The organism is Geodermatophilus sp. SYSU D01045 (assembly GCF_054050295.1).
Genome location: NZ_JBJGZB010000014.1, coordinates 57672 through 114746, shown reverse-complemented (window position 1 = coordinate 114746; position 57075 = coordinate 57672). Strand labels below are relative to the sequence as shown.

General features: G+C 75.2%; 55 protein-coding genes (2 of these 55 running past the window's edge). 16 read left to right on the top strand and 39 right to left on the bottom strand.

Annotated elements, in window-relative coordinates; genetic code table 11:
* Positions 1–588 carry the 3' portion of a hypothetical protein gene (locus ACI798_RS13565; RefSeq protein ID WP_456943010.1) on the top strand. The gene continues 153 nt to the left of window position 1, outside the view, so the window shows 588 of its 741 coding nt (coding positions 154–741); its start codon lies off the left edge, out of view; the stop codon is at positions 586–588.
* 50 nt (positions 589–638) lie between these two features.
* Here the strand turns inward: ACI798_RS13565 and ACI798_RS13560 are convergent, their stop codons facing one another.
* From ACI798_RS13560 to ACI798_RS13540, 5 genes are all read right to left on the bottom strand, one after another.
* Complete coding sequence (locus tag ACI798_RS13560) at positions 639–1475, bottom strand: class I SAM-dependent methyltransferase (protein ID WP_457048142.1); 837 nt, start codon at positions 1473–1475, stop codon at positions 639–641.
* A gap of 69 nt (positions 1476–1544) precedes the next feature.
* The gene (locus ACI798_RS13555) at positions 1545–2681 is read right to left on the bottom strand and encodes a ferrochelatase (protein ID WP_457048141.1); all 1137 of its coding nucleotides are present in this window, start codon (positions 2679–2681) and stop codon (positions 1545–1547) included.
* A gap of 66 nt (positions 2682–2747) precedes the next feature.
* On the bottom strand, positions 2748–3521 hold the full coding sequence (gene fabI / locus ACI798_RS13550; protein ID WP_456943013.1) for an enoyl-ACP reductase FabI: 774 nt from the start codon (positions 3519–3521) through the stop codon (positions 2748–2750).
* On the bottom strand, positions 3521–4225 hold the full coding sequence (gene fabG / locus ACI798_RS13545; RefSeq protein ID WP_456943014.1) for a 3-oxoacyl-ACP reductase FabG: 705 nt from the start codon (positions 4223–4225) through the stop codon (positions 3521–3523). Before fabG ends, fabI begins: the two co-directional genes overlap by 1 nt.
* Positions 4226–4283: 58 nt before the next feature.
* Positions 4284–5264 (bottom strand): patatin-like phospholipase family protein, encoded by a 981-nt coding sequence (locus ACI798_RS13540; protein WP_456943015.1) that lies wholly within the window; start codon positions 5262–5264, stop codon positions 4284–4286.
* A 66-nt stretch (positions 5265–5330) separates the two neighbouring features.
* On the opposite strand from ACI798_RS13540, the gene ACI798_RS13535 reads away from it, so the two are divergent.
* Entirely contained in the window at positions 5331–5534 is a 204-nt protein-coding gene (locus ACI798_RS13535; RefSeq protein WP_456934959.1) for a zinc-ribbon domain-containing protein, read from the top strand.
* Positions 5535–5568: 34 nt separating this feature from the next.
* Here ACI798_RS13535 and ACI798_RS13530 read toward each other — a convergent pair whose 3' ends face one another.
* The 3 genes from ACI798_RS13530 to ACI798_RS13520 are packed head-to-tail and all read right to left on the bottom strand — an operon-like array spanning position 5569 to position 7666.
* Positions 5569–6840 (bottom strand): cytochrome P450, encoded by a 1272-nt coding sequence (locus ACI798_RS13530; protein WP_457048140.1) that lies wholly within the window; start codon positions 6838–6840, stop codon positions 5569–5571.
* On the bottom strand, positions 6837–7049 hold the full coding sequence (locus ACI798_RS13525; RefSeq protein ID WP_456943017.1) for a ferredoxin: 213 nt from the start codon (positions 7047–7049) through the stop codon (positions 6837–6839). Before ACI798_RS13525 ends, ACI798_RS13530 begins: the two co-directional genes overlap by 4 nt.
* The gene (locus ACI798_RS13520) at positions 7046–7666 is read right to left on the bottom strand and encodes a TetR/AcrR family transcriptional regulator (RefSeq protein WP_457048139.1); all 621 of its coding nucleotides are present in this window, start codon (positions 7664–7666) and stop codon (positions 7046–7048) included. Before ACI798_RS13520 ends, ACI798_RS13525 begins: the two co-directional genes overlap by 4 nt.
* A 232-nt stretch (positions 7667–7898) precedes the next feature.
* On the opposite strand from ACI798_RS13520, the gene ACI798_RS13515 reads away from it, so the two are divergent.
* Positions 7899–8078: a hypothetical protein gene (locus ACI798_RS13515; protein ID WP_456943019.1), complete on the top strand. Its 180-nt coding sequence runs from the start codon at positions 7899–7901 to the stop codon at positions 8076–8078.
* Positions 8079–8132: 54 nt separating this feature from the next.
* Here the strand turns inward: ACI798_RS13515 and ACI798_RS13510 are convergent, their stop codons facing one another.
* Positions 8133–9425 (bottom strand): 3-deoxy-7-phosphoheptulonate synthase, encoded by a 1293-nt coding sequence (locus tag ACI798_RS13510; RefSeq protein ID WP_457048138.1) that lies wholly within the window; start codon positions 9423–9425, stop codon positions 8133–8135.
* Positions 9426–9532: 107 nt separating this feature from the next.
* Here ACI798_RS13510 and ACI798_RS13505 point away from each other — a divergent pair, with 107 nt between their 5' ends.
* The 5 genes from ACI798_RS13505 to msrA all read left to right on the top strand — a co-directional run bounded on the left by ACI798_RS13505 (position 9533) and on the right by msrA (position 13942).
* Positions 9533–10450, top strand: coding sequence for a GIY-YIG nuclease family protein (locus tag ACI798_RS13505; RefSeq protein WP_456943021.1), 918 nt, complete (start codon positions 9533–9535; stop codon positions 10448–10450).
* 49 nt (positions 10451–10499) lie between these two features.
* Positions 10500–11003 carry a MarR family winged helix-turn-helix transcriptional regulator gene (locus ACI798_RS13500; RefSeq protein WP_457048137.1) on the top strand — a complete coding sequence of 168 codons (504 nt, stop codon included), beginning with the start codon at positions 10500–10502 and terminating at the stop codon, positions 11001–11003.
* A 102-nt stretch (positions 11004–11105) separates the two neighbouring features.
* Positions 11106–12050 (top strand): NADP-dependent oxidoreductase, encoded by a 945-nt coding sequence (locus tag ACI798_RS13495; RefSeq protein ID WP_457048136.1) that lies wholly within the window; start codon positions 11106–11108, stop codon positions 12048–12050.
* Positions 12051–12490: 440 nt separating this feature from the next.
* Positions 12491–13315, top strand: coding sequence for an alpha/beta fold hydrolase (locus tag ACI798_RS13490; protein WP_456943218.1), 825 nt, complete (start codon positions 12491–12493; stop codon positions 13313–13315).
* Positions 13316–13426: 111 nt separating this feature from the next.
* Positions 13427–13942: a peptide-methionine (S)-S-oxide reductase MsrA gene (gene msrA, locus ACI798_RS13485; protein ID WP_456943217.1), complete on the top strand. Its 516-nt coding sequence runs from the start codon at positions 13427–13429 to the stop codon at positions 13940–13942.
* Positions 13943–14008: 66 nt separating this feature from the next.
* Here msrA and fxsT read toward each other — a convergent pair whose 3' ends face one another.
* Together fxsT and ACI798_RS13475 are read right to left on the bottom strand one after the other, a co-directional pair.
* Positions 14009–16519, bottom strand: a complete 2511-nt coding sequence (fxsT, locus tag ACI798_RS13480) for an FxSxx-COOH system tetratricopeptide repeat protein (protein WP_457048135.1) — start codon at positions 16517–16519, stop codon at positions 14009–14011.
* A 7-nt stretch (positions 16520–16526) separates the two neighbouring features.
* Positions 16527–16901: a hypothetical protein gene (locus tag ACI798_RS13475; RefSeq protein ID WP_456943215.1), complete on the bottom strand. Its 375-nt coding sequence runs from the start codon at positions 16899–16901 to the stop codon at positions 16527–16529.
* A gap of 251 nt (positions 16902–17152) precedes the next feature.
* Between ACI798_RS13475 and ACI798_RS13470 the strand changes: the two genes are divergently transcribed.
* Positions 17153–17302, top strand: a complete 150-nt coding sequence (locus tag ACI798_RS13470) for a Zn-dependent oxidoreductase (protein ID WP_457048134.1) — start codon at positions 17153–17155, stop codon at positions 17300–17302.
* 40 nt (positions 17303–17342) lie between these two features.
* On the opposite strand, the gene ACI798_RS13465 is transcribed toward ACI798_RS13470, so the two are convergent.
* Both ACI798_RS13465 and ACI798_RS13460 read right to left on the bottom strand, forming a co-directional pair.
* Positions 17343–17711: a hypothetical protein gene (locus ACI798_RS13465; protein ID WP_457048133.1), complete on the bottom strand. Its 369-nt coding sequence runs from the start codon at positions 17709–17711 to the stop codon at positions 17343–17345.
* A complete protein-coding gene (locus ACI798_RS13460; protein WP_456943212.1) occupies positions 17708–18856 on the bottom strand; it encodes an ATP/GTP-binding protein in 1149 nt (382 codons plus the stop codon). The genes ACI798_RS13465 and ACI798_RS13460 overlap by 4 nt, the downstream gene beginning before the upstream one ends.
* Positions 18857–19197: 341 nt before the next feature.
* Between ACI798_RS13460 and ACI798_RS13455 the strand changes: the two genes are divergently transcribed.
* Positions 19198–20169, top strand: coding sequence for a quinone oxidoreductase family protein (locus ACI798_RS13455; protein ID WP_457048132.1), 972 nt, complete (start codon positions 19198–19200; stop codon positions 20167–20169).
* A 38-nt stretch (positions 20170–20207) separates the two neighbouring features.
* Here the strand turns inward: ACI798_RS13455 and ACI798_RS13450 are convergent, their stop codons facing one another.
* From ACI798_RS13450 to ACI798_RS13415, 8 genes are all read right to left on the bottom strand, one after another.
* Positions 20208–21167, bottom strand: coding sequence for a VWA domain-containing protein (locus ACI798_RS13450; RefSeq protein ID WP_456943210.1), 960 nt, complete (start codon positions 21165–21167; stop codon positions 20208–20210).
* Positions 21168–21198: 31 nt separating this feature from the next.
* Entirely contained in the window at positions 21199–22227 is a 1029-nt protein-coding gene (locus ACI798_RS13445) for a DUF58 domain-containing protein (RefSeq protein ID WP_456943209.1), read from the bottom strand.
* A complete protein-coding gene (locus ACI798_RS13440) occupies positions 22224–23522 on the bottom strand; it encodes an AAA family ATPase (protein WP_457048131.1) in 1299 nt (432 codons plus the stop codon). The genes ACI798_RS13445 and ACI798_RS13440 overlap by 4 nt, the downstream gene beginning before the upstream one ends.
* A 386-nt stretch (positions 23523–23908) precedes the next feature.
* Positions 23909–25375 carry a C40 family peptidase gene (locus ACI798_RS13435; protein WP_456943207.1) on the bottom strand — a complete coding sequence of 489 codons (1467 nt, stop codon included), beginning with the start codon at positions 25373–25375 and terminating at the stop codon, positions 23909–23911.
* Positions 25376–25520: 145 nt separating this feature from the next.
* Complete coding sequence (locus ACI798_RS13430) at positions 25521–27059, bottom strand: AMP-binding protein (protein ID WP_457048130.1); 1539 nt, start codon at positions 27057–27059, stop codon at positions 25521–25523.
* 65 nt (positions 27060–27124) lie between these two features.
* Entirely contained in the window at positions 27125–27553 is a 429-nt protein-coding gene (locus ACI798_RS13425; RefSeq protein WP_457048129.1) for a DUF1772 domain-containing protein, read from the bottom strand.
* Positions 27550–27732, bottom strand: coding sequence for a hypothetical protein (locus ACI798_RS13420; protein ID WP_456943204.1), 183 nt, complete (start codon positions 27730–27732; stop codon positions 27550–27552). Before ACI798_RS13420 ends, ACI798_RS13425 begins: the two co-directional genes overlap by 4 nt.
* Positions 27729–28487 carry an SIR2 family NAD-dependent protein deacylase gene (locus ACI798_RS13415; RefSeq protein ID WP_456943203.1) on the bottom strand — a complete coding sequence of 253 codons (759 nt, stop codon included), beginning with the start codon at positions 28485–28487 and terminating at the stop codon, positions 27729–27731. Before ACI798_RS13415 ends, ACI798_RS13420 begins: the two co-directional genes overlap by 4 nt.
* A 139-nt stretch (positions 28488–28626) precedes the next feature.
* Here ACI798_RS13415 and ACI798_RS13410 point away from each other — a divergent pair, with 139 nt between their 5' ends.
* Genes ACI798_RS13410 through ACI798_RS13400 form a run of 3 tightly spaced genes read left to right on the top strand, consistent with a single transcriptional unit; the run spans position 28627 to position 32926 of the window.
* Positions 28627–31452, top strand: a complete 2826-nt coding sequence (locus tag ACI798_RS13410; protein ID WP_457048128.1) for an aconitate hydratase — start codon at positions 28627–28629, stop codon at positions 31450–31452.
* Positions 31453–31457: 5 nt separating this feature from the next.
* Complete coding sequence (locus ACI798_RS13405) at positions 31458–32213, top strand: SDR family oxidoreductase (protein ID WP_457048127.1); 756 nt, start codon at positions 31458–31460, stop codon at positions 32211–32213.
* An 11-nt stretch (positions 32214–32224) separates the two neighbouring features.
* Positions 32225–32926, top strand: coding sequence for a sirohydrochlorin chelatase (locus tag ACI798_RS13400; protein ID WP_456943200.1), 702 nt, complete (start codon positions 32225–32227; stop codon positions 32924–32926).
* 16 nt (positions 32927–32942) lie between these two features.
* Here the strand turns inward: ACI798_RS13400 and ACI798_RS13395 are convergent, their stop codons facing one another.
* The 7 genes from ACI798_RS13395 to ACI798_RS13365 form a co-directional block, all read right to left on the bottom strand.
* A complete protein-coding gene (locus tag ACI798_RS13395; protein ID WP_456943199.1) occupies positions 32943–33221 on the bottom strand; it encodes a hypothetical protein in 279 nt (92 codons plus the stop codon).
* 18 nt (positions 33222–33239) lie between these two features.
* Complete coding sequence (locus ACI798_RS13390) at positions 33240–34064, bottom strand: sulfurtransferase (RefSeq protein WP_456943198.1); 825 nt, start codon at positions 34062–34064, stop codon at positions 33240–33242.
* Positions 34061–34528, bottom strand: a complete 468-nt coding sequence (locus ACI798_RS13385; protein ID WP_456929760.1) for an SgcJ/EcaC family oxidoreductase — start codon at positions 34526–34528, stop codon at positions 34061–34063. The genes ACI798_RS13390 and ACI798_RS13385 overlap by 4 nt, the downstream gene beginning before the upstream one ends.
* A 43-nt stretch (positions 34529–34571) precedes the next feature.
* Complete coding sequence (locus tag ACI798_RS13380) at positions 34572–36464, bottom strand: ABC transporter ATP-binding protein (protein ID WP_456943196.1); 1893 nt, start codon at positions 36462–36464, stop codon at positions 34572–34574.
* A 76-nt stretch (positions 36465–36540) separates the two neighbouring features.
* A complete protein-coding gene (locus tag ACI798_RS13375; RefSeq protein ID WP_457048126.1) occupies positions 36541–37323 on the bottom strand; it encodes an enoyl-CoA hydratase/isomerase family protein in 783 nt (260 codons plus the stop codon).
* Positions 37320–37547 carry a helix-turn-helix domain-containing protein gene (locus ACI798_RS13370; protein WP_387992902.1) on the bottom strand — a complete coding sequence of 76 codons (228 nt, stop codon included), beginning with the start codon at positions 37545–37547 and terminating at the stop codon, positions 37320–37322. Before ACI798_RS13370 ends, ACI798_RS13375 begins: the two co-directional genes overlap by 4 nt.
* Positions 37548–37884: 337 nt before the next feature.
* Positions 37885–39486, bottom strand: a complete 1602-nt coding sequence (locus tag ACI798_RS13365; RefSeq protein ID WP_457048125.1) for an ABC-F family ATP-binding cassette domain-containing protein — start codon at positions 39484–39486, stop codon at positions 37885–37887.
* Positions 39487–39616: 130 nt separating this feature from the next.
* Between ACI798_RS13365 and ACI798_RS13360 the strand changes: the two genes are divergently transcribed.
* Positions 39617–41758 carry an SCO7613 C-terminal domain-containing membrane protein gene (locus ACI798_RS13360; protein WP_457048124.1) on the top strand — a complete coding sequence of 714 codons (2142 nt, stop codon included), beginning with the start codon at positions 39617–39619 and terminating at the stop codon, positions 41756–41758.
* Positions 41759–41804: 46 nt separating this feature from the next.
* A complete protein-coding gene (locus ACI798_RS13355; RefSeq protein ID WP_457048123.1) occupies positions 41805–43637 on the top strand; it encodes an SCO7613 C-terminal domain-containing membrane protein in 1833 nt (610 codons plus the stop codon).
* Positions 43638–43738: 101 nt separating this feature from the next.
* Here the strand turns inward: ACI798_RS13355 and ACI798_RS13350 are convergent, their stop codons facing one another.
* From ACI798_RS13350 to ACI798_RS13310, 9 genes are all read right to left on the bottom strand, one after another.
* A complete protein-coding gene (locus ACI798_RS13350; RefSeq protein ID WP_456943191.1) occupies positions 43739–44119 on the bottom strand; it encodes a metal-sulfur cluster assembly factor in 381 nt (126 codons plus the stop codon).
* A complete protein-coding gene (gene sufU / locus ACI798_RS13345; RefSeq protein ID WP_456943190.1) occupies positions 44116–44583 on the bottom strand; it encodes a Fe-S cluster assembly sulfur transfer protein SufU in 468 nt (155 codons plus the stop codon). Before sufU ends, ACI798_RS13350 begins: the two co-directional genes overlap by 4 nt.
* Positions 44583–45908 (bottom strand): cysteine desulfurase, encoded by a 1326-nt coding sequence (locus ACI798_RS13340; protein ID WP_456943189.1) that lies wholly within the window; start codon positions 45906–45908, stop codon positions 44583–44585. The genes sufU and ACI798_RS13340 overlap by 1 nt, the downstream gene beginning before the upstream one ends.
* Positions 45905–46678, bottom strand: coding sequence for a Fe-S cluster assembly ATPase SufC (sufC, locus tag ACI798_RS13335; protein WP_456934998.1), 774 nt, complete (start codon positions 46676–46678; stop codon positions 45905–45907). The genes ACI798_RS13340 and sufC overlap by 4 nt, the downstream gene beginning before the upstream one ends.
* Before the next feature lie 15 nt (positions 46679–46693).
* Positions 46694–47047 (bottom strand): non-heme iron oxygenase ferredoxin subunit, encoded by a 354-nt coding sequence (locus tag ACI798_RS13330; protein ID WP_456943188.1) that lies wholly within the window; start codon positions 47045–47047, stop codon positions 46694–46696.
* Positions 47048–47050: 3 nt separating this feature from the next.
* Entirely contained in the window at positions 47051–48370 is a 1320-nt protein-coding gene (gene sufD, locus ACI798_RS13325) for a Fe-S cluster assembly protein SufD (protein WP_457048122.1), read from the bottom strand.
* Complete coding sequence (sufB, locus tag ACI798_RS13320; protein ID WP_457048121.1) at positions 48370–49812, bottom strand: Fe-S cluster assembly protein SufB; 1443 nt, start codon at positions 49810–49812, stop codon at positions 48370–48372. The genes sufD and sufB overlap by 1 nt, the downstream gene beginning before the upstream one ends.
* Positions 49809–50627 (bottom strand): helix-turn-helix transcriptional regulator, encoded by an 819-nt coding sequence (locus tag ACI798_RS13315; protein WP_456943186.1) that lies wholly within the window; start codon positions 50625–50627, stop codon positions 49809–49811. Before ACI798_RS13315 ends, sufB begins: the two co-directional genes overlap by 4 nt.
* A 106-nt stretch (positions 50628–50733) precedes the next feature.
* Positions 50734–53262, bottom strand: coding sequence for an ATP-dependent Clp protease ATP-binding subunit (locus ACI798_RS13310; protein WP_457048120.1), 2529 nt, complete (start codon positions 53260–53262; stop codon positions 50734–50736).
* A 214-nt stretch (positions 53263–53476) separates the two neighbouring features.
* Between ACI798_RS13310 and ACI798_RS13305 the strand changes: the two genes are divergently transcribed.
* Positions 53477–54421: a COX15/CtaA family protein gene (locus ACI798_RS13305; protein WP_456943184.1), complete on the top strand. Its 945-nt coding sequence runs from the start codon at positions 53477–53479 to the stop codon at positions 54419–54421.
* A gap of 171 nt (positions 54422–54592) precedes the next feature.
* Here the strand turns inward: ACI798_RS13305 and ACI798_RS13300 are convergent, their stop codons facing one another.
* Both ACI798_RS13300 and ACI798_RS13295 read right to left on the bottom strand, forming a co-directional pair.
* Positions 54593–55507, bottom strand: coding sequence for a heme o synthase (locus tag ACI798_RS13300; protein ID WP_456943183.1), 915 nt, complete (start codon positions 55505–55507; stop codon positions 54593–54595).
* A gap of 154 nt (positions 55508–55661) precedes the next feature.
* On the bottom strand, positions 55662–57075 hold the 3' portion of the coding sequence (locus tag ACI798_RS13295) for a DNRLRE domain-containing protein (RefSeq protein WP_457048119.1). 35 nt of this gene lie beyond the right edge of the window; the window shows 1414 of its 1449 coding nt (coding positions 36–1449); the start codon falls outside the window, past its right edge; its stop codon occupies positions 55662–55664.

Genomic DNA, 57075 nt, shown 5'->3' with positions numbered 1-57075 from the left:
GGCTGGGCGCTGACCGCGCTGCGCGGCCTGGGCGAGCGGCGGCTGCGGCTGGTGCTGCCGGTGCCCGGCGACGTCCGCGGCGTGCCGGCCGCGCCGGGCCTGGCCGCGCTCGCCCTCGAGGCCGGGCAGGTCGCGGTCGGCGACGCCGTCGCGCTGGTGCCGGAGGACCTCGGACCGGAGGTCACCGCGTGGACGGCGGTCGACCTGACCGGCGTCCCGCCCGCGCCGCCGCCGGTCGAGGGCTCGCTGCGCGCGGTCTCCGGGGCGCTGGACCTCGCCGTGGGCGACGCCGCCCGCACCCTCGCCGCGCTGGACCTGGCCCGCTGGAACCCCGAGGTGCCGGCGCTGCTGGCCGGCCTGGGCAGCGCCCGCGCCCCGGAGCTGCCGCCGGACACCGACGCGCTCGCGTCCTCGGTGCTCGCCCGGGCGCAGCGGCTGGCGAGGGTGCTCGACCTCGCGCTCACCGACGCCCCCGGCGGCGCGGTCACCCACGGCCAGGCCGCCGCCCGCGACGAGGCGCTGCGCCCGCTGGCCACCGCCGTCCGCGAGGCGACCGTCGCCGCCTACAACGCGGTGCCGCGGCCGTAGCGGCACCGCGGGCTGCCGGTGCACCCGGCGGGGCCGTGCCCCGTCCGGCGTCAGGGCCGGCGGGCCGTGACCAGCCAGGCCGCGGAGCCGAGCTCGACGCCGTCGGGCCCGGCGTGGGCCTCGAGCCGGCGCCGCAGGTCGGCCACGGCGCGGTCCCGGGCGTCCGGGTCGAGCCCGTCGAGCATCCAGCCGGCGAGGCCGAGGACGAAGGTCAGCGCCTCGTCGGCGTCGGCACCCCACCACTCCGGCTCGGCCAGACCCTCGACCTCCACCTGACGGTGACCTGCCGCGGTGAGCACCTCCCGGATCCGGGCCGGGTCCGCGAGGGAGAACGGACCCGGCGCGCCCGGCGGCGGTGTCGGCAGCGGGCGGCCGGCGGCCAGGGCCCCCGTGATCTCGGTGATCCACTCGTTGGCCTCGGCGGCCTGCCACACGAGCAGGACCAGGCGGCCGCCGGGCACGAGCGCCCGGCCGACGTTGGCCAGCGCCGCCACCGGGTCGGCGAAGAACATGGCGCCGGCCCGGCTGATCGCCACGTCGAAGGCGGCCGGCGGGAAGGCGGCCACCTGGGCGTCGGCCTGCTCGAAGCGGACGCCGGTCAGCCCCTCGTCGGCGGCGCGGCGCCGGGCGACCTCGAGCATCGCCGAGGACAGGTCGACGCCGAGCGCCGAGCCGGTGCGGCGCGCGGCCTCCCGCGTCGTCCGGCCGGTGCCGCAGCCGACGTCGAGGACCCGGTCCCCCGGCCGCAGGTCGGCCGCGGCGAGGAAGGCCGCGTCGTAGCGGGCGACCGACCGGTCGAAGCGGTCGGCCTGCGCTGCCCAGTACGCGCCCTGCGCGCCGTCCCACGCGCCCAGCTGCGCGGCGTTGTCGGGAGCAACCTCGACCACGGCCCACCGTCCTCGTCCGGCCCCCGGTGGCCGACCGGTCTACTCGCGGGACCCGGCCGGGTCAACGGGTCAGGCCGGGCGGGCCGCCGGGCGCTGCACGAAGCAACACGACGCCGGGCAGTTCGTGCCCAGCCGCGGCTCGCCGCCCGAGCGCCGCTCCTGCAGCAGCTCGCGGACCATCGCGACGAACGCCGGGTGGGTGCCCGCCGTCGCGGCCCGGACGAACGCCAGCCCCAGCTCCCCGGCGGTCTCCTCGGCCTCGTTGTCGAGGTCCCAGATCACCTCGAGGTGGTCGCTGACGAACCCGATCGGGAACAGCACGACCGCCGTCTCGCCGTTCTCGTGCAGCGCGCGCAGGTGGTCGTTGACGTCGGGCTCCAGCCACGGCACCGACGGCGGGCCGCTGCGGGACTGCCAGACCAGGTCGAAGGCCCGGCCCGGCTCGACGGCGTCGACGACGGCGCGCGCGGCGGCCAGGAGCTCGGCCTCGTAGGCGTGCCCGTCGGGGCCGGCGACGTCGGCCATCGCGTCCGGGATCGAGTGCGCCGTCGCCACCAGGCGCGCGCCGGCCCGGTGCTCCTCGGGCAGCTCCGCCAGCGCGGCGGCCAGCGCGTCGGCGTTGGCCCGGACGAAGCCGGGGGTGTCGAAGTAGTGCGGCAGCTTCTCCGCCGTGGGGCCCCCTGGGCGGGTGGGGGACGACACGGCGATCCGGGCCCGGGCGACGTCCTCGTGGTACTGCCGGCACCCGGAGTAGGAGGCGTAGGCCGACGTCGCCAGCACGTAGACGTGCTCGATGCCGTCGTCGGTCATCTGCTGCCAGACGTCCTCGACGTAGGGGTCCCAGTTGCGGTTGCCCCAGTAGACGGGCAGGTCGACGCCGTGGGCGGCGAGGTCGGCCTCGATCGCGGCGACCAGCGCCTCGTTCTGCTCGTTGATCGGGCTCACGCCGTCGAAGTGGTGGTAGTGCTCGGCGACGTCGAGCAGCCGCTCGCGCGGGACGCCGCGGCCGCGGGTGACGTTCTCCAGGAACGGCATGACGTCGTCGTGGCCGCGGGGGCCGCCGAAGGACAGGACCAGCAGCGCCTCGCGGCGGCCGGCCGGGGCGGGCGACGCCGCGGGCGGCGTCCCCCCGTTGTTGCGGACGGCCAGCGAGGGGTCCTCGTCGGGACGCTGGCCGGGGTTGATGTCGACGGTGGCGCGGGGCACGGACGTCCTTCGGTGGTACGGGGTGGATCGGATGCGGTCAGACGCCCACGGCGTGGCTCTGTGACCTCACACGCCTACGGCGTGGAAGCCGCCGTCGACGTGCACGATCTCGCCGGTGGTGGCGGGGAACCAGTCCGACAGCAGGGCGACGACGGCCTTGCCGGCGGGCTCGGTGTCGGTGACCGACCAGCCCAGCGGCGCGCGGCCCTCCCAGGCCTCCTCGAACTGGGCGCTGCCGGGGATGGACTTCATGGCCATGCTGCGCAGCGGGCCGGCGGCGACGATGTTGGACCGCACGCCGTCGGGGCCGAGCTCGCGGGCCACGTAGCGGCTGACCGACTCCAGCGCCGCCTTGGCCGCGCCCATCCAGCCGTAGACCGGCCAGGCGACGGAGGCGTCGAAGGTGAGCCCGACGACCGAGGACGGGTTGGCCAGCAGCGGCCGGCAGGCCTGGACCAGTGAGGCGTAGGACCACGACGAGACCTGGAACGCCGTCGCGGCGTGCTCCCAGGCGACCTCGGGGAAGCCCTCCCCCATCGCCTCCTGCGGCGCGAAGCCGATGGAGTGCACGACGCCGTCGAGGGTGTCGAGGCCGGCCTCGCGCAGCCGGTCGGCCAGCGAGGCCAGGTGCTCGGTGTCGGTCACGTCCAGCTCGACGACCGCCGCCTCCTGCGGCAGCCGCTTGGCGATCCGCTGGCACAGCGACAGCGCGCGCCCGAAGTTGGACAGCACCACCGTGGCGCCCTGCTCCTGCGCGATCCGCGCGGTGGCGAAGGCGATCGACGCCTCGGTCAGCACGCCGGTGACGAGGACCTGCTTGCCCTCCAGGATCCCGCTCATCAGTGCCCCATCCCCAGTCCGCCGTCGACCGGGACGACCGCCCCGGTGACGTATCCGGCCGCGTCGCTCGCCAGGAAGCGGACGACGGCGGCGATCTCGTCGGCCTCGGCGTACCGGCCCAGCGGCACCTGCCCGAGGATCTCCTGCTGCCGCTTCTCCGGCAGCTCCGCGGTCATGTCGGTGCGCACGAAGCCGGGCGCGACGACGTTCGCGGTGACGTTGCGGCTGCCGAGCTCGCGGGCGATCGAGCGGGCCAGGCCCACCAGCCCCGCCTTGCTCGCCGCGTAGTTGGTCTGGCCGGCCGAGCCGAGCAGCCCGACGACGGAGCTGACGAACACCATGCGGCCGAACCGAGCGCGCACCATCTTCGCCGAGGCCCGCTTGGCCACCCGGTAGGCGGCGGTGAGGTTGGCGTCGAGGACGTCGGCGAAGTCGTCCTCCTTCATCCGCATGAGCAGCCCGTCGCGGGTGATGCCGGCGTTGCTCACCAGCACCTCGACCGGCCCCTGCTGCTCCTCGACCTCGGAGAACGCCCGGTCGACGGCCGCGGCGTCGGTGACGTCGCACCGCACGCCGAACAGCCCGTCGGGGGCGCCGCTGCCGCGGTGGGTGACCGCCACCGAGTCCCCCTGCTCGGCGAAGGAGCGGGCGATGGCCAGCCCGATCCCCCGGTTGCCGCCGGTCACCAGCACCGACCTGCCCACGCTCGACCCCCTGACCCCGGCGACGTCCTCCGTGCCGAACCTAGTCGCTGGGCGCAGGTCACACCCGGCCGCGGTCGGACGCCTCCCGCAGCAGCGCGGCCACCTCCGGTGTCGCGGCGTGCACGCCGGCCTGGAAGAACGACTGCTGCAGCACCTCGTCCACGCGCTCGCCGGACATGAAGTCCGCGCCCATGACCTCCTGCTCGGCCGCGCCGGGGGTGAAGACGGCGGTCCGGATCCCCGCCGCGCGCAGGGCCCGCACCTCCCGGTCCAGCTGCCGCTGGGAGTACCGGCGCATGGCGGCGGTGACGTCCTGGCGCCAGCCCGGCGAGCCGCTCATCGGCGCCAGGACGACGACGACGTCGACCCCGGCGCGGCGCAGCACGGCGGCGTTGGTCGCGGAGTGCACCCCGCCGTCGACGTAGGCGTGCCGGCCGATGGTCACGGGGGCGAAGTAGCCGGGCACCGCGCAGGACGCGGCGACCGCCAGGTGCACCGGCGCCGGCGGCGCCCCGGGCCGGCCGAAGACGACGCGGCGCCCGTCCCGCCGGCGCACGGCGGTGATCCACAGGTCGCGCTCGGGCCAGGTCGGCCCCTCGACCTCCCTGAGGGCGCCCAGCTGGGACACGATGTCGTGCCGGCCCGCGGCCAGCAGCGTCATGCCGGCGACCAGGGGGCGGAACCGCCACGGGCGGGCGAGTGCCCGGGCGACCAGGTGCGGGCCGGGCACGCGCATCGGCCGGCGGAGCACGTCGAGCGGGCGGAACGGCGCGAGCTCGGGGACGGGGGTCGCCGCGATGGTGCGCAGCACGTCGTCGTCGCCGGACAGCGGCGCCTTGACCGTCCACGCGGCGAGGTCCTCCGGCGAGACGCCGGCCCGCAGCAGGGTGCCGGTGATCGACCCGGCGGAGGTGCCGACGACGACGTCCGCGGTGCGGGCGTCGAAGCCGGCGTCGTGCTGCAGGACCGCCAGGACACCCGCGTGGTAGGCCTGCCCCACCACGCCGCCGCCACCCAGCACCAGACCGACCCGGACCATCCCCCCACGGTCCCACGGCCGGGTCGGCCCGGCTCCCGCGCCCGGGGACCGACCTACGCTGGCCGCGTGTTCCTCCTCTTCGGCTTCGGCACCCGGCAGAAGGACCTGGGCCCGGGGGCGGTGCGCACCTGCCCGCGGTGCGGCAACACCACCCGGTGGGCGCGGGTGCGGCAGTTCCGCCAGCTGAGCGTGTTCTTCGTGCCGGTCGCCCGGTGGGGACGCCGGCGGCTCGAGGTCTGCGGCGTCTGCGGCACCGCCGTCGAGGCCTGAGCCGCGACGGCGGTGCCGGGGGCCGGGCGGGGCCTCAGCCGATGCGGAGCGGCAGCGAGCGGGGGCCGCGGATCTGGCCGGTGGACCAGCGCACCGCCGCGGGGTCGGCCAGGCCGAACTCGGGCACCCGGTCGAGCCACACGTCGAGCGCCACCCGCATCTCCATCCGCGCCAGGTGCGACCCGACGCAGCGGTGGATGCCCAGGCCGAAGGCGGCGTGCCGGTTGACCTGCCGGTCGATGACCACCTCGTCGGCCCGCTCGAACTGTGCGGGGTCGCGGTTGGCCGCCGGGAAGGACAGCAGGACCCAGTCCTCGGCCTTCATCTCCACGCCGCGCCAGGTCACGTCCTCCTTCACCAGCCGCGCCATGGTGACCGGGGCGTAGGCGCGGAGGAACTCCTCGACGGCGGTGGGCCGCAGCCCCGGCTCGGCGACCAGCCGGTGGCGGTCGTCGGGGTGGCCGGCGAGGTGCCACAGCGAGGCGCCGATCGCGCTCCAGGTGGTGTCGATGCCGGCGATGAGCAGCAGCGCCATCGTCCCGGCGACGTGCGCGGGCTCGAGCCGGCGGCCGTACAGCTCGGCCTCGAGCAGGTAGGTGGTGAGGTCCTCGCGCGGGTGCTCGAGGTGGTCCTGGATCTGCGCGAGCAGGTACTCGAACAGGTGGCTGCTGCGCGCGAGGCGCTCCTCGGGCGGCAGGTCGATGCCCTCGAGCGCGTTCTCGACGAACTGCCGGAACCGCGGGCCGTCCTCGGGCGGGAAGCCGAGCATGTCGGCGATGACCCGCACCGGGATGTGCTGCGCGTAGTCGGCGGCGGCGTCGACGACGTCCCGCCCCTCGAACGCGTCGACCAGCGAGTGGCAGAACGCCCGCGTGCCCTCCTCCTGCCGGCCGACCGCGTTCTTGGTGAACGCCGGCAGCAGCAGCTTGCGGGCGTCGTGGTGGAACGGTGGGTCCGAGGAGATCGGCGGGGTGCCGCCGACCGGGGCGAGTGCCCGCGGTGGCCGGAAGTTGCCCGCGATGATCGCGCGGGAGGAGAAGTGCTCGGTGTCGTGGGCGACGGCGGCGACGTCCTCGTAGCGGGTGGGCAGCCACGCCCCGCCGAACCGCTCGGTGTGCGCGATCGGGCAGCGCTGCCGCAGGTCGTCCCAGATGCCGATCGCGCCCTGCGCCCACTCCTCCCCGGTGTGCGAGAAGTCGGTGGCCCAGTCCTCGACCGGGCCGCAGCGCACCTCGCTGAACGTGCCGAGGGCGGGGTCGGAGCGCAGCGTGCCGGCGTCGGTGAAGGAGCGGTCGTCGACGCTCACCGCGCCGGCTCCTGCTCGACGACGAGGACGGCGGCCTCGGGGCAGTTGTCGGCGGCCAGGTGCGCGTCGCCCTCGAGCCCGGCCGGCACCTCCCCGCCGGGGACGAGGAGGGTCGAGTAGCCCTCGTCGTCGGCGCCGAACAGGTCCGGCGCGAGGTCGTAGCAGCGGCCGTGCCCCTGGCACAGCGACGGGTCGATCGAGATCCTCACGGGCGGCTCTCCGTTCCTGGGACGGGTGTCTCCTGCGGTGCGAGGCCGGTGACGAGGCGGGCGAGCAGCGCCGTCCACTCCCCGTCGTCGACCGGGTCCACGTCGGGGCCGACCAGCGCGGTGCCGACGGCCAGCGACAGGCACAGGTGGGCGACGGCGCGCGGGGACAGCGCGGCGTCGATCTCGCCGTCGTCCTGGCCGCGGCGGACCAGGCCGGCCAGCCACGCGGCGCGCTCCTGCACGTGGTCGCGCACCGGGCCGGCGGCGTCGTCGTCGCGGCGGGCGGCGACCAGCGCCTCGAGCAGCAGGTCGCCGTCGGGGTCCCGGCGGCGGCGCAGGGTGCGGCCGCTGGCGAGCAGCAGGTCCGCGACCGAGCGGCCGGGGTCGGCGGCGACGAGGTCGGCGAGCAGCCGGCGGCCGTGCACGTGCAGCGCGTCGACGAGCAGGGCGGCCTTGGAGCCGAAGTGGGCGTACAGGGCGCCGTTGCTCAGCCCGGCCGCGTCGGCGACCTCGGACACGCGCGTGCCCTCGTAGCCCCGCCGGGCGAAGACGTCGGCGGCCGCGCGCAGCAGCCGCTCGCGCGTGCCCGCCGCGGTGGCGCCCGGGGTGCGACCCACGTCACGAATCGAACAGCGGTTCAATTCGCGCCGTCAAGGGCCGGGAACGCGCGAGAGGCCCGCCCAGCCCCCGTCGGCCGGCGCGCGGTGTGACCTTGACAACACTCCGGGCCCTGCCCGATGGTCCTCCTCGCGTTCCGGACCGGAGCACCCCCGGGACGTCCCGCCGCGGGCCGCGGCGGGCACCGTCCGGCCTGAGGCGCGCCGACGACGTCGCGCCGGAGGAGGCGCCGTGCCGTCCTGGTGGGAGCAGGTCTGGGCGCGCTGGCTGGTGTACCGGCTGGAGGCGGCGAACCGGCGGTCCGCGTGCCCGCACGACGGGCTCTCGCTGCTCTGCTCGACCTGCCTGGCCATCGCCTCGGCCGGGTTCCTGCTGCCGGCCGCTCCTCCCGTGCCGCGCGACCGCGGCTGACCGGTCGGTCCCCGTCGTCGGCGGGGACCCGCCCGGCCCCGTGCTCGCCGGTCGTCAGGGAGCAGGCGGCCCCGCGGTCACCCGGCCGCGCCGGGACCGGGCGGCGGCGGCCAGCTCGGCCAGCATCGCCTCGGTCGTCGCCGGGTCGACGCAGGCGTCGGTGACGCTCACGCCGTACTCGAGCCGCTCGGGGTGCTCGCGGTCGAGGTCCTGCCGCCCCTCGGCGAGGTTGCTCTCGATCATCACCCCGCGGATCGCCCGCTCCCCGCCGGCGACCTGCCCGGCCAGGTCGCGCACGACCGCGGGCTGGCGCCGGTGGTCCTTCTGGCTGTTGCCGTGGGAGGCGTCGACGACGACCACCTCCGGCAGCCCGCGCGCGGCGAGCTTCCGCTTCACCTCGGCGACGTGCGCCGCGGAGTGGTTGGGGCCGTCCTTGGTGCCGCGCAGGATGACGTGGCCGGTGTCGTTGCCGGTGGTGGACAGCTGCGCCGAGACCCCGTGGTGGTCGACGCCGAGGAACTCGTGCGGGGCGCGCGCGGTGACGACGGCCTGGACGGCGGAGTCGACGCTGCCCTCGGGTGAGTTCTTGAAGCCGACCACGGACGAGAAGCCCGACACCCGCTCGCGGGCGGTCTGGTCGGTCACGTTGCGCGCGCCGACGCCGTTGTAGGTGACCAGCCCGTTGACGTACTGCGGCGTGAGCGCGTTGAGCGGCTCGGCGGCGACGGGCACGCCCATCTCGGTGATGCGGCACATGAGCATCCGGGTGGCGACCAGGCCGACGCTGATCCGGCTGGACCCGTCGAGGAACGGGTCGTAGGCGAAGCCCTTCCAGTCGACCTCGGTCCGCGGCTTCTCGGTGTAGGTCCGCATAAGGATCTCGAGGTCGTCGCCGTGCCGGGCCCGCATGCGGCCGAGGAAGGCGGCGTACTCCAGCGCGGCGGCCGGGTCGTGCACCGAGCAGGGGCCGGCGATGACGACGAGGCGGTCGTCGGCGCCGGTGAGGACGTCGGTGACGGCGGCCCGCGCGGCCCGCGTCGTCGCGGCGGACTCCGGCGACAGCGGGACGACGGTCGCCACCGCCGCCGGGGTGACGACGACGCTCAGGCCGGTGATCCGCGCGTTCACCAGGCCGGACGGGTCGGCGCCGTCGGCCGCCGAGACCCCCACCTGCCGCTGGACGGCCGGCAGCAGGTCGGCGAGCGTGGCGTCGATCTGGGCGTTCACCGTCGTCTGGACGTCGAGCAGCAGGTCGGCGATCCGCGTCGCCGCCTCCAGGATCCGGTCAGCGGGGATGGGGGCCTCCTCGGTCGTTCCCGACCGTCGAGCCAACCACAGCGGCGCCACGGCCCGGCGCCCGGTGGCGGGCCCCGCACGACGGGACGGGTGGGGCGCCCGGGGCGGGTGGGGCGCGGCGCCGTCACGCGGGGCGGACCCGTGCGCACCATGGGCGCGTGCCCGCCCGACCGGACGCCGTCGCCGTGCTGCCGGCCGCCCCGGGCGTGTACCGCTTCCGGGACGCCGCCGGGCGCGTGCTGTACGTCGGCCGGGCCACGCACCTGCGCTCCCGTGTGGGCTCCTACTGGGGCGACCTGCGCGACCGCCGCCACCTGCGGCGGATGGTGGGCCGGGTGTCCCGGATCGAGGCGCTCGAGTGCGACTCCGTGCACGAGGCCGCGTGGGCCGAGCGCAACCTGCTCGAGCGGTCGCTGCCCCCGTGGAACCGGATCCCCGGGGGCCTGGAGGTCCCCGTCCGGATCCGGCTGGACCCCTCGGCGGGCGCGCCGCGCCTCGACGTCGTCCCCGACGCCCGGCCGGCGCCGGGGGTGCGCCACTTCGGCCCCTACCTCGGCCGCCGCAGGGTGCGGGCGGCCGTGTCCGGGCTGAGCCGCGTGTACCCGCTCGCCCACGCCGGACCCGGCCGGAGCGCCGGTGAGCGCGAGCTGGCGCGATTGCGGGGGGCGCAGGACGCCTCCCTCCCGGAGCTCGCCGCCGCGCTGACGGCGGTGCTCGACCGCGAGCCGGACGCGGTCGCCGCCGCGCTGGCCGCGCTGGGTGCCCGGCGCGACGCCGCGGCCGCGGCGCAGGCCTACGAGGCGGCCGCCCGCCTGCAGGAGGAGATCGAGGCGCTCCAGTGGGTGGTCGCGCCGCAGCGGGTCACCGCGCCCGAGGGGCAGGCCGACGGCGACGTCACCGGCTGGACGGGCGACGTCCTGGTGCGGCTGCGCATCCGCGGCGGCCGGGTGCGCGGCTGGGACCAGGAACCCTGCACCCGCGCGGCGTCGGGGACCCGCGCGCCGGCGGGGTGGACGCGGTTCCTCCGCCGCAACGCCGAGCTGGCCGCCCGCCTGGTCGCGCTGCCCGTTCCCTGAGCCCGCGCGGGACGTCCTGGTCGGAATTCGAAGCACCTAGGCTCCCGCCATGGACGCCTCTCCCCCGTCGCTCGACCCGGTCCAGCTCGGCGCCTACTTCGACCTCGTCGAGGTGACCAGCCTCCTGCGGCACGCGGTGGAGCGGCAGCTGCGCGAGGCCGGCGACCTCAGCTACGTGCAGTTCCAGCTGCTGGCCCGGCTCGGGGACTCGCCGGCCGGGAGCGCCCGCATGACCGACCTGGCCGACGGCGTCGTCTACAGCCGCAGCGGGCTGACCTACCAGGCCGGCCTGCTCGAGAAGGCGGGCCTGGTGGTGCGCGCCCCCTCCCCGGACGACGAGCGGGGCGTCACGGTCACCGTCACCGACGCCGGGCGCGCCCTGCTCGCCGAGGTGCTGCCGGGCCACGTCGAGGTCGTCCGCGACCTGCTCTTCGCGCCGCTCTCCCGCGACCAGGTCACGGCCCTCGCCGGCCTGCTGGCGCCGGTGCGCGACCACATGCGCGCGGCACCGCCCCGCTCCGCGGCACCCCGCCGCCGGGCGGCCGGGACCTGAGGACCCGCCGCGGGCGGAGGGTTGCTGAGAATTCGAAGCAGGTCAGGTCGTCTCAGTGCTTCGAATTCGAAGCCAACCTCGAGACGAGAGCGGGTCCCCGCCGTGAAGGCAGTCCGGTTCCACGAGTTCGGCGCCCCCGACGTCCTGCGCTACGAGGACGTGGAGCTGCCCGTCCCCGGCGCCGGGGAGGTGCGCGTCCGGGTCGCCGCGACGTCGTTCAACGGCGTCGACGGCACCATCCGCGCCGGCGGCATGCAGGGCCCCATCCCGGTGGCCCTGCCGCACACCCCCGGCATCGACGTCGCGGGCACGGTGGACGCGCTCGGCGAGGGCGTGGACGGCGTGCGGGTCGGCGACCGGGTCGTCGGCTTCCTGCCGATGGGAGCCGACGGCGCGGCCGCCGAGTACGTCGTCGCGCCCGCCGGGGTCCTGGCGCCGGCGCCGGAGAGCATCCCGCTGCCCGACGCCGCGGCCCTGCCCATCGTCGGGCTCACCGCGTGGCAGGCGCTGTTCGACCACGGCGGCCTGACGGCCGGGCAGCGCGTGCTGGTCAACGGCGCCGGCGGCGCGGTCGGCGGCTACGCCGTCCAGCTGGCCAGGCGCGCCGGCGCGCACGTCATCGGGACGGCCGGCCCGCGCAGCGGCGAGCGCGTCCGGACCGGCGGCGCCGACGAGGTCGTCGACCACACCACCACCGACGTGACCGCGGCGGTCCCCGAGCCGGTCGACCTCGTGCTCAACCTCGCGCCGGTCGACCCGGCGCAGCTGGCCGCGCTGGTCGGCCTGGTGCGTCCCGGCGGCGCCCTCGTCAACACGACGGTGTGGATGCCCGCCCCGTCCGACGAGGAGCGCGGCGTGCGCGGCGTCGACCTCTTCGTCCGCAGCGACGCCGACCAGCTGGCCCGGCTGGTGGCGCTGGTCGACGGCGGGGAACTGCGGGTCGACGTCGCGCAGCGGGTGCCCCTGGCGGACCTGGCGGACGTGCACGCCCGGGCCGCCACCGGCGGGCTGCCCGGCAAGGTGGTCGTCGTCCCGGCCGCCGCGTGACGTCCCCCTCCTGAGGGTCCGGAGCAACGGAACGAGCCGGTGCGCCACGGGGGTTGGGGGGGGGGGGGGGGGGCCGCGGCCCACCGCCCCCCGCCCCACCCGCCCCCCCCCGCCCCCCCCCGACACCCCCCGCCAAGGCCCCGCGCCACGGTTCGGGCCCCCGGAGCGGGTGGCGCGCAGCGGCCCGGGGGGGGGGGGGGGGGGGGCGCCCCCCCCCCCCCCCCCCCCCCCCCACGACGCTGAGGCGGCCGGAGAACCCGACCCGGGGCGGCCACGACGGTGCACGCGTGCCTGGGCACGGGACCCGTCGACCACCGAGTTCACCCGACCGCCTCACCACAGCCGCTCGCCGACCACCGACCCGCGCTGGGATGACGTCGCGCCCGGGCGGTTGCCCACCTGCGGACGCACCACCCTTCCGAGACCGACGGAGGCACGACATGGGCACGATCACGACCGACGACGGCACCGAGATCTTCTACAAGGACTGGGGCAGCGGTCAGCCGATCGTCTTCAGCCACGGCTGGCCGCTGTCGGCCGACGACTGGGACGCGCAGATGATGTTCTTCCTGGCCCAGGGCTACCGGGTCATCGCGCACGACCGGCGGGGACACGGCCGCTCGACCCAGACCGGCGACGGGCACGACATGGACCACTACGCCGACGACCTGGCCGCGCTGACGGCGCACCTCGACCTGCACGACGCCGTGCACGTCGGCCACTCGACCGGCGGCGGCGAGGTCGCCCACTACCTCGGCCGGCACGGCGAGGACCGCGTCGCGAAGGCCGTGCTGATCAGCGCGGTGCCGCCGCTCATGGTGCAGACCGACGCCAACCCCGGCGGCCTGCCGAAGAGCGTGTTCGACGACATCCAGACCCAGGTCGCGACCAACCGGTCCCGCTTCTACCGCGACCTGCCGTCGGGGCCGTTCTACGGGTTCAACCGGCCGGGCGCCGAACCGTCCGAGGCGATCATCGCGAACTGGTGGCGCCAGGGGATGATGGGCGGCGCGAAAGCCCACCACGACGGCGTCGTCGCGTTCTCCCAGACGGACTTCACCGACGACCTGCGGAAGATCACGGTGCCGGTCCTGGTCATGCACGGCGACGACGACCAGGTCGTCCCGTACGAGAACTCGGGGCCGCGGTCCGCGGAGCTCCTGCAGAACGGGACGCTGAAGACCTACGCCGGCTTCCCCCACGGGATGCCGACGACGCAGGCCGAGACCATCAACGCGGACCTGCTCGAGTTCATCCGCTCGTGACCTCGTCGCCGTTCCGGGCTCGTCGTCCCGCCGGCTGCCGATGGGAGCCGGCGGGAAGACCAGCCCCGGTCGCGGTGTTCAGCCAGGCGCCCGACACAGAGGGAGGCACACGTGACCACTGAGACCGCGATCCTCGCCGGCGGCTGCTTCTGGGGTGCGCAGGACCTGCTGCGCAAGCGCCCGGGGGTGCTCTCAAGCCGCGTCGGGTACTCCGGCGGGGACACCCCGAACGCCACGTACCGCAACCACGGCGACCACGCCGAGGCGGTCGAGATCGTCTTCGACCCGTCCGTGATCTCGTACCGGGAGCTCCTGGAGTTCTTCTTCCAGATCCACGACCCGACGACGGTGGACCGGCAGGGCAACGACGTGGGCAGGAGCTACCGCTCGGCGATCTTCTACACGAGCGAGGAGCAGCGGCGCGTCGCTCTCGACACGATCGCCGACGTCGACGCCTCGGGCCTGTGGCCCGGGAAGGTCGTGACGGAGGTGTCGCCGGCCGGCCCCTTCTGGGAGGCCGAGGAGGAGCACCAGGACTACCTGCAGAAGTACCCGTGGGGCTACACCTGCCACTACGTGCGGCCCGACTGGGTGCTCCCGCGCCGGGAGGCGCAGACCGCCCGCTGACGTGAGCGGCCGGCGCACCTCGCCCGGTGCGCCGGCCGTCGGCGCGCTCCACACGGTGAGGACCGCTCAGGCGCCCCGGTGGGCGGTGACGACGGCCAGGTTCTCCCGCGCGGAGACCGTGACCGGGTGATCGGGGCCCACTGTCTGCGGGAGGTCCTCGAGCACCCGCTCGAGCACCTCCCGGGCCGTATCCCACTCCCCCGCCCCGGCCCGGACGGCCGCGAGGTCGGCCCGGGCCGTCAGGGTGTCGGGGTGGGTCGGTCCCAGGGTCCGCCCGAGCCCGTCCACCACCTGCTCGAGCAACCTCCGCGCCGGGCACCACTCCCCCGACTGCGCCAGGACCAGCGCCAGGTTGGCCTCCGCAGTCCTGGTGTCCGGGTGCTCTCCCCCCAGCACCCGCTCCCGGACGGACACCACCTGTTCGAGGAGCCGGCGGGCCTCGGCCACTTCCCCCAGCACGGTGAGGGTCCCGGCGAGACTGCCCTGCGCGGTCAGCGTCGCCGGGTGCTCCGGACCCGAGGCCCGCAACCGGGCCGCCACCAGCCTCTCCAGGACGTGCCGGGCCTCGTCGAGCTCGCCCGCTCCCATCAGGACGTACGCCAGGTTCCCGGAGGTCGTCAGCGTGCCCGGGTGCTCCGGTCCCAGCGTCTGCTCCAGCACCTGCTCCATGCGGGCCAGCACCCGCCGCGCCTCTCCGAGTCCCCTCAGATCGGCCAGCGACAGCGCCGTGACCGCCCTCGTCGTGAGGATCGGGGGCTCGTCGGACCCCGATGCGCGCAACCGGGCCGGCAGCACCCGTTCCAGCGGCAGCCTCGCCTCGGCCAGGTCGCCCAGGTCGGCCAGAGCGGCCAGGTCGGCCTCGCCCCCACCTGGCCCGGGCGGCCCGGCCGGTCCCGGCTCGGGCAGCACCTGCGCCAGTCCGGCGATCACCCGCTGCAGCACCTCCCGCGCCTCGATCCACCTGCCCAGGTGCCACAGGGTGAGGGAGAGGTTGGCCTGGGCGGTGAGGGTGGCCGGGTGGGCGGGGCCCAGCACCCGTGACCGGATCCCGGCGACCTGCTCCAGCACCCGGCGCGCCCCGTCGAGGTCCCACAGGGCGAAGAGGGTCCGCGCCAGGTCGACCTGCGCCGCCAGCGTGTCGGGGTGCTCCGGTCCCAGTGCCCCGGCCAGGCCCGCGGCCGCCCGGTCCAGCACCCGCCGGGCGCCGCGGAAGTCCCCGCAGACGTGCAGGAAGCGCGCGGCCCCTCGCAGGTCGTCGTCGGTGTCGGGGAGCGTCGCCAGCAGGTGCGGCAGCAGCGCCGAGAAGGCCGGCCAGTTCGCCGGATCCTCCGGGTCGAGGGGCAGGGCCCGGTGGAGGAGGGAGCGCGCGGCGCGTTCCCACGCCGTCCGCTGCTCGTCCGTCAGCTGGTCCCGGACCACTGCCTGGACCAGGCGGTGCACCGACACGGTCCGCCCGTCCCGCGGCAGATCGGCGTCCGCCCTCCGCACGCTCCGGGAGCCGGCGCCCGTCCGCACCAGGGAGTAGCGGTACAGCGCGGCCAGGGCCCTGTCCAGGGCCAGCTCGTCCCCGGCCAGCACGCCGAGGACGTCGGCGGGCTCCGGTGCCAGTTCCGCTGCGTCGGCACCGCCGGACAGCAGCAGGGTGAGGGGGACGTCGTCGGGGCCGTAACAGGCCAGCAGCCGCAGCAGCCCCACCGCCGTCGGGCCGAGCGCCTCGAACGCCAGGCTCCACGTCCGGGCGATCGGGTACTCGTAGTCGGTGGGGTCTCCCTGACCGAGCAGGTCCGGCCGGTGGCGGCGGTACGACGTCAGGTAGGAGGCGAGCGTGGCGCCGGGGGAGGCCGAGATGTAGGCGCCGGCCTGTTCCAGGCCCAGCGGCAGGCGGCCGAGCTCCTCGGCCAGCTGCCCGGCGCTGACCTCGTCGGGGTCCCCGGTCCGGCCGACGAGGAACGCCACCGCCGCCGTCGGGTCCAGGTCCGGAACCTCGAGGCGCGGGTGCGGATACCAGCTGGGGTTGCGGCTGGTGACCAGCACGTGCCCGGACCCGGCCGGCGGGAGGAACTCACGGACGGCGCCCGGGCTCTCGGCGTTGTCGAGGACGAGCAGCCACGGGTCCGTGCGCGCGGCCAGTACCGCGTGGGTCGCCGCGACCGCGTCCCGGCCCTCGACGTCGATCTCGAGCTGGGCGGCCAGCAGCGTCCCCAACTGCGTGGCGACCGTGGCCGGTTCGGCCGTCGCCACCCACCACACCAGTCCGTAGTCCTCCGCGATCCAGTGCCGGTGGGCGTACTCGAGAGCGAGGCTGGACTTGCCCACCCCGCCCAGGCCGTGCAGCGCCAGCACGGCCGGGCCGGCGTCCTCGCCCGCGGTCAGGCGCAGCAGCTCACGCCGCACCCGGTCGAGGAGCTGCTCGCGCCCTGTCACCCGGTGGCGGGGCGGCAGGAAGACCGCGTGGCGGGCCACCGTCTCCCTGCTGACCTGGAAGACGTTGGTCTGCCGGTTGAAGCTGCCGGCCTGCAGGCCCTGCGCCCGCTCGGCGTGCACCCGTGGCGCGCCGGCGGGGACCTCCGGCGTCACGTCCCGGTCACCCGGCGCCGAAGGTGTTGATCTGCTGGTTGCGATCACCGACCTGCACGCCCTGCGCGTGGGCGGCGTCCACCCGGTACTTGCCGGCCGCGCTGCCCGCGGAGTCGGCGAGAGCCAGCACCCGCTCCGCCAGCTCCAGCACCTCGGCGTCGCGGTCGGCGCCGGTCTCGGTCACGTACTTGCGTAGCAGCGGCTCGTACGCCTTCGGGTCCTTCTCGTGCTCGGCCAGCGCCTCCTCGGCCGCCGGCCTGCCGGCGAACCGCCGGCGGAGGACCTCGCGCAGCTTCGCGTACGCGTCCCTCACCGCGGAGCCGGCGACGTCCTGCACTCCTGCCCCGACCCCGGCCGCCAATGCCGCCAACAGCAGACTCACGGGTTCCATCTCGACCCCTGTCGTCGGAGTGTGACCAGTCTCCCACCGAGGGTGCGCACATCGACAGGTCGTCACGTGGTCACGGGCCGTGGTCAGTGGCGTCCGCCACGCCGTGTGGTCGCCACGCCACGGAAGGTCCCGGCCTGCGGCACCGCGGCCCGCTCCTCGTCAAACCCCTGCTCCCACCCGGCACGCGGGAGCGGCCGGGCCTCCTCGATCGCCGTCTCCCAGTCCGGCCATAGCCTTCCCCCATGCGTGCCGTGCAGATGACCCGCTTCGGCGGCCCCGAGGTCCTCGACGTCGTCGACCTCCCCGACCCCGTCTCCGGCGACGGCCAACAGCTCTACGAGGTGAGTGCGGCCGGCGTGAACTATGCCGACACCCACCACCAGCTGTCCTGAGAGTTAGATCAGCGGTCAACGCGCGGGCTATCGCGCGGCCTCACCGCCATTCGATGACGGGCGGCGGCTCAGGCAGCTCCCAAACTCGCTCGAAGTTGTCGGCGACCAAGGGCCAGATGCGCTGACGACCATCGTCGACCGATCGGATTTCACCGGCCGACGGCCCGAAGACGACGAAGTCGTGCGGGATCACCCGGCCGGCTCGATCACGCCGCCCCGCCGGGTCCGGAAAGCGCAGCGCCAGCAGCTCGGGCTGCGCCCCGATCGCTGCAACGCGACGGCATGCCTCGGCCGCGTCCTCAAGTCCCGAGAAAGCGGTGTCGTAGAGGGCAAGCGGATCCCCGGAGGCGTCGTTTCTGAGGAAGCGGAAACCCCACGCCCGTCCCCGGGAAGCCCAGATGAGGCTCACCGCAGGCTCCTGAGCAGGACCCGATCCTCTTCACCCTTGTCCAAGTCCATCCCGAAGCGGGTCAACGTGGCACGCAGGTAGTCCTTCTTCGCCAGGGCATCGGAGTTGATCTGCTTCATCTTCTCCCCGTCCAGCCCGGCTGCTTCGGCCAGGCTGGGACCGACGAAGTTCAAGACCTGCCCCACGAGGCCGAGGAACTTGCTCTTGGTCCCCACCAACGCAGTAGCCAGGGGCCCAGCGCCACGCAGCAGCATCTCGACCACCTTTCCCTGCAACGCCTCCGTCTGAGCCCACTTGACGTGGCGTTCGAAGGGCAGCATGGCGGCCAGCGGCAGGATCATGTCGACCCCGATGCGCTCGGTGACCTCGATCGTCTCAGCGCCGAACTTCGCTGACGAGAGCAGCACGAAGTCCTCACCGACGGACAGTGCGTCCTCCGCCTCCACCAGCCCGGCCAGCACCTGGCGCAGTGCGTCCAGGTCATCGGTTGCCTTCTCGACGAGGAGGTCCCGAAACGCGAACACGTCCAGGTCCGGCAACAGATCGGACTTCGACAAACCGAGCACCCAGATACGCGGGAAATCGACGAGCGGTTGCCCGTCCTCGAGCAGGTCGTCCTTGAGCGACAGCAACCCGTTTAGGAAGTTGGCGAACAACGACTTTAGGTACCGCTCCTCCTGCCCGGCGTTGTCCAGTAACCGCTGAGCGTCCACCAGCAAGAGCGCGACATCCGAGCTCAGCAGGGACCTGAACGTGTCGACGCGGCGCTGCGCCTCCTCGGGCCCGCTAACGTCCTGCTCGAACCACTCCCCTGGGTAGTCATGCCAGACCAAGCGCAGTGCGTCGAACGGCTTGTCTTTCATCGACTTGGGGGCGGATCCGTCCTTCAGCTTGATCGAGAAGGAGTAGGACGTCCCAGTGAAGCGGTTGGGCGCGGGCAGCTGCGCTGAGTTCTTCATGCCCAGGTAGTTCCGGTGCAGCCGGGCGCCCTGGCCGATGTTGTCCGCAACGACGTGGAAGAGGCTCTGCTTCCGGTACTGGGGTTCTTGAGTCGCTCCGTAGAACGAGGAGAGCAAGACCGTCTTGCCGCTACCGCCCTCGCCGAACACCGCTATGTGCTGCTCAAGAGCTCTGCTCACGTCCACCTGGGCAGACTAAAGACCAGCAGGAGCAAGTCACGACCGACGGGCTAAGGGCGTGTCACAGCAACGAGATCGCCCCGTCAGCAACACATGCATGGCAACGAGACCGCGCAGCAGCTCGCCCGGCCGGCATGCCACAGGTCCCGGATAGCCAGGCTCTGGCGCATATGCCGTGCCGTGGACCCGTCGCTTGGCGATGGGGCGGTTCCCTGCTGCCACGCACCGAGTGTCCCGGGCACCACCGACACATTGCTCGGGCTCCGCATTCGACTTGGCCCGAGCCGGAGGCCGTCTCAAGTCGACCAAACACCGCTGCGTCGGCGCCGTCCCCTAGCGTCCCCTGCATGCGTGCCGTGCAGATCACCCGCTTCGGCGGCCCCGACGTCCTCGACGTCGTCGACCTCCCCGACCCCGTCCCCGGCGACGGCCAGCAGCTCTACGAGGTGAGTGCGGCCGGCGTGAACTACGCCGACACCCACCAGACCGAGGACAGCTACCTCGCCCCGCAGACGCTGCCGCTCATCCCGGGGGCGGAGTTCGTCGGCCGGCCGGTGGGCGGCGGCGAGCGCGTCGTCGGCCTGCTGGACGGCGGCGGCTACGCCGAGAAGGTCGTCGCGAACCCGCGGCTGACCTGGCCGGTGCCCGACGCCGTCACCGACGAGCAGGCCCTCGCCCTCGTCCTGCAGGGCACCACCGCCTGGCACCTGCTGCGCACCAGCGCGCACCTGGCCGCGGGCGAGTCGGTCGTCGTCATCGCCGGCGCCGGCGGGGTCGGCTCGCTGGCCGTCCAGCTGGCCAAGCGCTGGGGCGCCGGGCGGGTCATCGCCACCGCCTCGAGCGCGGAGAAGCGGGCCCTGGCCGAGGAGCTCGGCGCCGACGCCACCGTCGACCCGGCGCTGGCCGACGACGACCCGAAGACGTTCAGCGCCGCGCTGCGCGAGGCCAACGGCGGCAAGCGGGTCGACGTCGTCCTGGAGATGACCGGCGGCAACGTCTTCGACGGCTCGTTCTCCGCGCTGGCGCCGTTCGGCCGGCTCGTGGCCTACGGCATGGCCGGCCGCCGCCCGCCGAAGCCGGTGCAGGCGCCGTCGCTCATGGGCACCAGCCGCGCGGTCGTCGGCTTCTGGCTGGCGCACTGCTTCAGCCGCCCGGCCATGCTCGACGACGCCATGACCGAGCTGCTCCAGCTCACCGCCGACGGGGCGCTGGAGCCGGTCGGCGGCGGCCGCTACCCGCTGAGCGCCGTCCGCGAGGCGCACCAGGACATCCTGTCCCGCCGCACGACCGGCAAGCTCGTCCTCGACCCGACGAAGTAGGGCCCCGGGCCGGGGAGGGCGACCTCCCCGGCCCGCGCTCAGAACAGGCGCTGCAGGCGCCAGGCCGCCAGGCCCAGCCCGCAGGCCAGCAGCAGCGTGGCGACGCGGACGAACCAGTACGAGACGTCCTGCGGCTCGGTGGTGTAGCCGATCTGGCTGCCGAGGTCGTCGTAGACCGCCTCGAGCTCGGCGCGGCTGCGCGCCTCGTTGTACTGCCCGCCGGTGTCGTCGGCGATCTGCCGCAGCGCGTCGCGGTCGATCGGCACCGGCGTCACCTCGCCGCCGATCTCGATCGAGCCGTAGTCGGTGCCGAACGCGATCGTCGACACCGGCACCTCGGCCGCCTGCGCCGCCGCGATCGCCTGCGTGTTCTCCCGGCCCACGGTGTTGTAGCCGTCGGAGAGCAGCAGGATCCGCGCCGGCGGCAGCTGCTCGGGGTCGTCGACGTCGAGCGTCGACTGGAACGTGGTGATCGTGGTGAGCGACGTGAAGATCGCCTCGCCGATCGCCGTCGCCTCCGACAGCTCAAGGTTCTGGATCGCGCCGCGCACCTGCTCGCGGTCGGTGGTCGGCGCCACCAGCGTGGAGGCGGTGCCGGAGAACGACACGAGCCCCAGGTTGATCCGCTCCGGGAGGATGTCGACGAAGTCGCTGGCGGCGGCCTTCATCGCCTCGAACCGGCTGGGCTCGATGTCCTCGGCCTGCATCGACAGCGAGACGTCCAGCGCGAGGACGACGGTCGCCGTCTCCCGCGGCACCCGGACCTCCGTGGACGGCTGCGCCAGCGACAGCACCAGCCCCAGCAGGGCGGTCAGCGTCAGGCCGAACGCCACGTGCCGCACCCAGCCCGCCCGCTTGGGCAGCAGGCTCTGCGCCAGCCCGGTCTGGGAGAACCGCGCCGCGTACACCCGGCGGCGCAGCTGGCGGACCACGTAGAGGACCGCCAGCGCGACGACGGGGACGAGCGCGATCAGCCACAGCGGTGACTGGAAACTCACGGGCGGGCCTCTCTCGTGGTGCGGTGGTTGCTCACCGGGACGCCCCGCCGCTGCCGGCGCGCCGCCGGTCGGCGACGAACCGGACGACGTCCATCACCCAGTCGCGGTCGGTGCGCAGCTGCAGGTGGCCGGCCCCGGCGCGGCGCAGCCCGGCGGCGATCGCCCGCCGCTGCTCGGCCGCGGCCTCGGCGAAGCGGGCGCGGAAGCGCGGGTCGCCGGTGGGCACCTCCAGCGTCTGCCCGGTCTCCGGGTCGACGACGGTCAGCGGGCCGACGTCGGGCAGCTCCAGCTCGCGCGGGTCGACCACCTCGATGCCCAGCAGCTCGTGCCGGGTGCCCAGGCCCCGCAGCGGGCGCTCCCAGTCCAGGTCGCCGAGGAAGTCGGAGACGACGACGACCAGCCCGCGGCGGCGCGGCGGGCGGCGCAGCGTCTCCAGCGCGGCGGCGAGGTCGCCGCGGCGGCCGGTCGCGGCCCGCGGGGTGGCGACGACGGCGCGCAGCAGCCGGTCGGCGGCCAGCCGCCCGGCCTGCGCCGGGTACCGGTCGACGCGCTCGCCGGTGGTGACGACGGCGCCGAGCCGGTTGCCGCCGTGCACGGTGAGGTGGCTGACCGCCGCGAGCCCGGCGATCGCGAGGTCCCGCTTGTCGCAGTTGCCGGTGCCGAAGTCGAGGCTGGCCGAGAGGTCCACCACCGCCCACGTCTCCAGCTCGCGGTCGGCGATCGTCTCGCGGACGTGCGGCACCTGCGTGCGCGCGGTCACCGGCCAGTCCATGCGGCGGACGTCGTCGCCGGGGTGGTAGGTCCGGGAGTCGCCGGCCTCGCTGCCGGAGCCGGGCACCAGGCCGAGGTGGTCGCCCTGCAGCAACCCGTCCAGGCGCCGGCGGACGGTGAGCTCCAGTCGCTGCAGCAGCACGTCGGCCGGGCCCTCGCCGAAGTGCGGCAGGTCGCCGTCGGGGTCGGCCGTCGCGACGGCGGGCCGGCCGGGCGCGCCGGCGTCGGGCTCGTCAGCGGGCGCGGCCGGGTCCTCCCCGGTCCGCGCCCGGCCGCGCCGCAGTCTCACGCCTGCGGGGTCCCCGGGACGTGCCCGTTGCCGCCGGGCCCCTGGGGCGCCTGGCCGTTGCCCACCGGGCCGTGCGGGGACGAGCCGTGCACGGACGCGCCGTGCGGCGGCTGGCCGTTGGGGACCGGGCCGCCGGGCTGGGGCTGCGGGGCGGGCGCGAAGCCGGGGGCGTAGGGGCCCTGCGGGCCGACCTGCGGCGGGCCGAACTGCGGCGCCCCCGGGGGCGGCACCTGCGGGCCGCCCGGCGCGGCGGGGCCGAAGCCGCCGGCCCGCTGCCGCGGGGTGACCTGGGGCAGCGGCACCGTCTGCAGGATCCGCTTGACCACGTGGTCGGCGGGCACGCCGTCGGCGAGCGCGTCGTAGGACAGCACCAGCCGGTGGCGCAGCACGTCGGTGGTGACGTCGAGGACGTCCTGCGGCAGCACGTAGTCGCGGCCGCGGACCAGGGCCAGCGCCCGGCTGGCGGCGATCAGGCCGAGTGAGGCACGCGGGCTCGCGCCGTAGGAGACCCACGAGGCGACGTCGTCCATGCCGTGCTCGCGCGGCTGCCGGGTGGCGACGACGAGCCGGACGACGTAGTCGACCAGCGCGTGGTGCACGAACACCTGCGAGGCGGTGTGCTGCATGCGGCGCAGGTCCTCGGGGCCGAGGACGGTCTCGGGCACCGGCGGGTTGGCGCCCATCCGGTAGATGATCTCGCGCTCCTCCTCGGGCGTCGGGTAGTCGACGAGCACCTTCATGAGGAAGCGGTCGCGCTGGGCCTCGGGCAGCGGGTAGACGCCCTCGGACTCGATCGGGTTCTGCGTGGCCAGCACGAGGAACGGGTCGGGCAGCGGATGGGTGATGCCGCCGATGGAGACCTGCCGCTCGGCCATGACCTCCAGCAGCGCCGACTGCACCTTCGCCGGCGCGCGGTTGATCTCGTCGGTGAGGACGAAGTTGGCGAACACCGGGCCGAGCTCGGTGTCGAAGGCGTCCTGCCCCGCCTTGTAGATGCGGGTGCCGAGGATGTCGGCCGGCACCAGGTCGGGGGTGAACTGCAGGCGGGCGAACTTCCCGCCGACGACGGTCGCCAGCGTCTCGACGGCGAGGGTCTTCGCGACGCCGGGCACGCCCTCGAGCAGCACGTGGCCGCGGGCGAGCAGGGCGACCAGCATCCGCTCGACCAGCCGGTCCTGGCCGACGATGACCCGCTTGATCTCGAACAGCGCGCGCTCGAGCAGCGCGGCGTCCACCGAGGGCGGGACCGGTGCGCCGGCGGGCTTCTCGAGCGGGGTGCTGGCGGCGGTGGTCACAGGGCTCCCTGTCGTGCCGGTCCGCGGCCTCCGGACGCGTCACGGGAGCGACACGGGGCCGGTGACGGGGCCTCTCGCCCGTCCCACGAGCCAGTGTCCTACACGGAGCCGGGAGTCCGGCCGTCGCGCGTACTGGCACGCCGGGCGCCGCCGGGGCGGGGCGCTTCGCGACGCGCCGGGCGACGCGCCGGACGGCGAGAAGGCCGCGGCGCGCCGGGTCCGTTCCCCTGCACCGCCGCGGCCCCTGCTGCTAGCGTGGCCCCTGCGTCGGGCAGCTCCCCCCGTGGCTGCCCGACGCCCCGAACTCCCGCCTCATCCGCTCCCTGTGGCCTCCCTGCAGGGTCCCGCCGCGAGCTCGCGGGTGGTGGGGGCAGGGAGGTCCTTCATCAGGCGGTCGGCCGCACGGCTCCGAAGTAGTCGCTGCCGAACCACATCGACGACACCCGCACGACGTCGCCGCTCTGCGGCGCCTGCACCACCTTGCCGTCGCCGATGTAGAGCGCCACGTGGTAGATGTCCAGGTACGAGCTGCCGTTGGCCCAGAAGACCAGGTCACCGGCCCGCAGGTCGGCCCGGGCGACGGTCTTGCCGCGGTTGAGCCACCACTGGTCACGGCTGGTGCCGCCGATCCGGATGCCGGCCTGGGCGTACGCGTACTCGGTCAGCCCCGAGCAGTCGAAGCCGTAGATGCGGGTGTCCGGCGGGATGCCGTGGCTCGGGCCGTTGGCGCCGCCACCGCCCCAGCTGTAGGGCAGGCCGCGCTGCGACAGCGCCGCGTCGATGGCCGTCTGCACCGCCGAGCCGGAGGGCGCGCCGGCCGCGGTGGTCGCCGGCGGCGTCGGGTTGCTGCTCGAGGACCCGCCCGACGAGGACCCGCCCGACGACGACCCGCCCGAGGACGCCCCACCCGAGGACGGGGACGAAGCACCCGACGAGGGGCGGCTCGAGGTCGAGTTCGAGGACGACGACGAGGACGACGACGAGGACGACGACGAGGAGGACGGGGAGCTGCCGGCCGAGCTGCGCGACGGCGCGGCCTGGCTCGCCGAGGCGGCCGCCGCCTGGCGGGCGGCCGCGGCGGCCTGCGCGGCCGCGGCAGCGGCAGCGGCCTCGGCGGCGTCCTGCTCGGCCTGCATGCCCGCGACCTGCTGGCCGGCGGCCTCGGCCTGGGCGGCGACGGCGTCGCGCTGCTCGGCGAGCGCGGCGGTCTGCTCGCGGGAGGCGGTCTCCTGGGCCTGCGCCCCGGCCAGCGCCTGCGCGGCCTGCTCCTGCAGCGTCTCGGCCTGCACGGACGCGGTCCGCGCCTGCTCCTGCGCCTGCGCGGCCTGACCCTGCAGCACGGTCAGCTCGCCGACGACGTCGACGCGGTGGGTGCCGGCCGCCTCGAGCAGCGCGGCCCGCTCGATCAGCTGAGCCGGGCCGCCGGCGGAGAGCAGCGCGGTGGCGCCGGGCGCGGTGCTGCCCTGCATGTAGGTGGTGCGCGCGTACCGGGCGACCTGGGTGCGGCCCTCGGCGAGGTCGGCGTCGGCCTGCACGGCGGCGGCCGCGGCGGCGGCGGCGGCCGCGCGGGCGGCCTCGTAGGCGGCCTGGGTCTCCTCGTAGTCCTGCAGCGCGATCTGCGCGGCCTGGTGCGCCTCCGCGGCGGCGGCCTCGGCCTGGGCCAGCTGGGCGCTGAGCACGCCGACCTGCGCGGCGGCGGCGTCGCGGGCGGCCTCGGCGGCGGCGATCTCGGCGTCGCTCGGCGCGGCCGACGCGGTGCCCGGCGTCAGCCCGAGGACGACCAGCCCGGCGACCGCCGTGCCCGCCGCCCGGACCGCCCAGCGGTGATGTCGCGTGCGCGTACCCGTACCCACGTGCCGACCCCTCCCGGTGCGCCGGCGTCGCAGGCCGGGCGCTCGTCTCCGGGCGCCCGTGCGGGCGCCACCCGGACCGGTTGTCGACCGGTCCGGGTGACCCCCGGAGGGGCAGGCGGGCGGATCTCCCCCTGATGAGGGAGGGCTAGTTCACCTGGCGGCCGCCGGTCTCCGACCAGAACGGCTCGCGCAGCTTGAACTTCTGGATCTTGCCGGTGGCGGTGCGGGCCAGCTCGTCGCGGAACTCGACCCGCTTGGGCGCCTTGTAGCCGGCCAGCCGGGACCGGCAGTGGGCGATGATCTCCGCCTCGGTCGCCGTCTCCCCCTCGACCAGCACCACCAGCGCGGTGACCAGCTCGCCCCACTTGTCGTCGGGGATGCCGATGACGGCGACCTCGGCGACGGCGGGGTGGCTGAAGACGGCGTCCTCGACCTCGATCGAGGAGACGTTCTCGCCGCCGGTGATGATCACGTCCTTCTTGCGGTCGGAGATCGTCAGGTAGCCGCCGTCGTCGAGGCTGCCGCCGTCGCCGGTGTGGAACCAGCCGCCGTCGAGCGCCTCCGCCGAGGCGTCCGGGTTGTCCCAGTAGCCGGCGAGCACCGTGTTGCCCTGCGCGAGGACCTCCCCGGACTCGCTCACCGCGATCCGGGTCCCGATCGCCGGGACGCCGGCGCGGGACAGCCGCTTCGCGCGCTCCTCGGGGTCGAGGTCGTCGTACTCGGCGCGCGGCCGGTTGATCGTGAGCAGCGGCGCGGTCTCGGTGAGGCCGTAGATCTGGTTGAACTCCCAGCCGAGCTCGGCCTCGACCCGGGCGATGGTCCGTGACGGCGGCGGCGCCCCGGCGACGACGATCCGCACCCGGTCGCGGCCGGGGACCTCGCCGTCCCAGTCGGCGGCGGCCTCCAGGACGGCGTTCCACACCGCCGGCGCACCGGACATCATCGTGACCCCGTGCCGCTCGACCCGGCGCAGGATCTCCGCGCCGTCCACCTTGCGCAGCACCACCTGGCGGGCGCCGACGCCGGCCATCGTGTACGGCAGGCCCCAGCCGTTGCAGTGGAACATCGGCAGCGTGTGCATGTAGACGTCGCGGTCGCTGACCTGCATGTGCATGCCGAAGGTGACGGCGTTGACCCAGACGTTGCGGTGGGTCATCTGCACGCCCTTGGGCCGCGCCGTCGTCCCGCTCGTGTAGTTGATCGTGGCGGTGGCGTCCTCGTCGGGCGCGCTCCACGGCCGCGGCTCGGCGTCGAACGCCAGCAGCTGCTCGTACTCCTCGCCGGTGGAGAACCGGTGTTCGGCCTCGACGCCCTTGAGGCTCGCCTCCAGCTCCGGGTCGACCAGCAGCACCCGCGCGCCGCTGTGCCCGACGATGTAGGAGACCTCCTCGGGGTTGAGCCGGAAGTTGATCGGCACGGCCACCCGCCCCGACGACGGCAGGGCGAGCAGCACCTCGAGCAGCCGGGCGGCGTTGTGGCTGACCACCGCGATCCGCTCGCCCTCCTCCACCCCGAGCGCGTCGAGGCCGGCCTGCAGCGCGCGGCCGCGGCGGGCCACCTCGCGCCAGGTCACCTCGCCCACCGGCGGGGCGGGCTGGTCCGGTTCGTCCACGACGCCGACGCGGTCGCCGTAGACCAGCTCGGCGCGGTCGAGGAAGTCGCGGGTGGTCAGGGGCACGCGCATGCCGGGCTCCCGGTGGCCAGGGCTGCCGGCGCGCCGGTCAGCCGCTCGACGTGGTCGGGGTCACGCTAGTCGCTGACGAGCACCAGCCACCCGGCCGCGACCACCCCGGCGGTGGCGGCCAGCGCGCGCACGGTGTCCGCCCGCAGCAGCCGGCCGAACGCGCCGGCGTCGAACCCCTCCGCCAGCCGCCGGTGCAGCGGCACGGCGAGCAGCGCGGTGACCCCGAGGACGACGGCGAGGCAGGCGCCGCCCACGAGCACCGGCGGCAGCGGGACGCCGTCGGGCCGGGCGGCCAGCAGCCACAGCGTGGTGACGCCCTGCCCGGCGAACAGCGGGCCCACGACCCGGGAGACCCGCCGCTGGTGCGCCCGCTCGTAGGCGGGGAACGCCGCGGCCGGCACCTGCGCGAACTGCGGGTAGACCAGCGCCCGCACGGTCCACTGGAAGCCGGCGTAGGCCGCCGTCAGCGCCAGGTGGACGACGAGCAGGGTCACCGCCGCGTCGTCACCAGCTCGTCCGACGGCTGGGTGGAGGCCGGCGAGCGCCACCGGTCGAGGGCGTCGCACCAGCGGCCGCCGACGGCGCGGTCGAGCACGATCCCCCCGTGAGCCCGCCGGGACAGCCCGCCGGGCACCGGCTCGCGGTACCGCGCCTCCGGCCCGGCGCGGGTCACGCCGTCCCCAGCAGCCGCGGCAGCGCCGTCGAGATGGGCTCACGGACGACGAGGTCGGCGAGCCCGTCGTAGGGCGTGGGCTCGGCGTTGACGATCACCACCCGAGCGCCGTGCCCGGCGGCGATCTCCACCAGCCCGGCCACCGGGTACACGACCAGCGAGGTGCCGACGGCGAGGAAGACGTCGCAGTCGGCGGCGGCCTGCGCCGCGGCGTCGAGGACCCGCTCGTCGAGGGCCTGCCCGAAGCTGACCGTCGCGGACTTGAGGATGCCGCCGCACACGGTGCAGGCCGGGTCGGGGTCGCCGGCGTCGATGCGGGCCAGCGCCTCGTCCATCGACGTCCGGTCCCCGCAGGACAGGCACTCGACCGCGTGCACCGTGCCGTGCAGCTCGAGCACCGCCCGCGGTGAGGACCCGGCGGCCTGGTGCAGCCCGTCGACGTTCTGCGTGAGCAGCGCCCGCAGCCGGCCCTGCCGCTCCAGGTCGGCCAGCGCCCGGTGCCCGGCGTTCGGGGCGATCGTGGCGGCCCGCACGTCCGCGCGCATGCGCCAGGCCTTCCGCCGGATCTCCGGGTCGGCGACGTAGTAGGACAGCGTCACGAGCTTCTCGGCGTCCGGGTCGCGGGTCCACACCCCGTTCGGGCCGCGGTAGTCGGGGATGCCGCTGTCGGTGGAGACGCCGGCCCCGGTCAGGACGGTGAACCGGCGGGCCTGCGCCAGCCAGGCGGGCAGCGGGTCGGGGACGGCGCCGGTCACGCGCCCACGGTAGGTCGCCGGTGAGAGCGACGTCACCGGGGAAGGGAAGGGTCGCCTCACCGGTGCGTCTCCGCAGGCGGCTGGGATGATGGGGGGTGGCATTCAAGCCCGATGGACTCTCGAGGGTGAGGCGCAAGCAGTGGCAGCCAGCAAGGACAGCTTCGGGGCCCGGGCGACGCTCAGCGTCGACGGCACCGACTACGACATCTACCGGCTCGACGCGGTCGAGGGCGCGGACCGGCTCCCCTTCAGCCTGAAGGTCCTGCTCGAGAACCTGCTGCGCACCGAGGACGGCGCGGACATCACCGCCGACCACATCCGGGCGCTGGCGAACTGGGACCCGTCGGCCGAGCCCGACCAGGAGATCCAGTTCACCCCGGCCCGCGTGGTCATGCAGGACTTCACCGGCGTCCCCTGCATCGTCGACCTCGCCACCATGCGCGAGGCCATGGCGGAGCTCGGCGGCGACCCGAACAAGATCAACCCGCTCGCGCCGGCCGAGCTGGTCATCGACCACTCGGTCATCGCCGACGTCTTCGGCACGCCGGACTCGTTCGAGCGCAACGTCGAGATCGAGTACCAGCGCAACGGCGAGCGCTACCAGTTCCTGCGCTGGGGCCAGGGCGCCTTCGACGACTTCAAGGTCGTCCCCCCGGGCATGGGCATCGTCCACCAGGTCAACATCGAGCACCTGGCCCGCGTGGTGTTCCCGCGCCAGGAGGGCGACCGCGTCGTCGCCTACCCCGACACGTGCGTGGGCACCGACTCGCACACCACGATGGTCAACGGCCTCGGCGTGCTGGGCTGGGGTGTCGGCGGCATCGAGGCCGAGGCCGCGATGCTCGGCCAACCGGTGTCGATGCTCATCCCGCGCGTGGTCGGCTTCAAGCTGACCGGCGAGCTGCCCGAGGGCTCCACCGCCACCGACCTGGTCCTCACCATCACCGAGATGCTGCGCCAGCACGGCGTCGTCGGGAAGTTCGTCGAGTTCTACGGCGAGGGCGTCTCCGCGGTGCCGCTGGCCAACCGCGCCACGATCGGCAACATGAGCCCGGAGTTCGGCTCGACCGCGGCGATGTTCCCCATCGACGAGGAGACCATCACCTACCTGGAGCTCACCGGGCGCCCGGCCGAGCAGGTGGCGCTGGTCGAGGCCTACGCCAAGGAGCAGGGCCTCTGGCACGACCCGTCGCGCGAGCCGGCCTTCTCCGAGTACCTCGAGCTGGACCTGTCCACGGTCGTCCCCTCGATCGCCGGCCCGAAGCGGCCGCAGGACCGGGTCGCGCTGTCGGACGCCAAGGCCTCCTTCCGCGAGGCGCTGCCGACCTACGCGCCGGTCGAGGAGATGGACCGCGACGACGACGACGCCGCGATCGCCGGCTCCAGCGTCGACGAGTCGGTCGAGGAGACCTTCCCGGCGTCGGACCCGGCCAGCCCGTTCGCGCACGACAACGGCGACGCCGGCAAGCCGCACCACGTCGTCCCCGGCCCGGTGGCCGACCGCTCCTCCAAGCCCACCCGCGTGGTGCTCGAGGACGGCACGGAGACCTTCGTCGACCACGGCCACGTCGTAATCGCCGCGATCACCTCCTGCACCAACACCTCCAACCCGCAGGTGATGATCGGCGCGGCGCTGCTGGCCCGGAAGGCCGTCGAGGCCGGCCTGCAGACCAAGCCCTGGGTCAAGACGACGCTGGCGCCGGGCTCGAAGGTGGTCACCGACTACTACGAGAAGTCCGGTCTCACGCCGTACCTGGAGAAGCTGGGCTTCTACCTGGTCGGCTACGGCTGCACCACCTGCATCGGCAACTCCGGCCCCCTGCCGGAGCCGGTGTCGGCCGCGGTCAACGAGGCCGACCTCGCCGTCGTCTCGGTGCTGTCGGGCAACCGGAACTTCGAGGGCCGGATCAACCCCGACGTCAAGATGAACTACCTGGCCAGCCCGCCGCTGGTCATCGCCTACGCGCTGGCCGGCTCGATGGACGTCGACATCACCACCGAGCCGCTGGGCACGGGCAAGGACGGGCAGGACGTGTACCTGCGCGACATCTGGCCCTCGCCGGCCGAGGTCCAGCGGGTGATCGACGAGGCGGTCTCGGCCGAGCAGTTCGGCCGCAGCTACGAGGACGTCTTCGCCGGCACCGAGCAGTGGCAGAACCTGCCCACGCCCACCGGTGACACGTTCTCGTGGGACGCCGAGAGCACCTACGTCCGCAAGCCCCCGTACTTCGAGGGCATGCAGGACCAGCCGGCCCCGGTGCAGGACATCACCGGCGCCCGGACGCTGGCCGTGCTCGGCGACTCGGTGACCACCGACCACATCTCGCCCGCGGGGTCGATCAAGGCCGACAGCCCGGCCGGGCAGTACCTGCGCGAGCACGGCGTGGAGCGGCGCGACTTCAACTCCTACGGCTCCCGCCGCGGGAACCACGAGGTCATGATCCGTGGCACCTTCGCCAACATCCGGTTGCGCAACCAGCTGGTGCCCGGCACCGAGGGCGGCGTCACCAGGAACCACCTGACCGGCGAGACGACGAGCATCTACGAGGCGTCGCAGGCCTACCAGCAGGCCGGCGTCCCGCTGGTCGTGCTGGCCGGCAAGGAGTACGGCTCGGGCTCGTCGCGCGACTGGGCGGCCAAGGGGACGGCGCTGCTCGGCGTCAAGGCGGTCATCGCCGAGAGCTACGAGCGGATCCACCGCTCCAACCTCATCGGCATGGGCGTGCTGCCGCTGCAGTTCCCCGAGGGTGAGAACCGCGAGTCGCTCGGCCTGACCGGCGACGAGGAGTTCACGATCACCGGGATCACCGAGCTCAACGAGGGCCGCACGCCCCGCACGGTGAAGGTGACCGCGGGCGACGTGGAGTTCGACGCCCGCGTCCGGATCGACACCCCCGGCGAGGCGAACTACTACCGCAACGGCGGGATCATGCAGTACGTCCTCCGCTCCCTGCGGCAGGGCTGACCTCGATGGACCTGGGCCTGGGCGGTCGCGGGTACCTGCTCACCGGCGCGAGCCGGGGGCTGGGACTGGCGACCGCCCGGGCCCTCGTCGCCGACGGGGCCCGCGTCCTCGTCAGCTCCCGCTCCGCCGAGTCGGTCGACGCGGCCGTGGCGGAGCTGGGCGACGGCGCCTCCGGGGTGGCCGCCGACCTCGCCGACCCCGGCGCGGCCGAGCTGCTCGTCGGCCGCGCGCTCGAGGTGCTCGGCCGGGTCGACGGCGTGCTGGTCTCCGTCGGCGGCCCGGCGCCGGGCACGGTGCTCCGGACGGCGGAGGACGACTGGCGGGCCGCCGTCGACAGCGTGCTGCTCGGCCCGCTGCGGCTGGTCCGGGCGCTGGAGCCGCACCTGTCCGCGGGGGCGGCGATCGGGTTCGTGCTGTCGACGTCGGTGCGCCAGCCGATCGGGCACCTGGCCATCTCCAACGCGCTGCGCCCGGGCCTGGCCATGACCGCCAAGGCGCTGGCCGACGAGCTCGGCCCGCGCGGGATCCGGGTGGTCGGGCTGATGCCCGGCACGATCGCGACCGACCGGATCACCGACATCGAGGCCGCCTCCGGCGACCCGGCGGCGATGCGGGCGCGCACGGAGGCCGGCATCCCGCTGCGCCGCGTCGGCGAGCCCGACGAGTTCGGCCGGGTGGCGGCCTTCCTGCTCTCCCCCGCCGCCAGTTACGTCACCGGCACGATGATCGCCGTCGACGGCGGCGTCCTGCGCACTCCGTGACACAGGACCCCGTGAGCGGCGCACCGGTCCTGGTCGCCTGCGCGCACGGCACGCGCAACCCCACCGGGCGCCGGCTGGTCGCCGAGCTGGCCCTGGCCGCGCGCCGGCTGCGCCCGGGCCTGGTGACGACGGCGGCCTTCGTCGACGTGCAGCCGCCGACGGTGGTCGACGTCGTCGCGGGACTCGCCGCGGAGGGGCGGCCGGCCGTCGTCGTGCCGCTGCTGCTGTCCGGCGGCTACCACGTGCACGTCGACATCGCGGGCGCCGTCGCCGCGCACGACTCGGCCGTGGCCGCCCGCCCGCTGGGCCCCGACCCGCGGCTGGCCGACGTGCTCGCCGACCGGCTGACCGAGGCCGGCGCCGACCCGCGCGACCCGCTCACCGCCGTGGTCCTCGCCGCCGCGGGCTCCAGCGACCCGCGGTCGGTGGCCGACGTCGAGGACACCGCCGACCTGCTGCAGCGCTCCTGGGCCGGCCCGGTGACCACCGGCTACGGCTCGGCCGCGCAGCCCCCCGTCGCCGACGCCGTCGCCGCCGCGCGCAAGGCCGGCGCCGAGCGGGTCGTCGTCGCCTCCTACCTGCTCGCGCCCGGCCACTTCCACGGCAAGCTGGCCGAGGCCGGCGCCGACGTCGTCACCGCGCCCCTGCTGCCCGACGAGCGGATCGCCGCCGTCCTGCTCGACCGCTACGACGCCGCCGTCGGGAGCCGATAGCGCGACGAAGGCCCCCTCAGGCGGTCCAGCCGAGCCACCGCTCGCCGACCACGAGGACGGCGACGAACAGGACGGCGGCCGCCACCGGGACCACCGGTGTCCACCACGAGCGGCGGACCGCCAGCCGCACGAGCGCCACGGCTCCGGCCAGCCAGGCCAGCCACAGCGGCACGAGGACCGGCCCGGGGACCACCAGCCCGCCGGCCAGGTAGAACCAGCCGACGACGAGGTGCGCGAGCCCGGCCAGCCCGGCGAGGACCGGCGGCCCGGCGCCGCGGGCGGTGTCGGCGGGCACGACGGGAGTGGGCGGGCGTCAGCCCGGGTCCGGGCCGGTCGCCGCCGGGCGGGACGGGTCGGCCGACCACTGGGACCAGGAGCCCGGCCACAGCGCCGCCTCGACGCCGGCCTCGGCCAGTGCCGCCACCTCGTGCGCGGCCGTGACGCCCGACCCGCAGTAGACGCCGACCGCCGTCCCCGGCCGCACGCCCAGCGCGGCGAACCGGTCGGCCAGGTCGGTCCGGAACCGGCCGTCGCCCTGCAGGTTCTCCCCCGTCGGCGCGCTCACCGCACCCGGCACGTGCCCGGCCCGCGGGTCCACCGGCTCGCGCTCGCCGCGATAGCGCTCGCCGGCCCGCGCGTCCAGCAGCACCCCGCCGCGCGCGGGCAGCGCCGCGGCCTCGTCGACGGTGAGGGTCGGCATCCCGCCGCCGGTGAGCACCACGTCGCCGGGCTCCGGGACGACGTCGCCGGTCTCCAGCCCCCCGCCGGCCGCGACCCACGCGTCCAGCCCGCCGTCGAGCAGCCGGACGTCGGTCAGCCCGCCCCAGCGCAGCAGCCACCACGCCCGCGCGGCGGCCTGGCCGCCGGTGGCGTCGTAGGCCACGACGGACGAGCCGCGGCCGACGCCCCACCGCCGGGCCGCGGCCTGCAGGGCCTCCACCGGCGGCAGCGGGTGCCGGCCGTCCGCGGCCGACGGGGGTGCGGAGAGCTCGGTCTCCAGGTCGACGAACACCGCGCCCGGCAGGTGGCCGGCCAGGTACCGCCGCCGGCCGTGCGGGTCACCCAGCGCCCAGCGGACGTCGAGCAGCACCGGGAGCGGGCCGGCCAGCAGCTCGGCGGCCCGCACGAGCACGCTCACCGGGCGGTGGCGAGCAGCCCGCGCAGCTCCTGGGTCAGCGCGTCCCGGGCGTCGCGGCGGCCCAGCCACGCCGCCGGCGTCGCCTGGAACAGCGTGGTCTTCCACCGCCCGCCGCCCTCGTCGACGGCGACCAGCGTGTGGATGCTGTGCAGCCCCGGGTCCACGTCGTCCTCGCCCGGCGGGATCATCCCGGCGTGCGCGTGCAGCACGGCCACGCCGTCGGACACCGCGCGCACCGAGCGGACCACGGCCACGTAGGTCGCCGTCGGGTGGCTGCCGAACACCCGCCGCAGGTCCGAGGCGATCGACAGCCGGCCGCTCACCGAGGTCCCGTCGTAGCCGACCATGTCGCCGTCGTCGGCGAAGACCGCGGCCACCGCCGCGCCGCTGCGCCGGTTCCAGCCGTCGACGAAGTCGGCGTAGAGGGCGCGGATCTGGGCGTCGTACGGGTGCGCGGACGTCACGGTGCTCCTCCTGGTGCAGCTGGGGCAGGAGGAACGCTAGTTGCTACGCCGCGCCGACCGTCCGACGCTCGCCGTCGGCGAACTGGGTCCGGTAGAGGTCGGCGTAGCGGCCCCCGAGCGCCAGCAACTCCTCGTGAGTGCCCGACTCCACGATGCGACCGTCGTCGACCACGAGGATCTGGTCCGCACTGCGGATCGTGGACAGCCGGTGCGCGATCACCAGCGACGTGCGGCCGGTCAGCGCGGTGTCCAGCGCGTGCTGCACCGCGACCTCCGACTCGCTGTCCAGGTGGGCCGTCGCCTCGTCGAGGATGACGATCCCCGGCGCCTTGAGCAGCACCCGCGCGATCGCCAGCCGCTGCTTCTCCCCGCCCGACAGCCGGTAGCCGCGGTCGCCGACGACGGTGTCCAGGCCGTCGGGCAGCGCGGCCACCAGCGCGGCGATCCGCGCGCCGGTCAGCGCCGCCCACAGCTGCTCCTCGGTGGCGTCCGGGCGGGCGTAGAGCAGGTTGGCGCGGATGGTGTCGTGGAACAGGTGCGCGTCCTGGCTGACGACGCCGATCGCGTCGCGCAGCGAGGCCAGCGTCGCCTGCCGGACGTCGAGCCCGCCGACCCGCACCGCGCCCCCGGTCACGTCGTACAGCCGCGGCACGAGGTTGACGATCGTCGACTTGCCCGCGCCCGAGTGCCCGACCAGCGCGACCATCTGCCCGGGCTCGACCCGGAACGACACGTCGTGCAGCACCGCCGTCGGGCCGCCGTGCTCAGGCAGTGACACGTCCTCGAGCGAGGCCAGCGACACGTCGGTGGCGGCCGGGTAGCTGAAGGAGACGGCGTCGAACTCGATCGACCGGTCGCCGGCCGGGACCGGGACGGCGTCGGGCGCCTCGGCGATCATCGGCGCCAGGTCGAGCACCTCGAAGACCCGGTCGAAGCTGACCATCGCGCTCATGACGTCGACCCGGACGTTGGACAGTGCGGTCAGCGGCCCGTACAGCCGGGACAGCAGCAGCGCCAGCGCGACGACGTCGCCCGGCGACAGCGACCCGTCGAACGCCAGCCAGCCGCCCAGGCCGTAGACCAGCGCGGTGGCCAGCGCCGCCACCAGCGTCAGCGCGGTGAAGAAGGTGCGGCCGTACATGGCCGACAGGACGCCGATGTCGCGCACCCGCGCCGCGCGGCCGCGGAAGCTCTCGGCCTCGGTGTCGGGCCGGCCGAACAGCTTGACCAGCAGCGCGCCGGCGACGTTGAACCGCTCGGTCATCGTCGCGTTCATCGAGGCGTTGAGCCCGTAGGACTCCCGGGTGATCTCCTGCAGCCGCTTGCCGATCCGCCGCGCGGGCAACACGAACAGCGGCACCATCACCAGCGAGAGCAGGGTGATCTGCCAGGACAGCGTGAGCATGACGCCGGCGGTCAGCACCAGGCCGATCACGTTGGAGACGACGCCGGACAGCGTCGAGGTGAACGCCTGCTGCGCGCCGACGACGTCGTTGTTGAGCCGGCTGACCAGCGCGCCGGTCTGGGTGCGGGTGAAGAACGCGACCGGCATGCGCTGCACGTGCTCGAACACCCGGCTGCGCAGGTCGTAGATGACGCCCTCGCCGATCCGGGCGGAGTACCAGCGGGTGGCCAGCGAGATCGCGGCGTCGAGCACCGCCAGGCCCGCGATGAACAGCGCGATGCGGACGATGCCGCCGGCGGTGCCGTCCAGGCGGGCGATCCGGTTGACGATGTCGCCGGCCAGCAGCGGGGTGAGCACGCCGATGACCGAGGAGCCGACCACCAGCAGCAGGAAGAAGGTGAGCTCGCGCCGGTAGGGCCGGGCGACGCCGAGGATGCGGCGCACCGTCCCCTTCGGCAGCGGGCGCGAGGTGACCGACGGGTCCCGGCGGAACGAGCGCATCGCCGCCATGGAGGTCATGGGGCTGCTCACGACACGACCTCCTCACGGCCGGACGGGGACCGGCCGCTGGCACAACAGCGGCCGGTCCCCTCCTGTTCCGGATCCCTCAGCGGCGCACGAGCGCGGCGAGCTCGGCCAGCCGCCGCGACTGCGCGGCCCGCTCGGCCGCGTCCTGCGCCTCCGGGGGGTTGCGGACGGCCGAGCGCACCAGGGCCGCGGTCTCCCGCACCGCCCCCGCCGGCGGCGCGGTGAGCGCGGCGACCAGCGTCGCCACCGCGGCGTCGAGCTCCGTGGCCGGGACGACGGCGTTCGCGATCCCCCACGCCAGCGCCTCCGCCGCCGGCACCGGCCGGCCGGTCACGCAGACCTCCATCGCCCGCGCGTAGCCCACCAGCTCCGCCAGCGTGCTCGTGCCGGTGAGGTCGGGGACGAGGCCGAGCGTCGCCTCGGGGAGCCGCAGCGAGGCGTCCTCGGTCATCACCCGCAGGTCGCAGGCGAGCGCCAGCTGGGCGCCGGCGCCGATCGCGTGCCCCTGCACCGCGGCCACCGAGACGATCCCCGGCGAGCGCAGCCAGCGGAAGCCGCCCTGGTACCCGCGGATCCGCTCCTGGGCGAGCTCGGGTGGCATCGTGCCCAGCTCGCCGAGCCCGCCGGGGGTCGACGGGTCGGCGCCGAACAGGCTGCGGTCCAGGCCCGCGGAGAAGGAGCGGCCGCTGCCCCGCACGACGACCACGCGGACGTCGTCGTCGAGCGTGGCGCCCACGGACGCCAGCGCCGCCCAGGTGGGCGGCGTCTGGGCGTTGAGCTGGTCGGGCCGGTCGAGCGTGACGGTGAGGACGGCGCCGTCCCGGCTGGTGCGGACCCAGCCGTCGGCGTCGGCCGCCGTCACGCGGTCTTCTTGCTGTTCCGGTTGGCCCCGCCACGGCTGCGCAGCGTCGCACCGGACTCCGACAGGAGCCGGTGCACGAACCCGTAGGACCGGTTGGTCGAGGTGGCCAGGGAGCGGATGCTCTCCCCGCCGTCGTACCGCTTCTTCAGCTCGTCGGCCAGGGTGGTGCGGTCCCCACCGGTGATGCGCTTGCCCTTGCCGAGGTCCGTGCTCGAGTCGGCCATGACTCCCCTCCGTCGCAGCCGTCCGCGCCGGCGACGGGCGCCGGCCCGATCGGGTGCTGGCTCGCGTGGTGCCGCCGTCCCCGTGACGCCGGCCTCCCGGATCGATGATCACCCAGCCCGCGCGGCTCGGCCACGCGAATGACAAGTTCTCGGCGAGCCGCCCCGGGAGGCGCGGCGGGCGCGGGGTGGGGCCGGCCGGTCACCCGCCGGGCAGGTGCGCTCGAGCCCACCCGCCGCGAGCGCGTGCGCCTGTCGTCCTCCTCGACGACGCGGGCAGGGCCGGCGCGGTGCGCCGCACGTCGTCCCAGCCCGCCAGGGGTCCGCTGCGCGAGCTCGACTAGGCCAGCTCGACCAGGTCGGCGAGGTCCTCGCTCCAGGCGTCCTCGGTGCCGTCGGGCAGCAGGATCACCTTGTCCGGGTCGAGCGCGCGGACGGCGCCCTCGTCGTGCGTCACCAGCACGATCGCGCCGGTGTAGGTGCGCAGCGCGTCGAGCACCTGCTCGCGGCTGGCCGGGTCGAGGTTGTTGGTCGGCTCGTCGAGCAGCAGCACGTTGGCGCCGGAGACGACGAGCGTCGCCATCGCCAGCCGGGTCTTCTCCCCGCCGGAGAGCGTGCCGGCGCGCTGGTCGGCGGCGTCGCCGGAGAAGAGGAACGCGCCGAGGATCCGCCGCAGCTCGGTGTCGGTGCTCTGCGGCGCGGCCGCGCGCATGTTCTCCAGCAGCGAGCGGTCGTGGTCGAGGGTCTCGTGCTCCTGCGCGTAGTAGCCGATCCGCAGCCCGTGGCCCGGCTGCACCTCGCCGGTGTCGGGGACCTCGGTGCCGGCCAGCATCCGCAGCAGCGTCGTCTTCCCGGCGCCGTTGAGCCCGAGCACGACGACCCGCGCGCCCCGGTCGACGGCGAGGTCGACGTCGGTGAACACCTCGAGCGAGCCGTAGCTCTTGGACAGCCCCTCCGCGGTGAGCGGGGTGCGCCCGCACGGCGCCGGCGTGGGGAACCGCAGCTTCGCCACCCGGTCCTGGACGCGGACCTCCTCCAGCCCGGCGGCCAGCCGCGAGGCGCGCTTGTCCATGCTCTGCGCGGCCTTGGCCTTGGTGGCCTTGGCGCGCATCTTGTCCGCCTGCGCGGTCAGCGCGTCGATCTTGCGCTCGGTGTTGGCCCGCTCCTGCTTGCGGCGCCGCTCGTCGGTCTCCCGCTGGGCGAGGTAGGGCTTCCAGCCCAGGTTGTAGACGTCGACGGTGGCCCGGTTGGCGTCGAGGTGCCACACCTTGTTGACCACGGCGTCGAGCAGCTCGACGTCGTGGCTGATGACGATCAGCCCGCCCTTGTGCGCGGCGAGGAAGGTCTTGAGCCACGCGATCGAGTCGGCGTCGAGGTGGTTGGTGGGCTCGTCGAGCAGCAGCGTCTCGGCGTCGGAGAACAGGATGCGGGCCAGCTCCACGCGGCGCCGCTGGCCGCCGGACAGGGTGCGCAGCGGCTGGCCCATGACCCGGTCGGGCAGGCCGAGGGCGGTGCAGATGCGCGCGGCGTCGCTCTCGGCGGCGTACCCGCCCAGCGCCGCGAACTGGTCCTCGAGCCGCCCGTACCGGCGGACCGCGCGGTCGCGCTCGGCGTCGTCGGCGGGCTCGGCCATGGCGACCTGCGCCTTGACCAGCTGGGCCTTGAGGACGTCGAGGCCGCGGCCGGACAGCACGCGGTCGCTGGCGGTGGTGTCGAGGTCGCCGCTGCGCGGGTCCTGCGGGAGGTAGCCGATCTCGCCGGACACCTCGACCTTGCCCGCGTGTGGCAGGCGCTCACCGGCGAGCGTGGTGAGCGTGGTGGTCTTGCCGGCGCCGTTGCGCCCGACCAGACCGATGCGGTCACCCGGCTGCACGCGCAGGCTGACGTCGCTGAGGAGGACGCGGGCGCCGGCGCGCAGTTCGAGGCCGGTCGTCGTGATCACTGATCCCAGGGTAGGCCCTGTCGTCCCGGAACCGGAGCGGATTGCCGGGTGACGTCCACAGCACGCCCGTCCGTCCACAGTGCGGGCGAGATCGCTACCGCCGGCGCCCCCGGCGCGTCACCATCCGCTCGTGACCGATCCCTCCTGGTCCGGGCCCTCCTGGGGTCCGCCCTGCCCCGTCTGCGGCACGCCGGCCGCGCCCGCCCCGGCGCCCTGCGGGACCTGCGGGCTGCCCGCCGTCGCGCAGGCGGCGACCGTGGTGGCCCGGCTGGGGGCGACCATCGACGAGTTCGCCCGCGAGCGGGACGCCCTGGTGGCAACCCTGCGCGCCGCGGCCCCGGGTCCGGCGGCGGCCCCGCTGCCCGTCCCGGCTCCCGCGTGGGCGCCACCGCCCGCACCCGCGGCGCCGCCTCCCCCGGTGGCGCCGCCTCTCCCGGTCGCGCCGCCCGTCCCCCCGCCGCTCCTCGAGCCGCCGTCCCCGCGGCGGCGGCTGAGCCCCCAGCAGGTGCTGCTGGGCCTCGGGGCGCTGCTCGTGGTCGCGGCGGCGATCGCGTTCGTGGCGGTGGCCTGGACCCGGCTGGGCGTGACCTTCCAGGCCGCGGTCATGGCCACGGTCACCGCCGCCGCCTGCGCGACGTCGGCGTGGAGCGCCCGCCGCGGCCTGCGGGCCACCGAGGAGGCCCTGGCCGGTGCCGGGGCCGCGCTGCTGGCCGTCGACCTCGCCGCCGCGCACGCGCTCGGCCTGTGGGGCGCCGACGCCGTGCCGCCCCGGCTGTGGGCCGGGCTGTCCTGTGTCGCGGTGGCGGGGGCGGCCCTCGCCCTCGGCCGCGGCACGCGCAGCACGGTCACCTGGCCGCTGGTCGCCCTGCTCGCCGCCCAGCCGGCCGGCTGGCTGCTGCTCCCCCTCGGGCCGGCCGAGGGCGCCGCCGGTGTCGCGGTGCTGCTCGCCACCGCGCTGGTCGACGTCCTCGCGCTGCTGGCGCTGCGCCCGGCGCTGCACCAGGTCGCGCTCGGCCTGGGCGCGCTGACCGGCGGCGCCGGCGTGCTGCTCGGCGTCCCGCTGGCCTGGGACGGCGGCGCGGTGGACGGCTGGGTCGCCACCGGCGTCCTCGTCGTGGCCGCGGCCGTCGCCGGCGCCCTGCTGCGGGAGCCCCGGCTGGCGCCGTTCCTGCCGGAGCCGCGCGCCGCCGCGGCCGGCGCGGCGGCGGTCGCGGCCCTGGCCCTGGCCGGGTCGCTGAGCGGGCTCGGGATCGCCGGGACCGTCGCGGCGGGCGGGCTGGGCCTGGTGCTGCTCACCGCCGCCGCGCCGCCGTCACCGGCCGGGCCGGCGCTGACCGCGCTGCTCGCCGCCGGCGGTGTGCTCACCGCCGCCGGCACCGGCGTCCTCGCCGACGGCGAGCACCCCGCGCCGCTGGCCCTGCTGGTGCTGGCCGCCGGCGTCCCGGCCGGGCTCGCCGCGGTGCTGCGCCCCGGGGTCCGCACCGCGGGGACCGCGACCGCGCTGGCCGCACCGGGCGGCGCCGTCCTCCTCGCCGCCGAGGGCGGCCTGCTGGCCCCCGCGGTCGCCGGCCTGCTGCTCGCCCTCGTCGCCGCCGCCGGGTTCGCCGTCGCGACGGCCCGCGTCGCGCGACCGGAGGAGGCCGCCGCCGCGGGCGCCGGTGCCGTCCTCGCCGTGGCCGCCGGGATCACCGCCGGCAGCGCCGGGGCGTGGGGTCAGGTCGCGGTCGACCTCGCCGTGGCCGGAGCCGCCGCCGGCTGCTACGCCGTCGTCGCCCGGCGCCGCCTCGCCGCCGTCCTCGCCGTGGCCGACCTCGTGCTCGCCGGGTGGATCGCCGCCGCGGGTGCGGAGATCCGCACGCCGGAGGTCTACACGCTGCCGGCCGCGGCGGGGCTGCTGCTGCTCGCGCTCCCGGCGCTGCGCACGGGTGCCCCGTCCTGGGCCGCGGAGGGCGCGGCGGTGGCCGTGGCACTGCTGCCGTCGGCGGTCGCCGCCGTGGCCGACCCAGCGCCGCTGCGGCTGGTGGGGGTGGTCGCCGCGGCGGCCGGGCTGACCGTCGGCGGGACGCTCACCCACCGGCAGGCGCCGTTCGTCGTCGGGGCCGGCGCGCTGCTGGTGGTGGCGCTCGGCCGGCTGGCTCCCTACGCACCGCTGGTGCCGCGCTGGGTCACGCTGGCCACCGCGGGCCTGCTCCTGCTGGTCGTCGGGGCCACCTACGAGCGGCGCCGGCAGCAGGCGCGGGAGGCCGTCGCCTGGGTCGCGCAGATGCACTGACCGCCCCTAGCGTGGGCCCGACGGCCGGGCGTGAGGGGGAACGGCGATGACGGGCGCGCCGCTGCCGCCACTGCCCTACGCGGGCCCGCCGGGTGCGGCCGCCGCCGGCCCCGGCCCGTCCCTCCCCTCGCTGCCCGCCCGGCTGCGGCCGCCGCAGGTGTTCCTCGGCGTCGGCGTGGTCCTGCTGGTGGCCGCGGCGCTGGCCGGGCCGTCGCTGGTCGGCGGGGTCGCCCGGATCGGCGTCCTGCTGCTGGCGCTGGTCGCCGCGTGCGCCGCGGCGTGGGCCGCCCGCGCCCGGCTGCGCAGCACCGAGGAGGCGTGCGCCGCGGCCGCGGCCGCGCTCGCGCTGACCGGCGCCGCGGACGGGGACCGCACCACCGACGGCGGGCCGCTGCCGGCGCTGGGCCTGGCCGTGCTGCTGCTCAGCCTGCGGGTGCTGCTCCCCCGGCCGCTGAGCTGGCCGCTCGGCGCGTGGCTGGCGGTGCAGGTGGCGGCCCTGCGGTCGCTGCCCCTGGTGTCCGCGGGCGTGCCGCGCACCGCGCTGCTGCTCGGCGTCGCGCTGGCCGGGCTCGCGGTCACCCTGACGGCGCGGCGCCCGCTGGCCCGCGCCGCCCTGGTCACCACCGCACCGTGGTTCGCCGCCGGGGTGGCCGGCGGGCTGGCCACCGCCGCCGGCGGCGCCGGCGGCGCCCGCTGGGTCGCGGCCGGCCTGACCGTCGCCGCCGCGGCCGGGCTGCTGCTCGTGCGGCTGGAGCGCGCGGTCGAGCCGCTGCTCGGGCCGCCGCGGCTGGTGCCCGTGCTCGCCGGCCTGGTCGCCGGCGGGGCGGTGGGCGCGGCGCTGTCCACCGACGGGCCGGTCCCGCTGCCGCTCGCGGGCTGGCTCGGCGTGCTGCTCGCGAGCGTCGCCGCGGCCACGCTGACCGGCTGGCGCCGGGGTCTGCTGCTGCCCGCCGCGACCGCCGCGGGGCTCGTCCTGGTGGTCCTGGCGGTGGCGCAGCTGGTCGCGGCCGCGCGCTGGCCGGCGCTGGTCGCGCTCTTGGTGCTGACCGCGCTGCCCGCGGCCGGTGTCGCGGCGGCCCGGCGGGACGAGCGCGCCCGGGCGCTCTCCGCGGCCGTCGGCTGCCTCGCGGCCGCGGCGCTGCTCGCGGTGCCGGCGGAGCTGCTCTCCCCCGGTGCGGCCGCCGCGGCACTCACCGGGCTGTTCGCCGTCACGCTGGCCGCCCGGCCCGGACCGGCCGCCGACGTCCGCGGACCCACCGGCGCGGCCGGTGCCGTCTGCGCGGGCGCCGCGCTCGTCGTGCTCGCGGTCGCCGCCGCGTGGGGTCTGCTGGCGCTGCACCTGGCCGTGCAGGGCGTGCTCACCTGCGCCTGGGCGGCGGGCGTGGCTCGCGGGCCCGAGGCCGGGGCGGCCTGGCGCACCGGCGCGGTCGAGCTGGGCGCGGCCGGGTGGACGCTGGCCGCGCTGACCGGCACGGCGGTGGTCGAGGCCTGGAGCCTGCCGGCCGCCGCGGCGCTGCTGGTGGCGGCGGGGCCGCGCCTGCTCGACGGCCCGTCCTGGCCGGCGTGGGGTCCGGGCCTGGTGGTCGCGGCGGCGCCGTCGACGGTGGCCGCGGTGGTGGAGCCCGGCGCGCTGCGCCCGCTGCTGGTGCTGCTGGCCGCCGCCGCGGTCCTGGCGCTCGGCGCGCGCACCGCGGTGCGGGCGCCGCTGGTCCTCGGGGCGGCGACGGCGGTCGCGCTCGGGGCCGGGCTGGCGGTCGAGGCCCTGCCGCTGCCGCTGGCCGGGGTCCTCGTCGCGGGCGCCGGCCTGCTGGCGCTCGGCGCCCGCCGGGAGCTGCGGCCGGTCGCGGGCTTCGGCGCCCGGCTGTCCGAGATGCGCTGAGGCCCGGGAGTCGAGGCACCCCGGGACGACGACTGCCCGCGCCCCGGAGGGCACGGGCAGTCGTCAGGTGCGGGAACGGCCTCCCGTCGGGAGGCCGGGGTTCAGACCCGGAAGCCGAGGGCGCGCAGCTGCTCGCGCCCGTCGTCGGTGATCTTGTCGGGGCCCCACGGCGGCATCCAGACCCAGTTGATCCGGACGTCGTCGACGAGGCCGGGGCCGGGGCCGCCGGTCAGCGCGGCGCGCGCCTGGTCCTCGATGACGTCGGTCAGCGGGCAGGCCGCCGAGGTGAGCGTCATGTCCAGGACGGCGACCTGCGAGTTCCCGTCCTCGGCGACGTCGATGCCGTAGACCAGGCCCAGGTCGACGACGTTGACGCCCAACTCGGGGTCGACGACGTCGCGCATGGCCTCCTCGACGTCCTCGAGCAGCGCCGACTTGTAGGCCGGCAGCTCGGGGGTGTCGTTCTCGGTGGTCTCGCTCATGCCTGTCCTCCAGTGGGGGTGGCGGCCAGCGCGCGGGCGGAGGCGTCCTTGAGGGCCATCCAGCTCATCAGCGCGCACTTGATGCGGGCGGGGTACTTCGACACCCCCGCGAAGGCGACGGCGTCCTCCAGCTCGTCCTCGAGCTGCTCGGCCACGGCCGTGTCGCCCTTGGACTGCATGAGCGTCATGAACGAGTCGCCGGTGGCCAGCGCGTCGGTGACCGGGCGGCCGACGACGAGGTCGTACATCGCCGAGACCGACGCCTGGCTGATCGAGCAGCCCATGCCCTCGTAGGACACGTCGGCGATCGTCTCGCCGTCGAGGTGCACCCGCAGGGTCACCTCGTCCCCGCAGGTCGGGTTGACGTGGTGCACCTCGGCGTCGAACGGGTCGCGCAGTCCGCGGCCGTGGGGGTTGCGGTAGTGGTCCAGGATGATGTCCTGGTACATCGACTCGAGCTGCATCAGGCGGTTGCCTCCTCCGGCGTCACACCGAAGAAACGCTGCGCGGCCCGCACGCCTTCCACGAGCGCGTCGACGTCGTCGTACCCGGTGTGCACGTAGAAGGTGGCCCGGGTGGTGGCCGGGACGCCGTAGCGCCGGACCACCGGCCACGCGCAGTGGTGCCCCACCCGGACGGCGATGCCGAGGTCGTCGAGGACCTGGCCGACGTCGTGCGGGTGGATGCCCTCGACGGTGAAGGAGACCGCGCCGCCGCGGGCGACGGTGTCCGGCGGGCCGATCACGGTGACGCCCGGGATCGCCTGCAGCTGCTCGAGCGCGTAGGCGGTCAGCGCCTCCTCGTGCGCCTGCACGTTCTCCATGCCGAGCGCCTGCAGGTAGTCGACGGCGGCGCCGAGGCCGATGGCCTGCGCGGTCATCGGGACGCCGGCCTCGAACCGCTGCGGCGGCGGCATGAAGGTGCTGCCCTCCATCCGCACGACCTCGATCATCGAGCCGCCGGTGAGGAACGGCGGTAGCGCGTCGAGGACGTCGTAGCGGCCCCAGAGCACGCCGATGCCGGTGGGCCCGAGCATCTTGTGGCCGGAGAACACCAGGAAGTCCGCGCCGAGCGCCGCGACGTCGACCGGCTGGTGCGGCACCGACTGCGCGCCGTCGACCAGCACCAGCGCGCCGACCTCCCGCGCCCGCGCCGTGATCGGCCCGAGCGGGTTGATCGTGCCGAGGATGTTCGACTGCTGGGTGACCGCGACGAGCTTGGTCCGCTCGTTGACGACCGTGTCCAGGTCGGAGAGGTCCAGCCGGCCGTCGTCGGTGAGCCCGAGCCAGCGCAGGGTCGCGCCGGTGCGCTCGCACAGCTGCTGCCAGGGCACCAGGTTGGCGTGGTGCTCCATCTCGGTCACGACGATCTCGTCGCCCTGGCCGACGGCGTACCGGCGGTGCGCCGGGTCCTTGGCGGTGACCGCGTTGGACAGCGAGTACGCCACGAGGTTGATCGCCTCGGTGGAGTTGCGGGTGAAGACGACCTCCTCGGCGGAGGCGCCGATGAAGGCCGCGATCCGCGCCCGCGCCGACTCGTACGCGCCGGTGGCCTCCTCGGCCAGCTGGTGCGCGCCGCGGTGCGGGGCGGCGTTGATCCGCTCGTAGAAGTCGCGCTCGGCGTCGAGGACGCTGCGCGGCTTCTGCGAGGTGGCGCCGGAGTCGAGGTAGACCAGCCGCTTCCCGTCGCGCACGGTGCGCGACAGGATCGGGAAGTCCGCCCGGATCGCCTCGACGTCCAGGGGCAGCGGGGCACGCGTCCCCGTGGGACGCGAGGCGGTCGCGGTCATGCCTTCGCGGTCTCCTTCGAGCCCTTGACGTAGGCGGCGTAGCCCTCCGCCTCGAGCTTGTCGGCCAGCTCCTGGCCGCCCTCGTCGACGACGCGGCCGGCGACGAACACGTGCACGAAGTCCGGCTTGATGTAGCGCAGGATCCGCGTGTAGTGGGTGATCAGCAGGACGCCGACCTCCCCCTCCTCGCGGGTGCGGTTGACGCCCTCGGAGACGACGCGCAGCGCGTCGACGTCGAGGCCGGAGTCGGTCTCGTCGAGGATCGCCATCTTCGGCTTGAGCAGCCGCATCTGCAGGATCTCGTGGCGCTTCTTCTCACCGCCGGAGAAGCCCTCGTTGACGTTGCGCTCGGCGAACGCCGGGTCCATCTCCAGCGCCGACATCTCGTCGCGGACGTCCTTGACCCAGGTGCGCAGCTTCGGGGCCTCGCCCTTGACCGCGGTGGCGGCGGTGCGCAGGAAGTTCGACACCGAGACGCCGGGGACCTCGACCGGGTACTGCATGGCGAGGAACAGGCCGGCGCGGGCGCGCTCGTCGACGCTCATCGCGAGGACGTCCTCGCCGTCGAGGGTCACCGTGCCGCCGGTGATCGTGTACTTCGGGTGCCCGGCGATCGAGTACGCCAGAGTCGACTTGCCCGAGCCGTTGGGGCCCATGATCGCGTGGGTCTCGCCCGACCGGACGGTCAGGTCGACGCCGCGGAGGATCTCCTTGGTCTCGTCGCCCTCGCCGACCGTGACGTGCAGGTCGCGGATCTCCAGAACCGACACTTCTTCTCTCGCTCCTCAGTTGCCGGCCGCGAGCGGGAGGCGCCCGTCAGACTCGGTGTCGACGTAGACGTCATCCCCCTCCACGCGGACCGGGTAGACGTCGACCGGCTCGGTGGCCGGCAGGTTGGTGGGCTCGCCGGTGCGCAGGTCGAAGCACGACCCGTGCAGCCAGCACTCGATGGTGGGGGCGCCGTCGAACTCCTCGACGTCGCCCTCCGACAGCGGGACCTCGGCGTGCGAGCACACGTCCTGCACCGCGTAGACGTCGCCGTCGTACCGGACGACGGCGACGTCGACGTCGGCGAGCTCCACCCGCAGCGCCCCGTTCTCGGGGACGTCGGAGAGCCCGCAGACCCGCGCGAAGGCCATGGGTCAGGCCACCTCGACCGGCTGCTCGTCGAGGCCGGGCAGGGCGCCCAGGCGCGTCTCGATGGAGCGCATCAGGCGGTCCTGCAGCTCGTCGACCCCGATGTGCTGGACGACGTCGGCGAAGAAGCCGCGCACGACCAGGCGGCGGGCGGTCTCGGCGTCGATGCCGCGCGAGCAGAGGTAGAACAGCTGCTCGTCGTCGAACCGGCCGGTGGCGCTGGCGTGGCCGGCGCCGACGATCTCGCCGGTCTCGATCTCCAGGTTGGGCACCGAGTCGGCGCGGGCGCCGTCGGTGAGCACCAGGTTGCGGTTGAGCTCGTAGGTGTCGGTGCCGGTGGCCTCCGGGCGGATGCGGACGTCGCCGATCCACACCGTGCGCGCGCCGTCGCCCTGCAGCGCGCCCTTGTAGAGCACGTTGCTGCTGCAGTTGGGCACCGCGTGGTCCACCCAGAGCCGGTGCTCCTGGTGCTGGGTCTCGTCGGAGAAGTAGACGCCGAAGAGCTCCGCCCGCCCGCCGGGGCCGGCGTACTGGACGTTGCTGACCAGCCGGACCAGGTCGCCGCCGAGGGTGACCACGACCTGCTTGAAGGAGGCGTCCCGGCCGACGACGGCGTCGTACTGCCCGCCGTGCACCGCGCCGGGCGCCCAGTCCTGCACCGAGACGAGGGTGACGTCGGCGCTGTCGCCGACGAGCACCGCGACGCCGCCGGCATACCGGGCCGGGCCGGTGTGGTCGAGCACGACGGTCGCCTTCGAGAAGGCGCCGACCTCGATCACCAGCTGACCCCAGACGACGTCGTCACCGCCGGTGCCGGCCAGGCCGAGGGTCACCGGCCGGTCGAGCCGCGCCTCGGACGGCACGCGGACCACCGCGGCGCCGCCGCTGCGCTGCCGGGCGAGGGCCGCCAGCCGGTCGCCGGGCTCGGGCAGGCCCTTGAGCAGCGGGTCGTCGGCGTCCACGCGGGTCAGCTCGACGCCCTCGGGCAGGTCGGTGTCCCACTCCAGGTGCGCGTCCGAAGGGGCGCCGTCGAGCAGCGGGCGGATCCGGCGCATCGGGGTGAAGCGCCAGGTCTCCTCGCGGCCCGTGACCGTGCCGAAGGCGTCCGGGTCGGTCGAGGTGAACCGCTCGGCCGGGGAGCCGGTCGGCGTCGTCCCGCCGTGCGAGTGGGCGCCGGGCGCGGCCTGGCCGGCCGTGCCGGTGCCCGCCGCCGGGACGGCGGGCGGGCCGGCCTGGGTGCCGACGCCGTCGCCGAACAGCTCGCCGGCGAGGGTCTCCGACTCCGTGGTGAGGCCGGTGGTGCTGGGGGTGTTCTGCTCCGGCATCAGCCGACGGCACCTTCCATCTGCAGCTCGATCAGGCGGTTCAGCTCGAGGGCGTACTCCATGGGCAGCTCGCGGGCGATCGGCTCGACGAACCCGCGGACCACCATCGCCATGGCCTCGTCCTCGGACAGGCCGCGGCTCATCAGGTAGAAGAGCTGGTCCTCGCTGACCCGCGAGACGGTCGCCTCGTGGCCCATGGCGACGTCGTCCTCGCGGACGTCGACGTAGGGGTAGGTGTCCGACCGGCTGATCGTGTCGACCAGCAGGGCGTCGCACTTGACCGTCGACTTCGAGCCGGACGCGCCCTCGTCGATCTGCACCAGGCCGCGGTAGGACGTGCGGCCACCGCCGCGGGCCACCGACTTCGACACGATGGTCGAGGAGGTGTTGGGGGCGGCGTGCACCATCTTGGCGCCGGCGTCCTGGTGCTGGCCCTCGCCCGCGAAGGCGATGGACAGGACCTCGCCCTTGGCGTGCTCGCCGGTCATCCAGACGGCCGGGTACTTCATGGTGACCTTGGAGCCGAGGTTGCCGTCGATCCACTCCATGGTCGCGCCCTCGTGGGCGATCGCCCGCTTGGTGACCAGGTTGTAGACGTTGTTCGACCAGTTCTGGATGGTCGTGTACCGGCAGCGCGCGTTCTTCTTGACGATGATCTCGACGACCGCGGAGTGCAGCGAGTCCGACTTGTAGATCGGCGCGGTGCAGCCCTCGACGTAGTGCACGTAGGCGCCCTCGTCGACGATGATCAGCGTCCGCTCGAACTGGCCCATGTTCTCGGTGTTGATCCGGAAGTAGGCCTGCAGCGGGATCTCGACGTGCACGCCCTTCGGCACGTAGATGAACGAGCCGCCCGACCACACCGCGGTGTTCAGCGCGGCGAACTTGTTGTCGCCGGACGGGATGACCGAGCCGAAGTACTCGCGGAACAGGTCCGGGTGCTCCTTGAGGGCGGTGTCGGTGTCGAGGAAGACGACGCCCTGCTCCTCGAGGTCCTCGCGGATCTTGTGGTAGACGACCTCGGACTCGTACTGGGCCGCGACACCGGCGATCAGCCGCTGCTTCTCCGCCTCGGGGATGCCCAGCTTGTCGTAGGTGTTCCTGATGTCCTCGGGCAGCTCGTCCCACGAGGCCGCCTGGGCCTCGGTCGAGCGCACGAAGTACTTGATGTTCTGGAAGTCGATGCCCGAGAGGTCCGACCCCCAGTCGGGCATCGGCTTGCGCTCGAAGAGCTTGAGCGCCTTGAGGCGGCGCTCGAGCATCCACTCGGGCTCGCCCTTGCGCGCCGAGATGTCCCGGACGACGTCCTCGTCGAGGCCGCGGCGGGCGGAGGCCCCGGCGACGTCGGCGTCGGCCCAGCCGTACTGGTAGCGGCCGAGCTGCTCGATCTGCTCGTCCTGCGTCAGCGGCGTGCCGCTCACCGGCTGCTGGGTGCTGGTCATGCGGGCGTCCTCTCCCGGTCGCTCGTGGGGGTGCTGGTGGACGGTGCGGGGCCGGGTCGTGGTGGGACGACCCGCGCCGCTCGCTCACCGGGTACAGGGCGTGCGGGGGTCGTTGTGTTCCCCGCACCGGTGTGAGCCCGGGCGCGTGACGGCCCGGGGATGTGGGTGGTGCAGACGCCGTCGCCGTGGGCGATCGTGGCCAGCCGCTGGACGTGGGTGCCCACCAGCCGGCCGATGACCGCCGTCTCGACCTCGCACAGCTGCGGGAACTCCGCCGCCACGTGCGCGACCGGGCAGTGGTGCTGGCACAGCTGCCCGCCACTGGAGATCGCCGAGGCCGTGGCAGCGTAGCCCTCGGCCGTCAGCGCCTCGGCCAGCGCCCGGGCCCGCTCGACCGGCGCACCGTCCGCGCGGGCGACGGCGTCGGAGGCCCGCTGCTCGAGGCCGGCCAGCTGCGCCTCGGCGACGGCGCGGACGGCGTCGGGACCGCCCGAGGCCGCGACGTACCGCAGCGCGGTCAGCGCCAGGTCGTCGTAGGCGTGGGCGAACCCGGACCGGCCGGCGTCGGTGAGGTGGAAGTGCCGGGCGGGCCGGCCCCTCCCCCGGTGCGCGCCCGCGGCTGCGCGCTCCTCGACCCGTCCCTGGGCGGCCAGGGCGTCGAGGTGGCGCCGGACGGCGGCGGGGCTGACGCCCAGCCGGCCGGCCAGCTCGCTGGCGGTCTGCGGTCCGTGCTCGAGCAGCAGCGCGGTCACGCGGTCACGGGTGCGGACGTCGTCGGCCCGCACCGCCCCCGCCTGCGTCGCGCTGCTTTCCACAACACGATTGTGACCTATTTCGGGAGGCCTGCAAGCAAGGTCCCCCTAAGTCACCCGGCCCCCGACCGTGCAGCTCAGGGGCCGGGTGGCGCAGGTCACGACGGGCTCACGCCCGGGCGGCCGCCGCCGGCTCGGGGTCCTCGACGCGCAGGTCGAGGGCGCCGTCCCGGACGTCGGCGACGACGTGCCGGCCGGCCCCGACGCGGCCGTCGAGCAGCAGCCGGGCCAGCGGGTTGTCGACCTCCCGCTGGATCGCCCGGCGCAGCGGGCGCGCGCCGAACTGCGGCTCGAAGCCCCGCTCGGCGATCCAGGCGACCGCGTCGTCGGTGAAGGTCACCTCGATGCCCTGCGCCGACAGCCGCCGGCGCGTCTCGTCGAGCAGCAGCCGGGTGATCTGCTGCAGCTGCTCGCTCTCCAGCTGCTGGAACACCACGATCTCGTCGATCCGGTTGAGGAACTCCGGCCGGAACGACTCGCGCAGCCGCCGCATCAGCCGGTCCCGCAGGCCGGCGTCGGCCGCGGCGCCGTCACCGGTGCCGAAGCCGAGCGGGGTGTTGCGCCCCTGGATCAGCTCCGACCCCAGGTTGCTGGTCATGATCAGCACGGTGTTCGTGAAGTCGACCGTGCGGCCCTGCGAGTCGGTGAGCCGGCCGTCGTCGAGCACCTGCAGCAGCGTGTTGAAGACGTCGGGGTGCGCCTTCTCGATCTCGTCGAGCAGTACGACCGAGTAGGGCCGGCGGCGGACCGCCTCGGTCAGCTGGCCGGCGTCCTCGTAGCCGACGTAGCCGGGCGGGGAGCCGACCAGGCGGCTGACGGTGTGCCGCTCCTGGAACTCGCTCATGTCCAGCCGGACCATCCGGTCGGAGTCGCCGAACATCGCCTCGGCCAGGGCGCGGGCCAGCTCGGTCTTGCCGACGCCGGTCGGGCCGAGGAACAGGAAGCTGCCGATCGGCCGGTCCGGGTCGCCCAGGCCCACGCGGGACCGGCGGACGGCCTCGGACACCACGCGGACGGCGTCGTCCTGGCCGACCACCCGCTCGTGCAGGCGCTCCTCGAGCTGCAGCAGCCGCTGCATCTCCTCCTGGGTGAGCTGGCTGACCGGGATGCCGGTGGCCCGGGACACCACCTCGGCGACGTCCTCGACGCCGACCTCGGGCACCCCGGCCGAGCCGCCGCCGGTGCGGGCCTCCTCCAGGCGGCGCTGTGCCGTGGCGACCTCGTCGCGCAGCTCGGAGGCGCGCTCGTACTGCTCGGCGGCCACCGCCTGGTCCTTCTCCCGCAGCAACTGCTCGAGCTCCTGCTCGAGGCCGCGCAGGTCCGTCGGCGGGGTCTTCACCCGGCGGCGGACGCGGGCACCGGCCTGGTCGATGAGGTCGATGGCCTTGTCCGGCAGGTGCCGGTCGGTCACGTAGCGGTCGGACAGCTCGACGGCGGCGCGGACGGCGTCGTCGGTGAAGCGCACCTGGTGGTGTGCCTCGTAGCGGTCGCGCAGGCCGCAGAGGATCTGCACGGTGTCCTCGACGCTCGGCTCGGTCACCAGGATCGGCTGGAACCGGCGCTCCAGGGCCGCGTCCTTCTCGATGTTGCGGCGGTACTCGTCGAGCGTCGTGGCGCCGATGACGTGCAGCTCGCCGCGGGCCAGGGCGGGCTTGAGCATGTTGCCCGCGCCGCCGGAGCCCTCCGAGGCGCCCGCGCCGACGACGGTGTGCAGCTCGTCGATGAAGGCGATGACCTCGTCGGAGTGCTCGCGGATCTCGTCGATGATCTTCTTCAGCCGCTCCTCGAAGTCACCGCGGTACCGGGTGCCGGCCACCAGGCCGGTGAGGTCGAGCTCGACCAGGCGCTTGCCGCGCAGCGTCTCCGGGACGTCGCCCTCGACGATCTGGGCGGCGATGCCCTCGACGATCGCGGTCTTGCCGACGCCGGCCTCACCGATGAGCACGGGGTTGTTCTTGCGCCGCCGGGACAGCACCTCGACGGTCTGCTCGATCTCGGACTCGCGGCCGATCACCGGGTCGATCTGGCCGTTGCGGGCCATCTCGGTCAGGTCGCGGCCGAACTCGTCCAGCGTCGGGGTGCTCGAGGCCGGCCGGCCGGGGCGGCCGCCGCCGGGAGTGCCGCCGCCGGTGGCGGCCTGCTGCAGCGCCTCGGGGGTGACCCCGTGCTCGCGCAGCACCCGCCCGCCCGGGGACTCGGCGTCCACGGCGAGGGCGAACAGCAGGTGCTCGGGGCCGATGTAGGTGGAGCCCAGGGCCCGCGACACCTGGTGGGCGTCGAGCAGGACCCGCTTGGCGGCCGGGGTCAGGGCCGCCCGCTCGGCCTGCGGCGTCCCCTGCGGCATCTGCGCCTCGAGCTCGGTGCGCAGCCGGTCGGGGTCGGTGCCCGTGCGGGACAGGAAGGCGCGGGCGGTCTCGTCGCCGGTCATCGCCCACAGCAGGTGCTCGGTGTCGAGGTCGGCGCTGCCGGTCGCCAGGGCCTGCGCGGCCGCGGCGTTGACCAGCTCGCGGGCCTGCTGGCTGAGGAACTGCATCGGGCTCACCCGCTGCCGCGGCGTGCGCTGCTCGCCGCCGAGGTACCGGGCGAAGAAGTCGTCGAACGGGCTCCCGTAGGGGCCAGGGAAGAACGGGCTGGTCATACCTCACGTCCAAGGGGGGAAGTCGGGGCGTCGGCGGGGCTCGCTCGGATGGCTCCCGGGTGGGGCTCCCGTACCCGGGAGGGCGCACCGACACCAGGTCGGCGCGTCGGCCGCCTGCGCCTCCTACAGCGCGACGGGACGCCCCGTCCTTCCCCGTCCGTGATCGCCCTGGGCGAACCCGGGAGAGGTGGCCGGCCGCGACTAGCATCGGGCCGTGCCGGTCCTGCCCACCGCCTTCTCCCCCGCCGTCATCACGCGCCTGGCGCTGGCCAACGTGGTCGCCAACGGCGCCATCGTGGTCACCGGCGGCGTGGTCCGGCTGACCGGCTCGGGCCTGGGCTGCCCCACCTGGCCGCGGTGCACCGACGACAGCTTCGTGACGACGCCGGAGATGGCCGGCCACGGCCTCATCGAGTTCGGCAACCGGCTGCTCACCTTCGTGCTCACCGCGGTGGCGGTCGCGGTGCTGGTGGCGGTCTGGCGTTCCCCGCGCCGGGACCTGCGCCCGCTGGCGGTGCTGACCTTCCTCGGCATCCCGGTCCAGGCGGCGATCGGCGGCGTCACGGTGCTCACCGGCCTCAACCCGTGGACCGTCGCCGTCCACTTCCTCGTCTCCACGCTGCTGGTCGCCGTCTCCACGGTGCTGTGGCTGCGGTCCCGGGAGCCGGGCGTCGGGCAGCCGGTGGTCCGCCGCCCGATCGCGCTGCTGGCCGGCGGGATCGCCGCGGTCACCGCGGTGGTGCTCGCGCTGGGCACGGTCGTCACCGGCAGCGGCCCGCACAGCGGCGACCTCGACGACGCCGGCGTCCCCACCGGCGACCGCATGGGCTTCGACCCCGAGACGGTCAGCCGGCTGCACGCCGACGCGGTGTTCCTGCTCGTCGGCCTGACGATCGCGCTGCTGGTGGCGCTGTACGCCACCGACGCCCCTGGCCGCGTCCGCCGGGCTGCGCGCGACGTGCTCGTCGTCCAGCTGCTGCAGGGCGTCGTCGGGTTCGTCCAGTACTTCACGCACCTGCCGGTCGTGCTGGTGCTGCTGCACATGCTCGGCGCGGTGCTGGTGACCGCGTACACCGCGCGGCTGGTGTGGTCGGTCCGCGGCCCGGCGACCGGGCAGCCCCTCGACGCCCCCGCCGCCCGGGTCCCCGCCGCCCGCTGACCCACCGGGGCCCCGCGCCCACGGCGACATGCGCCGGAGGATCGTCACCGCACCCCGGATGACGACCGCCACGCGCATCTCGGCGCCCGTTGTCGCGCGCGGGCGCACGGCCCCACGACGGTGCAAGCCCGGACCCCGGGCGGGTCCGGGCTCGCGGCGGAGCGGGGCGGGTCAGACGAGGACGTCGATGGCGATCGCGATGGACAGCAGCGTCATGTGCGTGATCGACACCGAGAACAGCTTCATCGGCCGGTCGGGCACGGCGGTGCGGATGCGGTCGAGCCACTGGTGGGTCTCGGCGACGTACCAGGCGCCGAGCAGCCCGCCGCCGATGGCGAAGGCCCAGTTCAGCACCGGGGTGATCGACCCCATGAGCAGGGTGGCGCCGAGGGTCGCCCACGCCCACGCGACCGACTGCCGGCCGACGCTCTCCGGGCCGGCGACGACGGTGAGCATGGGGACGTTCGCGCGGGCGTAGTCGTCGCGGTAGCGGCTGGCCAGCGCCCAGAAGTGCGGCATCTGCCAGCAGAAGACCACGGCGAAGAAGGCGAGCGCCGGCCAGTCGAGCGAGCCGGTCACCGCCGCCCACCCGATGAGCACCGGCGCCGCCCCCGGGAACGCCCCGAAGACCGTGTTGTGCCGGGTCCGGCGCTTGAGCACCATCGTGTAGACGACGGAGTAGGCCAGGATCGCGACCGCGGCCAGCGCGGTGGCCAGCGGCGTGGTCTCGAGCCACAGGATCGCCAGCGACGCCGCGGCGAGGGTCGCACCGAAGACCAGCGCCGCCCGCGGGGACACCACGCCGGAGGGGATCGGCCGGTTGCGCGTGCGGGACATCAGGCGGTCGATGTCGCGGTCGTACCAGCAGTTGAACACGTTGGCCGCGCCGGCGGCGAACATCCCGCCGACCATCGTGGCGGCCACCAGCCGCCAGGACGGCCACCCGTCGGCCGCCATCATCATCGCGGGCAGCGTCGTCACGAGCAGCAGCTCGACGAGCTTCGGCTTGGTCAGCGCGACGTAGGCCCCGACCACGCCCGACAGCCGGCGGGCCGGGACGGCGGGCCGCTGGGTGAGCGCCGTCACCGGGCGACCTCTGCCGCGCGCACGCACGGACGGCAGGGAGCCACCGGGCACGAAGACAGCACGATGGTCCCTTCGAACCGGGGATGGAACGGGCCCACTGTAGCCCGCCGGCTCCTCACGGCACGGCGCGACAGCTGGCCAGCTCCCTGACCGGTCAGGAGGCGATGACGAGCGTCAGCGTGGGCCGCTGGTAGGTCGACGGGGCCTCCCGCGAAGCGAACTGCAACCCGTCGTCGACCTCGGCGGACACCTCGAGGGAGAGTTGACCGGTCCAGTCGGCGACGTCGAGGGGGACGGTGACCAGACCGGGCTCCATCGCGCTGAGGTCCGCGTGTGGAGAAGTCGCGGTGCGCGCCGGCCGTCGTTTCCAGGACAGCGTCGCCTCACTCCACGTCGTCGCCGTGGACCAGACCACGGGGCCGTCGACGGTGCCGTCGACGACCTGCACGGTCAGGTCCGCCGCGACGACGACCTCACCGGTGGTCAGGGCCGGCAGGTCGAACCGCAGGTAGGAGGTGGCCCGGGACGACGGCCCGCTCACACGGCTGTCCACCTCGAGAGTCGTCGCTGCCCCCGCCACTCGCCCGGCGGATGCCTGCCACGCCGTGGCGTCCGCGGTCGGGGTCACACTGACGACCCTGAGCGAGCGCCGGAGGGCGGTGAGGTGGTCGTTGGCGGCGCGGAGGGCCGCCAGTGCCGGTTTGGGTGTCCCGTCCAGGCGGGTCAGCCCGAAGTTGTTCTCGTAGGCGTTCCAGTCATCCCGGTCCCGGACGGTGAACACGAACGCGTGGGTCACGTACCGGTACTGCTGCTGCACCAGGTCGATCGCCCGCGCCAGGTAGTCGGCCTGGGTCGCCTCGTCCACCCCGGCGAACCACCCCTCCCCGCCGCCGGTGCTCCACCCGAACTCGGTGAACCACACCGGCACCTCCGCGTCCCCGGCTCCGACCATCACCTGCCGCACCCGCTCCACGTTGGCGATCCGGTACGGGTGCTCGGCCGGCGGCGCCTCCGGCGGCTCGGCCGCCGGCCCCTGGTAGGGATGCAGGCCCAGCGCGTCGAACCACCCCCCGCCCCCGGCCGCGTACAGGCCCGCCACCCACGCGGCGTTCACCCCGCTGGTCCCGCCCGAGACCACCACCGCCGCCGGATCCCCCGCCTTGATCCCGCGGTAGCCGGCCTGCAGCACCGGCACGTACACCTCCGGAGCGGTCGCTCCGCACCCGGTCCCGGCCGAGCAGTCCGGCTCGTTCCAGATCTCCCACGCCGCGATCCGCCCCGCGTACCGCCCGGCCAGCCACGCCGCCACCCGCCCGAACTCCCCCACCCGCCCGGCCGGCGGCAACACCGTCAACGAGTCGCTGCCACTGAGCCACCCCGGCGTGCAGCCCAGCGTGGCCAGCACCTGCAACCCCCGCGCCGCCGCCGCGGCCACCGTGGCGTCCAACCGCTGCAGGTACCACTCCGACACCACCCCCGGCCCGGCCTCCTCCAGCGAGCACCAGCCCACCCCCACCCGCACCCAGCCCGACCCGGACTCCACCACCCGGTCCAGCACCAGCTCGTTC

Excerpts from the sequence above, each read along its gene's own strand:
- ACI798_RS13340 (WP_456943189.1), bottom strand. The coding sequence starts at position 45,908 with ATGACCGCGACCGCCTCGCGTCCCACGGGGACGCGTGCCCCGCTGCCC.
- ACI798_RS13355 (WP_457048123.1), top strand. The coding sequence starts at position 41,805 with ATGACGGGCGCGCCGCTGCCGCCACTGCCCTACGCGGGCCCGCCGGGT.
- ACI798_RS13330 (WP_456943188.1), bottom strand. The coding sequence starts at position 47,047 with ATGGCCTTCGCGCGGGTCTGCGGGCTCTCCGACGTCCCCGAGAACGGG.
- ACI798_RS13540 (WP_456943015.1), bottom strand. The coding sequence starts at position 5,264 with ATGGTCCGGGTCGGTCTGGTGCTGGGTGGCGGCGGCGTGGTGGGGCAG.
- ACI798_RS13470 (WP_457048134.1), top strand. The coding sequence starts at position 17,153 with ATGCGTGCCGTGCAGATGACCCGCTTCGGCGGCCCCGAGGTCCTCGAC.
- ACI798_RS13500 (WP_457048137.1), top strand. The coding sequence starts at position 10,500 with ATGGACGCCTCTCCCCCGTCGCTCGACCCGGTCCAGCTCGGCGCCTAC.
- sufD (WP_457048122.1), bottom strand. The coding sequence starts at position 48,370 with ATGCCGGAGCAGAACACCCCCAGCACCACCGGCCTCACCACGGAGTCG.
- ACI798_RS13310 (WP_457048120.1), bottom strand. The coding sequence starts at position 53,262 with ATGACCAGCCCGTTCTTCCCTGGCCCCTACGGGAGCCCGTTCGACGAC.
- fabI (WP_456943013.1), bottom strand. The coding sequence starts at position 3,521 with ATGAGCGGGATCCTGGAGGGCAAGCAGGTCCTCGTCACCGGCGTGCTG.
- ACI798_RS13490 (WP_456943218.1), top strand. The coding sequence starts at position 12,491 with ATGGGCACGATCACGACCGACGACGGCACCGAGATCTTCTACAAGGAC.
- sufB (WP_457048121.1), bottom strand. The coding sequence starts at position 49,812 with ATGACCAGCACCCAGCAGCCGGTGAGCGGCACGCCGCTGACGCAGGAC.
- ACI798_RS13405 (WP_457048127.1), top strand. The coding sequence starts at position 31,458 with ATGGACCTGGGCCTGGGCGGTCGCGGGTACCTGCTCACCGGCGCGAGC.
- ACI798_RS13370 (WP_387992902.1), bottom strand. The coding sequence starts at position 37,547 with ATGGCCGACTCGAGCACGGACCTCGGCAAGGGCAAGCGCATCACCGGT.
- sufU (WP_456943190.1), bottom strand. The coding sequence starts at position 44,583 with ATGCAGCTCGAGTCGATGTACCAGGACATCATCCTGGACCACTACCGC.
- ACI798_RS13455 (WP_457048132.1), top strand. The coding sequence starts at position 19,198 with ATGCGTGCCGTGCAGATCACCCGCTTCGGCGGCCCCGACGTCCTCGAC.
- ACI798_RS13430 (WP_457048130.1), bottom strand. The coding sequence starts at position 27,059 with ATGCGCGTGCCCCTGACCACCCGCGACTTCCTCGACCGCGCCGAGCTG.
- ACI798_RS13350 (WP_456943191.1), bottom strand. The coding sequence starts at position 44,119 with ATGAGCGAGACCACCGAGAACGACACCCCCGAGCTGCCGGCCTACAAG.